Origin of the sequence: Nonomuraea maheshkhaliensis (assembly GCF_039529435.1) — a bacterium.
Classification (GTDB): Bacteria; Actinomycetota; Actinomycetes; order Streptosporangiales; family Streptosporangiaceae; genus Nonomuraea; species Nonomuraea maheshkhaliensis.
Window position 1 is genome coordinate 1 of the sequence record NZ_BAAAMU010000004.1, and the last position, 56,226, is coordinate 56,226.

Annotated in this window: 51 protein-coding genes and 1 tRNA gene (1 of these 52 only partly in view); 20 read left to right on the top strand and 32 right to left on the bottom strand. The window is 71.9% G+C overall.

The window, feature by feature from the left end; translation table 11 throughout:
• From ABFX54_RS04080 to ABFX54_RS04095, 4 genes are all read right to left on the bottom strand, one after another.
• On the bottom strand, positions 1-872 hold an 872-nt coding region (locus ABFX54_RS04080; RefSeq protein ID WP_346101525.1), incomplete at its 3' end, for a leucine-rich repeat domain-containing protein.
• A gap of 2 nt (positions 873-874) precedes the next feature.
• On the bottom strand, positions 875-2,431 hold the full coding sequence (locus ABFX54_RS04085; protein ID WP_346101526.1) for an SDR family NAD(P)-dependent oxidoreductase: 1,557 nt from the start codon (positions 2,429-2,431) through the stop codon (positions 875-877).
• Positions 2,432-2,440: 9 nt separating this feature from the next.
• Positions 2,441-2,512 (bottom strand) — tRNA-OTHER (locus ABFX54_RS04090).
• Between the two features lie 82 nt (positions 2,513-2,594).
• On the bottom strand, positions 2,595-5,432 hold the full coding sequence (locus tag ABFX54_RS04095; RefSeq protein WP_346101527.1) for a helix-turn-helix transcriptional regulator: 2,838 nt from the start codon (positions 5,430-5,432) through the stop codon (positions 2,595-2,597).
• A 171-nt stretch (positions 5,433-5,603) separates the two neighbouring features.
• Here ABFX54_RS04095 and ABFX54_RS04100 point away from each other — a divergent pair, with 171 nt between their 5' ends.
• Entirely contained in the window at positions 5,604-8,447 is a 2,844-nt protein-coding gene (locus tag ABFX54_RS04100; protein ID WP_346101528.1) for a helix-turn-helix transcriptional regulator, read from the top strand.
• A gap of 20 nt (positions 8,448-8,467) precedes the next feature.
• Here ABFX54_RS04100 and ABFX54_RS04105 read toward each other — a convergent pair whose 3' ends face one another.
• The 5 genes from ABFX54_RS04105 to ABFX54_RS04125 all read right to left on the bottom strand — a co-directional run bounded on the left by ABFX54_RS04105 (position 8,468) and on the right by ABFX54_RS04125 (position 11,681).
• On the bottom strand, positions 8,468-8,758 hold the full coding sequence (locus ABFX54_RS04105) for a ScoMcrA-related endonuclease (RefSeq protein WP_346101529.1): 291 nt from the start codon (positions 8,756-8,758) through the stop codon (positions 8,468-8,470).
• Complete coding sequence (locus tag ABFX54_RS04110) at positions 8,755-9,222, bottom strand: DUF5709 domain-containing protein (protein ID WP_346101530.1); 468 nt, start codon at positions 9,220-9,222, stop codon at positions 8,755-8,757. The genes ABFX54_RS04105 and ABFX54_RS04110 overlap by 4 nt, the downstream gene beginning before the upstream one ends.
• A 15-nt stretch (positions 9,223-9,237) precedes the next feature.
• Entirely contained in the window at positions 9,238-9,939 is a 702-nt protein-coding gene (locus ABFX54_RS04115) for a hypothetical protein (RefSeq protein ID WP_346101531.1), read from the bottom strand.
• Positions 9,936-10,814: an alpha/beta fold hydrolase gene (locus ABFX54_RS04120; protein ID WP_346101532.1), complete on the bottom strand. Its 879-nt coding sequence runs from the start codon at positions 10,812-10,814 to the stop codon at positions 9,936-9,938. Before ABFX54_RS04120 ends, ABFX54_RS04115 begins: the two co-directional genes overlap by 4 nt.
• 63 nt (positions 10,815-10,877) lie before the next feature.
• Positions 10,878-11,681 (bottom strand): SDR family NAD(P)-dependent oxidoreductase, encoded by an 804-nt coding sequence (locus ABFX54_RS04125; protein WP_346101533.1) that lies wholly within the window; start codon positions 11,679-11,681, stop codon positions 10,878-10,880.
• Positions 11,682-11,888: 207 nt separating this feature from the next.
• Here ABFX54_RS04125 and ABFX54_RS04130 point away from each other — a divergent pair, with 207 nt between their 5' ends.
• The 3 genes from ABFX54_RS04130 (at position 11,889) to ABFX54_RS04140 (ending at position 15,724) form a co-directional block, all read left to right on the top strand.
• The gene (locus tag ABFX54_RS04130) at positions 11,889-13,361 is read left to right on the top strand and encodes a dihydrolipoyl dehydrogenase family protein (RefSeq protein WP_346101534.1); all 1,473 of its coding nucleotides are present in this window, start codon (positions 11,889-11,891) and stop codon (positions 13,359-13,361) included.
• A gap of 367 nt (positions 13,362-13,728) precedes the next feature.
• On the top strand, positions 13,729-14,112 hold the full coding sequence (locus ABFX54_RS04135) for an effector-associated constant component EACC1 (protein ID WP_346101535.1): 384 nt from the start codon (positions 13,729-13,731) through the stop codon (positions 14,110-14,112).
• The gene (locus ABFX54_RS04140; protein ID WP_346101536.1) at positions 14,099-15,724 is read left to right on the top strand and encodes a caspase, EACC1-associated type; all 1,626 of its coding nucleotides are present in this window, start codon (positions 14,099-14,101) and stop codon (positions 15,722-15,724) included. The genes ABFX54_RS04135 and ABFX54_RS04140 overlap by 14 nt, the downstream gene beginning before the upstream one ends.
• A 60-nt stretch (positions 15,725-15,784) precedes the next feature.
• On the opposite strand, the gene ABFX54_RS04145 is transcribed toward ABFX54_RS04140, so the two are convergent.
• Complete coding sequence (locus ABFX54_RS04145; RefSeq protein WP_346101537.1) at positions 15,785-17,446, bottom strand: serine/threonine-protein kinase; 1,662 nt, start codon at positions 17,444-17,446, stop codon at positions 15,785-15,787.
• Between the two features lie 237 nt (positions 17,447-17,683).
• On the opposite strand from ABFX54_RS04145, the gene ABFX54_RS04150 reads away from it, so the two are divergent.
• Together ABFX54_RS04150 and ABFX54_RS04155 are read left to right on the top strand one after the other, a co-directional pair.
• A complete protein-coding gene (locus tag ABFX54_RS04150; protein ID WP_346101538.1) occupies positions 17,684-18,220 on the top strand; it encodes a PadR family transcriptional regulator in 537 nt (178 codons plus the stop codon).
• 112 nt (positions 18,221-18,332) lie between these two features.
• Positions 18,333-19,655, top strand: a complete 1,323-nt coding sequence (locus ABFX54_RS04155) for an FAD-dependent oxidoreductase (RefSeq protein WP_346101539.1) — start codon at positions 18,333-18,335, stop codon at positions 19,653-19,655.
• A gap of 39 nt (positions 19,656-19,694) precedes the next feature.
• Here ABFX54_RS04155 and ABFX54_RS04160 read toward each other — a convergent pair whose 3' ends face one another.
• Complete coding sequence (locus tag ABFX54_RS04160) at positions 19,695-21,185, bottom strand: carboxylesterase/lipase family protein (protein ID WP_346101540.1); 1,491 nt, start codon at positions 21,183-21,185, stop codon at positions 19,695-19,697.
• A complete protein-coding gene (locus tag ABFX54_RS04165; RefSeq protein ID WP_346101541.1) occupies positions 21,185-22,114 on the bottom strand; it encodes an MBL fold metallo-hydrolase in 930 nt (309 codons plus the stop codon). Before ABFX54_RS04165 ends, ABFX54_RS04160 begins: the two co-directional genes overlap by 1 nt.
• 212 nt (positions 22,115-22,326) lie before the next feature.
• Between ABFX54_RS04165 and ABFX54_RS04170 the strand changes: the two genes are divergently transcribed.
• Positions 22,327-25,143 carry a helix-turn-helix transcriptional regulator gene (locus ABFX54_RS04170; protein WP_346101542.1) on the top strand — a complete coding sequence of 939 codons (2,817 nt, stop codon included), beginning with the start codon at positions 22,327-22,329 and terminating at the stop codon, positions 25,141-25,143.
• A gap of 18 nt (positions 25,144-25,161) precedes the next feature.
• Here ABFX54_RS04170 and ABFX54_RS04175 read toward each other — a convergent pair whose 3' ends face one another.
• Together ABFX54_RS04175 and ABFX54_RS04180 are read right to left on the bottom strand one after the other, a co-directional pair.
• Complete coding sequence (locus tag ABFX54_RS04175; RefSeq protein ID WP_346101543.1) at positions 25,162-25,410, bottom strand: response regulator transcription factor; 249 nt, start codon at positions 25,408-25,410, stop codon at positions 25,162-25,164.
• Between the two features lie 142 nt (positions 25,411-25,552).
• Positions 25,553-25,840 carry a hypothetical protein gene (locus ABFX54_RS04180; protein WP_346101544.1) on the bottom strand — a complete coding sequence of 96 codons (288 nt, stop codon included), beginning with the start codon at positions 25,838-25,840 and terminating at the stop codon, positions 25,553-25,555.
• Positions 25,841-25,969: 129 nt separating this feature from the next.
• Between ABFX54_RS04180 and ABFX54_RS04185 the strand changes: the two genes are divergently transcribed.
• The 5 genes from ABFX54_RS04185 (at position 25,970) to ABFX54_RS04205 (ending at position 29,515) form a co-directional block, all read left to right on the top strand.
• Positions 25,970-26,158 carry a hypothetical protein gene (locus tag ABFX54_RS04185; RefSeq protein ID WP_346101545.1) on the top strand — a complete coding sequence of 63 codons (189 nt, stop codon included), beginning with the start codon at positions 25,970-25,972 and terminating at the stop codon, positions 26,156-26,158.
• A 244-nt stretch (positions 26,159-26,402) separates the two neighbouring features.
• Positions 26,403-28,007, top strand: coding sequence for an N-acyl-D-amino-acid deacylase family protein (locus ABFX54_RS04190; RefSeq protein WP_346101546.1), 1,605 nt, complete (start codon positions 26,403-26,405; stop codon positions 28,005-28,007).
• A 133-nt stretch (positions 28,008-28,140) separates the two neighbouring features.
• Positions 28,141-28,581 (top strand): hypothetical protein, encoded by a 441-nt coding sequence (locus ABFX54_RS04195; protein ID WP_346101547.1) that lies wholly within the window; start codon positions 28,141-28,143, stop codon positions 28,579-28,581.
• A gap of 29 nt (positions 28,582-28,610) precedes the next feature.
• Positions 28,611-28,994, top strand: coding sequence for a hypothetical protein (locus tag ABFX54_RS04200; protein WP_346101548.1), 384 nt, complete (start codon positions 28,611-28,613; stop codon positions 28,992-28,994).
• Between the two features lie 206 nt (positions 28,995-29,200).
• On the top strand, positions 29,201-29,515 hold the full coding sequence (locus ABFX54_RS04205; protein WP_346101549.1) for a hypothetical protein: 315 nt from the start codon (positions 29,201-29,203) through the stop codon (positions 29,513-29,515).
• A 118-nt stretch (positions 29,516-29,633) separates the two neighbouring features.
• On the opposite strand, the gene ABFX54_RS04210 is transcribed toward ABFX54_RS04205, so the two are convergent.
• The 10 genes from ABFX54_RS04210 to ABFX54_RS04255 all read right to left on the bottom strand — a co-directional run bounded on the left by ABFX54_RS04210 (position 29,634) and on the right by ABFX54_RS04255 (position 41,901).
• Complete coding sequence (locus ABFX54_RS04210; RefSeq protein ID WP_346101550.1) at positions 29,634-31,967, bottom strand: hydantoinase B/oxoprolinase family protein; 2,334 nt, start codon at positions 31,965-31,967, stop codon at positions 29,634-29,636.
• An 11-nt stretch (positions 31,968-31,978) separates the two neighbouring features.
• Positions 31,979-34,081, bottom strand: a complete 2,103-nt coding sequence (locus ABFX54_RS04215; RefSeq protein WP_346101551.1) for a hydantoinase/oxoprolinase family protein — start codon at positions 34,079-34,081, stop codon at positions 31,979-31,981.
• Positions 34,082-34,102: 21 nt separating this feature from the next.
• The gene (locus ABFX54_RS04220; RefSeq protein ID WP_346101552.1) at positions 34,103-35,731 is read right to left on the bottom strand and encodes an FAD-dependent monooxygenase; all 1,629 of its coding nucleotides are present in this window, start codon (positions 35,729-35,731) and stop codon (positions 34,103-34,105) included.
• On the bottom strand, positions 35,728-36,501 hold the full coding sequence (locus tag ABFX54_RS04225) for an alpha/beta fold hydrolase (protein WP_346101553.1): 774 nt from the start codon (positions 36,499-36,501) through the stop codon (positions 35,728-35,730). The genes ABFX54_RS04220 and ABFX54_RS04225 overlap by 4 nt, the downstream gene beginning before the upstream one ends.
• Positions 36,498-37,850: an MFS transporter gene (locus ABFX54_RS04230; RefSeq protein WP_346101554.1), complete on the bottom strand. Its 1,353-nt coding sequence runs from the start codon at positions 37,848-37,850 to the stop codon at positions 36,498-36,500. The genes ABFX54_RS04225 and ABFX54_RS04230 overlap by 4 nt, the downstream gene beginning before the upstream one ends.
• A 229-nt stretch (positions 37,851-38,079) precedes the next feature.
• Positions 38,080-38,946 (bottom strand): VOC family protein, encoded by an 867-nt coding sequence (locus ABFX54_RS04235; protein ID WP_346101555.1) that lies wholly within the window; start codon positions 38,944-38,946, stop codon positions 38,080-38,082.
• Positions 38,947-38,952: 6 nt separating this feature from the next.
• Positions 38,953-39,768 (bottom strand): alpha/beta fold hydrolase, encoded by an 816-nt coding sequence (locus tag ABFX54_RS04240; RefSeq protein ID WP_346101556.1) that lies wholly within the window; start codon positions 39,766-39,768, stop codon positions 38,953-38,955.
• An 89-nt stretch (positions 39,769-39,857) separates the two neighbouring features.
• Positions 39,858-40,514: a TetR/AcrR family transcriptional regulator gene (locus ABFX54_RS04245; protein WP_346101557.1), complete on the bottom strand. Its 657-nt coding sequence runs from the start codon at positions 40,512-40,514 to the stop codon at positions 39,858-39,860.
• A 110-nt stretch (positions 40,515-40,624) separates the two neighbouring features.
• Entirely contained in the window at positions 40,625-41,053 is a 429-nt protein-coding gene (locus tag ABFX54_RS04250) for an organic hydroperoxide resistance protein (protein ID WP_346101558.1), read from the bottom strand.
• A 98-nt stretch (positions 41,054-41,151) separates the two neighbouring features.
• Positions 41,152-41,901, bottom strand: a complete 750-nt coding sequence (locus ABFX54_RS04255; protein ID WP_346101559.1) for an IclR family transcriptional regulator — start codon at positions 41,899-41,901, stop codon at positions 41,152-41,154.
• 108 nt (positions 41,902-42,009) lie between these two features.
• Here ABFX54_RS04255 and ABFX54_RS04260 point away from each other — a divergent pair, with 108 nt between their 5' ends.
• Genes ABFX54_RS04260 through dmpG form a run of 3 tightly spaced genes read left to right on the top strand, consistent with a single transcriptional unit; the run spans position 42,010 to position 44,788 of the window.
• Complete coding sequence (locus tag ABFX54_RS04260; protein WP_346101560.1) at positions 42,010-42,798, top strand: 2-keto-4-pentenoate hydratase; 789 nt, start codon at positions 42,010-42,012, stop codon at positions 42,796-42,798.
• Positions 42,795-43,739: an acetaldehyde dehydrogenase (acetylating) gene (locus tag ABFX54_RS04265; RefSeq protein ID WP_346101561.1), complete on the top strand. Its 945-nt coding sequence runs from the start codon at positions 42,795-42,797 to the stop codon at positions 43,737-43,739. Before ABFX54_RS04260 ends, ABFX54_RS04265 begins: the two co-directional genes overlap by 4 nt.
• On the top strand, positions 43,736-44,788 hold the full coding sequence (gene dmpG, locus ABFX54_RS04270; RefSeq protein WP_346101562.1) for a 4-hydroxy-2-oxovalerate aldolase: 1,053 nt from the start codon (positions 43,736-43,738) through the stop codon (positions 44,786-44,788). The genes ABFX54_RS04265 and dmpG overlap by 4 nt, the downstream gene beginning before the upstream one ends.
• A 66-nt stretch (positions 44,789-44,854) precedes the next feature.
• On the opposite strand, the gene ABFX54_RS04275 is transcribed toward dmpG, so the two are convergent.
• On the bottom strand, positions 44,855-45,895 hold the full coding sequence (locus ABFX54_RS04275) for an NAD(P)-dependent alcohol dehydrogenase (RefSeq protein ID WP_346101563.1): 1,041 nt from the start codon (positions 45,893-45,895) through the stop codon (positions 44,855-44,857).
• Between the two features lie 97 nt (positions 45,896-45,992).
• On the opposite strand from ABFX54_RS04275, the gene ABFX54_RS04280 reads away from it, so the two are divergent.
• Positions 45,993-46,580 (top strand): TetR/AcrR family transcriptional regulator, encoded by a 588-nt coding sequence (locus ABFX54_RS04280; RefSeq protein WP_346101564.1) that lies wholly within the window; start codon positions 45,993-45,995, stop codon positions 46,578-46,580.
• 13 nt (positions 46,581-46,593) lie between these two features.
• Here the strand turns inward: ABFX54_RS04280 and ABFX54_RS04285 are convergent, their stop codons facing one another.
• The 4 genes from ABFX54_RS04285 to ABFX54_RS04300 all read right to left on the bottom strand — a co-directional run bounded on the left by ABFX54_RS04285 (position 46,594) and on the right by ABFX54_RS04300 (position 49,568).
• Positions 46,594-46,722 (bottom strand): hypothetical protein, encoded by a 129-nt coding sequence (locus tag ABFX54_RS04285; RefSeq protein ID WP_346101565.1) that lies wholly within the window; start codon positions 46,720-46,722, stop codon positions 46,594-46,596.
• 199 nt (positions 46,723-46,921) lie between these two features.
• Complete coding sequence (locus ABFX54_RS04290; RefSeq protein WP_346101566.1) at positions 46,922-47,809, bottom strand: CPBP family intramembrane glutamic endopeptidase; 888 nt, start codon at positions 47,807-47,809, stop codon at positions 46,922-46,924.
• A 149-nt stretch (positions 47,810-47,958) separates the two neighbouring features.
• Positions 47,959-49,077: a hypothetical protein gene (locus ABFX54_RS04295; RefSeq protein ID WP_346101567.1), complete on the bottom strand. Its 1,119-nt coding sequence runs from the start codon at positions 49,075-49,077 to the stop codon at positions 47,959-47,961.
• On the bottom strand, positions 49,074-49,568 hold the full coding sequence (locus tag ABFX54_RS04300; RefSeq protein ID WP_346101568.1) for a SigE family RNA polymerase sigma factor: 495 nt from the start codon (positions 49,566-49,568) through the stop codon (positions 49,074-49,076). Before ABFX54_RS04300 ends, ABFX54_RS04295 begins: the two co-directional genes overlap by 4 nt.
• A gap of 102 nt (positions 49,569-49,670) precedes the next feature.
• Here ABFX54_RS04300 and ABFX54_RS04305 point away from each other — a divergent pair, with 102 nt between their 5' ends.
• The gene (locus ABFX54_RS04305) at positions 49,671-50,189 is read left to right on the top strand and encodes a MauE/DoxX family redox-associated membrane protein (RefSeq protein WP_346101569.1); all 519 of its coding nucleotides are present in this window, start codon (positions 49,671-49,673) and stop codon (positions 50,187-50,189) included.
• Positions 50,190-50,312: 123 nt separating this feature from the next.
• On the opposite strand, the gene ABFX54_RS04310 is transcribed toward ABFX54_RS04305, so the two are convergent.
• A complete protein-coding gene (locus tag ABFX54_RS04310) occupies positions 50,313-51,239 on the bottom strand; it encodes an alpha/beta fold hydrolase (protein WP_346101570.1) in 927 nt (308 codons plus the stop codon).
• Between the two features lie 467 nt (positions 51,240-51,706).
• Here ABFX54_RS04310 and ABFX54_RS04315 point away from each other — a divergent pair, with 467 nt between their 5' ends.
• The 3 genes from ABFX54_RS04315 to ABFX54_RS04325 are packed head-to-tail and all read left to right on the top strand — an operon-like array spanning position 51,707 to position 54,086.
• Positions 51,707-52,903, top strand: a complete 1,197-nt coding sequence (locus ABFX54_RS04315; RefSeq protein ID WP_346101571.1) for a molybdopterin-dependent oxidoreductase — start codon at positions 51,707-51,709, stop codon at positions 52,901-52,903.
• Positions 52,900-53,430 (top strand): hypothetical protein, encoded by a 531-nt coding sequence (locus ABFX54_RS04320; protein ID WP_346101572.1) that lies wholly within the window; start codon positions 52,900-52,902, stop codon positions 53,428-53,430. Before ABFX54_RS04315 ends, ABFX54_RS04320 begins: the two co-directional genes overlap by 4 nt.
• Positions 53,427-54,086, top strand: a complete 660-nt coding sequence (locus ABFX54_RS04325; RefSeq protein WP_346101573.1) for a methyltransferase domain-containing protein — start codon at positions 53,427-53,429, stop codon at positions 54,084-54,086. The genes ABFX54_RS04320 and ABFX54_RS04325 overlap by 4 nt, the downstream gene beginning before the upstream one ends.
• Here the strand turns inward: ABFX54_RS04325 and ABFX54_RS04330 are convergent.
• Complete coding sequence (locus ABFX54_RS04330; RefSeq protein WP_346101574.1) at positions 54,081-55,451, bottom strand: glycosyltransferase 87 family protein; 1,371 nt, start codon at positions 55,449-55,451, stop codon at positions 54,081-54,083. The genes ABFX54_RS04325 and ABFX54_RS04330 overlap by 6 nt on opposite strands.
• A gap of 48 nt (positions 55,452-55,499) precedes the next feature.
• Positions 55,500-56,226: the 3' portion of an NAD-dependent epimerase/dehydratase family protein gene (locus tag ABFX54_RS04335; protein ID WP_346101575.1), read on the bottom strand. It continues 260 nt past the right edge of the window; the window shows 727 of its 987 coding nt (coding positions 261-987); the start codon falls outside the window, past its right edge; the stop codon is at positions 55,500-55,502.

A 56,226-nucleotide genomic window follows, 5' to 3' on the forward strand; every position in this document is an offset into this window, starting at 1 on the left:
CCCAGGTCGAGCGCCTCGATGCCGCCGAGAGCGCCGGCCAGCGCACGGGCGCCGTCCGGCCCGATGCCGTTGCCGCCGAGGCCCAGGCGCACCGGCCGGTCGGGATCGGTCACCGCGGCGAGCGTGGCCGCACCGGCGTCGCCGAGATGGTTCGCCGGAAGGTAGAGCTCGCGTACGCCGGCGTCCCTGATCAGCGCGGCCAGCAGGTCGCCGGACTCCGGGCCCAGCCCGTTCCCGCCCAGGAACAGCCGCTCGACCGGGGCCGGCCGCTCGGTGAGCACGTCCAGCAGCGCCCGCAGCCCCTCCCGGGTGAGCCCGGTGTTGACCAGGTCGAGCGTGCGGATCGTGGTGTTGCGGCGCAGCATCGCGGCCAGGGCGAGGACTCCGTCGTCGCCCACCGGGTTCCGCTTGAGCCACAGGGCGCGCACGGTGGTGTCGGTGGCCAGCCGATCGGCGAGCGCCCGCGCGCCCGCCGGCTCGATGCGGTTGCAGCCGAGGTAGAGCGTCTCCACGCCGTGGCCGGGAACCAGCGCGCCGGCGATGGTCCTGGCTCCGTCGTCGCCGATGGCGTTGGTGCCCAGCAGCAGATGAACGGCGTGCGGCGAGGCCACCGCGGCCGGGAGCAGCCGCGCCGCGCCGGCCGGTCCGAGGCCCTGCTTGCACAGGTCGACCCGGCCGTCGGGCCGTACGGTGCCGAGCGGGAAGGTCTCGTCGGCCGCCACCCTGGCCGGCGCGGCCAGCCGCGCGACCAGCGGACCCAGGTCCGCCGGATCTGCCGGCGGCACGTCGGGGTGCTCGATCGCGGGGCAGCGTACGGGCGTCGGCACGTCGCCGTGCTCGATCGCAGGGCGGCCTACGGGCGTCGGCTCCATCTTCACCACTCCACCGGTCGGTAGTCCTTCAGGAACAGGCCGGACACCCGATCCCCGCCCACCCCGCGCACGATCGGGTCGTAGACCCGGGCGGCGCCGTCGATGACGTCCAGCGGCGGGCGGAACCCCGCCTCCCGCTGCGCGGTCTTGTCCGGATGGGGGCGTTCGTCGGTGACCCAGCCCGTGTCGACGCTGTTCATGTAGATGCCCGAGGCCGCGTAGTCCGCGGCGGCGGTGCGGGTCAGCATGTTGAGCGCGGCCTTGGCCATGTTGGTGTGCGGATGGCGGACGGTCTTCTGCTCGCGGGAGAAGCTGCCCTCCATCGCCGAGACCTGCACCACGTACCGGTCCGGCCACGGCGACGCCTCCAGCAGAGCGCGCAGCCGGGACGTCAGCAGGAACGGCGCGAAGGAGTTCACCAACTGCACTTCCAGCCACTCGGCCGGGTCCACCTCGTGCAGCCGGAGACTCCAGCTGTTGCGTTCGCGCAGGTCGAGCGGCTGGCCGGTCTCGTCCGTCCGCCCGGCGGGGAACCACTCCTCCAGGGCGTCCCGCTGCCTGACCGCGGGGTGCGAAGGAGCCGGCGCGACCTCCAGCCGCGCCGGCACGTCGATCCGCGCCGCGAGGCCGCTCAACGGCACGCTCTCCGCGGCGCGCACCTCGCGATGGTACGCGGCGGGCCGGCGGATCGTCTGGGCCGCGTTGTTGACCAGGATGTCGAGATGGCTGAAACGCCGTTGCACGGACTCCAGCAGACCGGCGACGGCCGCCAGGTCGAGCAGGTCGACACCGTGCACGTGCAGCCGGTCCAGCCAGGCTCCGGCGTCGGGCACGGCCGCGAACCGGCGCGCGGCATCCCTCGGGAAGCGAGTGGTGACCAGGACGTCCGCGCCGTCGCGCAGCAGCTTCAGTGCGAGCTGGAAACCGATCTTCACCCGTCCCCCGGTCACGATCGCCCGGCGGCCACGCAGGTCGCAGCGGGCGTGCCGGCGTGCCATGCTCTCGTCGGCGCAGGCCGGGCAGAGCAGGTGGTATTCGGGATGAACCTGCTGGTAGGGAGACTTGCAGACGTAACAGCGTCGCGTGCCCACCAGCGGGCGCCGCGCCGACGCGGCCCGATCACCCGACGGATCCGGCTTCGCGGCGCTGGCCTGATCCTGGGGACCCACCTGATCCTGGGGACCGACTTGACCCTGAGGACTGGCCTGATCTTGGGGATCGGCCTGATCCTGGGGATCGGCCGAGATCGCCGGCGAGACGAGCGCGGGGGACGGATCCTGGTCCCGATAGCGTGCCGTGGCCGCCGTGACCTCGTGGTCGCGCCGCCTGCGCTCGGCGTACCGCGACGCCTTACGTGCCTTCTTCCCCGCCCGGTACAACTGCGCCGCGGCCTCGTGCACGGCCGCCCATCGAGGATCGGCCGGATCGGCCGCTCGCGCCTGGGCCATCACCCGCAGGCAGGTCTCGATCTCAGCCTGGCCGGTTTCCGCCCCGTGCGGCGGAGCTCCGGCCACGTCAGGATCGACGACCGACACCCGCACCCCCACCGATGACCTCAAGAGTTGGGGCAAGGCTGGTCGGATTCGAACCGACGTCCTCCAACCTGCTGTAAGGCGCGACGACCTCTGCGCTACAGCCTTGCCGCAGCAGAGCTTAGCGAATAGCACTGACATTCGATGCCAACAATCGGCAGGACCTCAGCCCGGTCACGGCGTCCGAGCGTCATGTGCGTTCGATGGCGATACGGGTGAGTTCCACGCGCGAGGCGATGCCGAGCTTGCGAAACGCCTGGCGGAGGTGGTGGGCGACGGTGTGGGGGCTGATGTACATGCGACCGGCGACCTGTTTGTTGTTCAGCCCCTGAGCGACGAGTTCGGCGATGGCCTGCTCCGTGTGGGTGAGGCTGTTCCAGCCGGAGATCGGCTTGCCGGGTGCGGCCGTCCAGTGGCGGTGGCGGATGCCGAGTTCGCGCAGCCGGCGCCGGACGCGGGCCTGGTCGCGGCCGGCGCCGGCCTGCCGGTAACCGTCGAGCGCCTCTTTCAGGCGGTGGATCGCCTGGTCCTGGTCGCCTTGGTCCCCGTGCAGGACGCCGAGGTCTTCTGCCGCGGAGGCCGCGTCCCATACGCCGGCATGTTGCGCGGTGGCCTGGGCCAGGCAGGCCGCGTCGCGGTGGGCGACGCCTCGGCTGTGGGCCGCGGCGGCCGTCAAAGCCGGCTGGTCAGGGCAGGCGTCCGCGAGACGTCGGGCGGCGTCGGCGGTGACCTCTGCCAACGCGGCGTCACCTGCTGCCAGTGCGGTGCGCGCCAGCCAGGCCGCGGCCGTCGGGTCACCGAGCAGCAGCCCGGGCCGTACGTGGAGGTCGACGCGGAGCCGGCGAAGGTGCCCGAGGGCCGCGTCGGCGCCGTCGAGCGCCTCGGCGAGCTGGGCTTCGGCCATGAGGCTCTCGGCCCGCGCGTAGATGTCGGCGAACTGGGGGCCCGCGGCGGGACGGGCGGACAGGTGCCGGGCCGCGGCCGCGATGTCGCCCCGGCGGAGCTCGATCACGGACAGCACGCAGTGCGCGGTCGCGGCGTATCCGTACGCGCCCAGAGACTCGGCGGCGGCCCTGGCCGCACCGGCCTCGGCGGCGGCGTCGGCGAGCCGGCCGGCGGCGAGATGGACCCGGCCGCGCAGCAGGGACAGCGCGGCGCCCGCCGGCAGGTTCCGCAGCGCCGGAACGTCCGCGGCGCACAGAAGCTTCCCCGCCTCGTCGAGCCGGCGCAGGTCGATCAGGGCGGCGGCGAGGACGAGCAACGGCTGCGCCTGGCGCGCGTCGCAGGAACTCCCCGGCTCATGGCGCACTGCCTCCCGCAGCGCCTCAAGACCCTCGCCGACCCGGCCGGCGTCACAGTGGACGACCGCTCGGGCGAGCAGGGCCGCCGTGGCGGATGGCGCTGCGATTCCGGATGAAGCCGCGATTCCAGGCGAAAGCGACGAAGGTCTCGAAGTGTGACGGTCGTGCCCGCCGGGAAGGGCCGGTACGGCCTCAGCCGCTGTGCCGGTGCGCTCATCACGTAGTCCGGTCAGAGCCTGGAGGTGCGCGGTCAGTGCCTGGTCCCGCAGGTCCGCTGCCAACAGGGGCCGAGTCAGCACCGTCCGGGCCTCGCCGGCGGCCTCCTCGGGCCGGCCCAACGCGCACAGGAGCGAGGACAGCGTGCATCGCAGCCGATCCTCCGCCTCGGGCGGCAGTGGCCGGGCCAGTTGATCACGGGCGATCCGGTGGGCCTGCTCCAGTCGGCCGGCCGCGGCCAGCGACTCCGCGGCGGCGACCGCGCGGGGCAGTGCGTCCGGATCGCCGGGAGGTGTCAGCTCCAGCGCACGTACGGCCAGGTCCGCCGCCACCCGTGGCGCCGAGGCGCGGACCCGTACCGCGGCCTCGTCCAGACCGGCCAGCGCGGCGCGGTCGGCCGGACGCGCGGCTGCCAGCAGGTGATCGGCGGCTCCCTCCGCTGATCGGCCGTTGGCCAGGAGATTCTCGCCGTACTGGAGATGCAGGGCCGTGCGGGCCGGTCGCGGGGTCAGCTCGCCGAGCGCACGGCGCAGCAGCTCGTGGCGGAAGGTGAACGCGTCCTCCGCGGCGGTCGTGATCGCGGCGTCCATCGTCTCCTCGACCGCGGGCAGCAGCGCCGCGGGAGTTCTGCCGAGCAGCTCGGCCGCGTCGGCGAGCCGGAACGCCGGGCCCAGTACCGCGGCCGTCACCAGCAGGTGCCGGGCTTCCCTGCCGAGGTCGCCGAGCCGCCGCCGGGCCAGGTCGTGGACGCGCCTCGGCAGCCGGGACGAGGTGAGCGCGGCGCGCCCTCCGATGATCCGGACACCCTCCTCCTCACGCAGACCGCCGATCAGCCCGGCGACGAGTGCGGGGTCGCCGGCGGCCCCACGGGCGAGCTCCGTCAGGGCGCGATCCGGTACGGCGCCGAACGCGTCGGCCAGCATGGCCCGCACCGCGTTCTGACCCAGCGGGCCCAGCGGGACCCGGACGGCGCCGTCCTTCTCCAGCAGTCCGAAGAGCTGCTCGGCACCGCCTGGCTGTGCGCTCGACCTGGCCAGCAGCCACGCGATCGGACGGTCGTCGAGGTCTCCCGGCAGCGTCCGGAGCGCGGCCAAGGTGGCCGGACTCGCCCAATGGAGGTCATCAAGGCAGACCAGGACGGGAGCGGCCGCGGCCCGCCGTTCGAGACAAGCCCGTATCGACGCGATCGACCGCTCGATCTCGCGCTCCGGCGCACAGCCGTCGTCCGGCTCGGGGAACGGCTCGCGCAGGGCCGCACGCAGCGCGAAGAACGCGATCGCCCGGCCCACCTGGTCCGCTGCCGCCGCGGCCAGGGAGAATCCCTGCTCCGCCGCACTGTCGACGGAAGCACGGAGGAACAGAGACTTGCCGCTGCCCTGCCCCCCGTCCACCAGAACCACCCCACCGGTCCCTCGACGGGCGCGCCGCAGCAGATCGCCGACGATCTCCTGCTCCGCGGCACGCCCGTACACGGCCTCGCGGACGGCTGAAGGCTCGTAGATGCTCGCCATACCGCCAGGGTGCCCGGCCGCCGCCGTCCGGCGCATCACCCGGATGAGCGATCCCTCACCTGTACGGCCGGGACGCTGCGACGACGTCCATAGTCAGTACAGTCGGCCATGGGGGATGAAACAGGGCACTGCGCCATCGCACGGGACTCGAACGGAGGACGAGGGTTGGACATGAGCGCCACCGACCCCTTCGCGCCCGTGCCTCCCCTGCGGGGACGGGAGGCCGAGATCGACGCGCTACGCGACCGGCTCGACGCCGTGCGCGCAGGGCGCGGCGGTACGATCCTCATCACCGGACTGGCCGGCATGGGCAAGACCGTGCTGATGGAAGCGGCCGAACACCTGGCCCGCGAGCGAGGCGTCAGCGTCTTCCACGGCGTATGCGACGTCGCCGGGCAGGTGATTCCGCTCGCCCCCCTCCTACAAGCCCTGGTGTACGCTCCCGGCGCGCCGGTGGATCCGCCCGTGCTGCGCGAGCTGTCCCACTCCCCCGACCAGCGGTTCTGGCTGCTACGCGAACTGCAGGAGGCACTGGAACGCGCCGCGCTGCACGACCCCGTACTGATCTCGATCGATGACGTGCAGTGGGCCGACGAGGCGACTCTCGCGGCGCTCGGCACGCTCACGCGGCAGCTCGCGACGCACCGGATCCTCTGGCTGCTGTCGACCCGGTCCGGAGAGGGGTCCGTACCGGCGCGCACGGCCCTGTCCCGGCTGGAGGCCGCCGGCGCGCTCAAGGTCACGCTCGGCCCCCTGACCGGCACCGCGGTCGCCGATGTCACGACGGACCTGCTCAACGGCGCGCCCGACGTCGCGCTGCTGCGGGTCATCGCGCGCGTCCAGGGCCACCCGTTCCTCCTGACCGAGCTGCTGCGCGGCCTGCGCGAGGAGAAACTGGTGGAAGTGTCCGGCGGAGCCGCCCGCCTCACCGGCACCCGGATTCCGCTGCGGTTCGTCGACTCGATCGAGGACCATCTGGCCCGGCTGTCCGAGAGCGCCCGCGCCGCCCTCCAGATGGCCTCCGTGCTCGGCCGCCGCTTCTCGGCGGCGGAACTCGCCACTCTCACCGGCGGTTCGCCCGCCGAGGTCTTCGGCGCATTGCGGGAGGCGATGGCGGCCGGGCTGATCGCCGAGGACGGCGACCGGGTCGCCTTCAGGCACGATCTGGTACGCGAGGCGGTCGAGGCGGCCCTCCCCTCCACCGTCCGGCAGAGTCTGCGGCGCCAGGCCGTCGAGGTGATGCTGCGCCACGGCGCGCCACCGCCTGACGTCGCGGAACTCGTCATGAAGGTGGCCGCGCCCGGCGACACCTATGCGATCGCGATCCTGCGGCGGGCCGCCGCTGAGACCGGGCAGGTGTCCCCGGCCATGGCGAGCGTGCTCAGCCGGCGGGCGCTGGACCTGACGCCGCCCCGTGATCGCGACCGCGGCCCGCTGACCACCGAGACTCTCGGCTATCTCACCCTCGCCGGCAAGGCCGCCGAAGCGGTACGGCTGGTCGCGGCGGGCACAGGCGACATCGCCGACCCGGAGGCCGAAGCCGAGGCCAGGCTCAGGCTCGCCCTCCTGCTGTCCCAGTACGCGCTCGCTGACAGCGCCGAGCAGTGCCGCCGGGCGCTGGAGTTGCCCGGGTTGTCCACAGCGCTGTGGATCCAGCTGCAGATCAGCCTCGCGCTGGCGCTCGACCTGCTCGGCGACGTCGCCGGGGCCGAGCGGGCCACCGCTTCCGCGGCCGACCGCGCGCGGACGAGCGGCGATCCGGCCGACGAGATGCTCACGCTGTTCGCGCGGGCTTCGCTGACGCTCGCCAGGGGCTCCTGGCGGCACTCCCTCGACCTCCTCGGCGCGGCGATCGCCCTCCAGCGCGAGGCGGAGAGCGCCGAGGCGGCGCGGGTATGGCGCCTGGACGTCTGGATCGCGATCATGTACCTCCGGCTGGCCCGCGTCGACGAGGCGATCGCGATCATCGATGCCGGGATACGGGACGCCCAGCGAGAGGGCGTGGCGGTGCACATCCGCAACTGGTCGGTGATCCGGTGCCGTGCGATGTACGCCGCCGGCCGGCTCACCGACGCCCGTTCCGACGCCGAGGCGACCATCGAGATGTCCGACGAGATCACCGCGGACGAGAAGTACGGCCAGGCCGATCATCTCTGCTTCTACATCGCGGGCCGGGTGGCGCTGCACACCGGCGATCCGGACCAGCTCGCACAGGCACGCCGATCGGCGGAGCGGCTGCTCGGCACGCGGGAGTCCCCGTCCGCGCAGGCGCTGGGCGGCTGGCTCAAGGCTCTGGTGGCCGACGCCGACGCGGACCCTTCGCAGGTGAGCGGGATCGACGTGCGGCTCCTCGACCCGCTGGCCCGCGGAGCGCTGGCCAGCAGCAGCCCGCGCACGCACGCCGACTCGGCCATCGTCACCCGCGTACTGCTGAACGCGGGCAGGCGCGGCGACGCCGAGTCGGTGGTCACCAACCTGGAGGAGTTCGCCGCACGGAACCCGGACTTCCCGTTCCTGGAGTGCGCCGCCCTGCACGCCCGCGCGGTGCTCGACGCCGACCCGGACACGGCGCTGCTGGCCGTCGCTCGCAGCGACGGCGATCCGCGGCCGCTGGTGCGCGCGTCCGTGCTCGAAGACGCCGGGAGGCTGCTTCCTGCCACGCGGACGGACGAGGCGGTGCCGCTCCTTGAGTCGGCGCTCGCGTCCTACACCAGGGCCGGAGCCGAGCGGGACGCCGCCCGGGTACGCAGCCTGCTGCGCGCCCGAGGGGTGCGTCCCGCCGCGGGCGGCCCCCGTTCCGCTCCCGATTGGCCGGAGCTGACCGAGTCGGAGTTCGCGGTGGTGAGCCTGGTGGCGCGGGGCGCGACGAACCGGGAGGTCGCCGAGCGCCTCTATCTGTCGGCGTACACGGTGAACACGCATCTGCGGCACGTGTTCACCAAGCTCGGCATCCACTCCCGGGTCGAACTGGCCCGCATCGCGACCGAACGCGGGATGCCGGCCGAGCAAAGCTGAGCCGCCGCAGGGGGTGACCGCTATCTGGCAGGCCGCTGCGGTCGGACGGTGAAGCCCAGCCTCCCGAGCACCCTGACGGCACCGCTCTTGCCTCCCTCGAAGTCACCGGAGCCGAGGCGGTGACCGGTGGCCAATGCGTAGGCCCTGCCCAGGATCGCCTTGGGCGGGTAGTACCGGTCCTCCCAGACCAGCTCGTAGGTCGTCGCGCGGCCGAATCCGTGCTCGTTGAAGAACGACTCCGGACCGAGCCGGTCATACTCCTGGATCGCACGCACCACGTCGTCCCGCTTCACCTGCTCCCACTTGATCATGGAATCTCCTCCTGCCAGGAATCGTCGTCGGTCACCACGTGGATCGCGGCCTCCTCCGCGGACGCCCCACCGCCATCGATGCCCTCGTCGCTGGCGACAAGGGCATCGCGGACGACAAGGTAGGAAGCGCCTTCCTCGTAGACGTCCGTGTACGCGGACACCAGTCGGCCCGCCCGGGGCTCGGATACGTCCTCACCCGCGTATCGCGAGATTTCCGCCTCCGTAGCGTTCTCGTCCCAGGGAAACTCCCCGGGTCGGTCGCCATCGAACTCCGCGATGACGTCGGGCTCCTCCGCGGCCAAGAGCCGATCCAGCGATTCGTCCGCCACGGCGGACCACCGCTGCGGCGGCACCACCCCCCGATCCAGGGGATCGTCCCCCGGCGGCCCGTTCAGGGTGTCCGCGGAATCGAGGGTCTCGTAGTCCTGCAGATCCTCGGATTCATGACGTCCCTCTTTCGGCATCCGCTTGCTCCCGGTTCAGAATCCGATGAGGCCCTGGGGGCTCTGGTAGGGGATGGCCACGCTGGTGACCTCGTCGAGGGCTCCGTCCGGACGGACTATGTAGCCGATGAGTTTCGAGGCGTTCGGGTAGAGCTGGTAGAGGTGCGCCCCGGTCGGGCTCAGCCAGTTATCGCCCGGCCCGCTGCTGACCGTCCCGTTCAATGCGCGGAACGTTCCGTCGCCGGGCACCTTCGGGCAGGCGGGGTCCTTGGCGACCGTGATGGTGTTTCCTTCGACGCGGAAACTCGTGACATAGCCGTACCCGAAGTTCGTGGCGAACGCCCATCGGTCATCCGGCGAAATGGCGAGCCAGCACAGTTCCGAGGGCTTGCCGCCGGTCGTGTCGATCGGCGTGATCGGACCGGTGCTGACGCTGCCGTCCTCGCCGATCCTCGCCATCGCCAAGCCGTCACCGACGGCGTATAACCACCGAGTCACGCAGTGGATGTCGGCGCTGAAGGTCTCGGCAGGCAGCGCCCGCATCTCCTCCCAGCTCCACGACCTCAGCTCCCTGCCATGCCGCCGGATGGAGAACGTCCACTCCGTCAGCGGCGTACGCGGCGTCGGACCGGCCGAGAGCACGGGGAAGCCGGCGGTCACGTGCTGGCCGGGCGGCACCCGGGTCCCCGTCCCGGCCGCGCCGCGGTGACCGTGAAATCCCCGCGAAACGAGGCTCATCGGGTGCCCCTGCCGCCGGAACGGCCGAGAAACCCAAGGATGAGTTCGGCGACCTGGTCATGGGCGCTTTCCAGCAGGAAGTGTCCGCCGTCGAGCAGGTGGATCTCAGCGTCGGGCACGTCTGCCGCGAAGGCCTCGGCGCCCCTCGGTCCGAAGATCTCGTCGCCCTTTCCCCAGATCGCCAGGACCGGAGGCCGGTGCTTCCTCAGGTACTCGTGCAGAGCCGGGTACAGCCGCGGGTTGGTGACATAGTCGCGGAAGAGCGCGAGCTGGATAGCGTCATTGCCGGGTCGCGACAGGAGCGCGAAGTCGTGGTGCCAGGCATCGGGGCTGACGAGGGTCTCGTCCGGGACGCCGGTGACGTACTGCCACCGGGTCACCTCCAGGCTCAGCGCGGCCCGGACGGCCCCTTCGGTCTGCGGTGTCTGAGCGTGCTGGTAGTCCCATACGGTCTTCCAGAAGCTCTCGACGAATCCCACCTCGTAGCCGTTGCCGTTCTGCGTGACGATCGCCGTGATGGCCCGCGGCTCGGCCAGCGCGAGCCGCCAGCCGATCGGGGCGCCGTAGTCGTGGACGTAGACGGCGTAGCGGGTGACCCCCAGTTCGTCGAGCAGGCCGGCGGTCAGCCGGTAGAGGGCGTCGAAGGTGTAGTCGAACTCGTCGGCGGGCGGAGCATCGGAGAGCCCGAATCCGAGCAGGTCCGGAGCGATCACGTGGTACTGCCGCGCCAGCGGCGGGATCAGGTCGCGGAACATGAATGAGCTGGTGGGAAAGCCGTGCAGGAGCACGATGACCGGAGCGTCGGCCGGTCCTGCCTCGCGGTAGAACAGCCGGTGCCCTTGCACTGTCGCGTAGCGGTGATGAACAGACGCCATGATCGATTCCTCCGGTGGCGGTCCGGACCCGGCCGCTCCGGGAACGGCCGGATCCTCGCCGAGTCAGTTACGTCCTGCCATGACGCCGCCGTCGACGTTCCAGACGGCGCCGGTGACCCAGTCGGTCGCCGGGGACAGCAGGAAGGTGATGGTGTTGGCCACGTCCCGGACGGTGCCGGTCCTGCCGATGGGGTGGAAGGCGTCGAAGCCGTGCAGCGTCGCCTCCAGCTGGTCCTCTGGCACGAACTTCTCGTAGATCGGGGTCGCGACCACGGCCGGGGCCACGGTGTTCACCCGGATTCCGTGCGGCGCCAGTTCCAGCGCCAGGTTGTGGGTCAGGGAGTGCAGCCCGCCCTTGGCCAGTGAATAGCCGGACGACGGCGTCGCCCCGACCGCCTGGTGCGCCCACATGCTGCCGATGTTCACGATCGACCCGCCCTGCCCGCTCTCGGCCATCCCCCTGGCCACCGTCTGGGTCAGGAAGAAGATCGCCCGATTCAGCCGCTGGTAGACGTCGTAGTCCTCGCCGTCGTAGTCCAGGAACGGCTTGGGCAGGAACAACCCCGCGGCGTTGACCAGCAGCGTCGCGTCGGCGTGCTCGGCCGCCAGGTGCCGGCGGGTCTCCTCGGCGGCCGTCGGATCGGACAGGTCCGCCGCGATCCCGACCGCGCGGCCGTCACCGCCCAGTTCCTTGACGGTGGCCTCCACCTTGGCGGGGTTCCGCCCGATGATGACGGCCGTTCCGCCTGCTCCCACCACGTCCGCGGCGGTCTGGCGTCCCATGCCGCTGCTGCCCCCGACGACGATGAGTTTCCGTTCCGCGAAGACCGGCATGGATTCCATCCGGTCGAGCCAGTTCATGCTCATCCGGCACTCCCTTCCGCTTCGGCGCCGGCCGACCAGGTGGCCGGCGCCCTCGTCACGACCCACCGTCACCCGGCCGCGCCGGCTCCCACATCGTCAAAGCGGCTAATCCCGGCGTGCCCTTCGGAACCGTCAAGAACGGGGATGTCGCGGCCTTCGACGCCGGAGTACCAAGTCAGGAGTCACAGCACCGAGGAAGAGGAGCAGGCCGTGAGCGCACACGAGGCCGGGGAAGAGTACGACGTGATCGTGATCGGCACGGGACCGGTCGGGCAGACGGTCGCCCAGCGGGTCCGCTCGGCCGGGCTGACCGTGGCCGCCGTGGAAAGAGAGCTGGTCGGCGGGGAATGCTCGTACTGGGCGTGCATTCCGAGCAAGGCGATGCTACGGCCCGTCACGGCGCTCGCCGACGCGCGCCGGGTCGGCGGGGCCCGCGAAGCGGTGACCGGGCAGGTGGACGCCACGGCCGTGCTCGCCCGGCGGGACAAATGGGTGACCGACTGGGACGACCGGGGGCAGGCTCAGTTCCTGAAAGACATCGGCGCCGACCTGATCCGCGGCCACGCGCGCCTGGACGGCCCACGGCGCGTGTCCGTGGAGATCCCGCGCGGCTCCACCCTCTCCCTGACCGCCCGCCACGCGGTGGTCGTCTGCACCGGCAGCCGCCCGAACTTTCCCGAGCTGGCGGGCCTGGCCGACGTACGGCCTTGGACGAACCGGGAGGCCACCGACTCCCCCAAGGTCCCCGGGCGGCTCGCCATCATCGGCGGCGGCGGGGTGGGCGTCGAGATGGCCACCGCCTGGCACGGCCTGGGATCCTCCGTCACCCTGCTGGCACAGACCGAAGGACTGCTGCCGAAGATGGAGCCCTTCGTCGGCGAGATGATCGCGCGCTCCTACACCGAGGCCGGCATCGACGTGCGGATCGGGGTTACCGTCGAGGGCATGCGCCGCCCTGACCGCACCGGCCCGGTCACCCTGTCGCTTGAGGGCGGTGCGGAGCTGGAGGCCGACGAGGTGCTCCTCGCCATCGGACGCAGGCCGCTGACGTACGACATCGGCCTGCAGACCGTCGGCCTGGAGCCGGGCTCGTGGCTGGAGGTGGACGACACCTGTGCCGTCCGCGCCGTGGCCGGGGACAGATGGCTGTACGCGCTCGGCGACGTCAACGGCCGCGCCCTGCTCACCCACCAGGGCAAGTACCAGGCTCGCGTCGCCGGAGCCGTGATCGCCGCCCGTGCGGCCGGACGGCCGGTGGACCCCGCCCCGTGGGGCCCGCACGCCACCACCGCCGACAGCCGTGCGGTACCGCAGGTCTTCTTCTGCGACCCGCAGGTCGGCGCGGTGGGCCTGACCGCCGACCAGGCCGAACGCGCCGGGCACCGGATCCGGGTGGTCGACGTCGACACCGGCGGGAAGGTCGCCGGAGCGGGACTGTACGCGGACGGCTACACCGGCCGCGCCCGCATGGTCGTCGACGAGGACCACGAGCGGCTGCTCGGCGTCACCATGGTCGGCCCCGCGATCGAGGAACTGATCCACTCGGCCACCGTCGCCGTCGCCGCACAGGTGCCTGTCAGCCGCCTCTGGCACGCGGTTCCCTGCTTCCCGTCCATCAGCGAGGTCTGGCTCCGCCTGCTTGAGGCCTACCGCGACACGACGGACGCCAGGCAGTGGCGCTGAGCCGAACCACCGCCGCTTCGCCGCACGCCGCGAACGCTTCTACAGGTCGTCGCGGTCGGCGTTCGCCCGGCACGCCGTAGCCCCCGTCCAGGTTGGAGGTGGCGTACCCGGAACGCGGAGGCGGGACGGCCGGCGCGCTCACGAGTGTCGCCGCCCGGCCTCGTATGCAGCGGAGTTCCGGAAAGGCGTGGATGCGAGGACTGTCATATCTTTCTGGTGGCCGCTTATGGCGCCGCTCTGATTCGGCGCGGTTCACTTGCGGCTGCGGGCCGTTCTATTAGCGACAAGATAAGGCTGAGCACATCCAGGCCGCTAGCATGATGGATATCAAAAGCCGTAATTCAAAGGACGTTACCTCGTGCTTGAGATGTCCGATGCTGTGGACCTGCAGGTAGTTGTCGAGGGTGCGGAGGCCGAGACCCACGCGGTGGGGTTGTCCAACTGGCTCGGTTCGGAGGACGAACTGCGCGGGCGGGTACGGCCTCGGCGGCGGGCACCGGAGCCGGGAGAGATGGGCTCGGCGGTGGAGTTGCTGACCGTGGCGGTGGGCTCCGGTGGCGCGGTGGTGGTGCTGATCCAATCGGTGTGCACGTGGCTCACCTCCCGCGGCGCCGACGTCAAGGTCACCGTCACCACTGCCGACGGGCGGCGGGTCGAGGTGGACGTCCGTCGTGCCGCGGACCCGGCGGCGGTGCTGCGGGAGGTGGCAGAACAGTTCCCGGCGGCTGTCGAGGGGCATGGTGAGTCGTAAGCCGTTCCCGGACGGCAGGGGCAGCCGGGCGGTGCTCATCGGGGCGGGTACCTTCCACGACCCGCAGTTGCCTGACATCCCGGCCGTGCGCACGAATCTGGAAGACCTGCGTCACGTGCTGACGCATCCCGTACATGGCCTCCTCGAAGCCGATCATTGTCAGACATTGGCCGATCCGGCGGATCAGGCCGCTGTCGGCGTGGCCTTGACCGCCGCCGTCCGCGAGGCGGAGGATCTGCTGCTGGTCTATTACTGCGGGCACGGGGTCCTCGACGACACCGGAGCACTGCATTTCGCTCTGACCGGCACGAATGCCGAACACGTCGGCTTTTCCGCCATCCACGTCGACCTGGTCAAACGCATGGTCGGCAGCGCTCGCGCCAAAGCCCGCGTGCTCCTCCTGGACTGCTGCTTCTCCGGCCAAGCCGTCACAGTCATGAGCAACCGGCGGAGCCTCGCCCTGGGGCAGCTCGATCTGACGGGCACCTATACCCTGACGTCCACGCCTGCCAACTCCCTCTCCCACGCCCCACTCGGTGCCCGCAACACCGCATTCACCGGAGCGTTGCTGAACGCGTTACGCGCACCCGGCCCGCTCACCCTGGATGAGATCCACCGCCACATCGACCGGGAACTGGTCGGCCAGGGCTTCCCCCGTCCGCAACGCCGTTCCGTCGGCAGCGCCGGAAATCTCGCCGTGACGCGAGGGCCGACCATACCTGCGCCTGGATCCCGTCCGGCTCCTTCCCTCTCCCGCGGGAAGCCGCCGAGCGCTACGACGAAGACCGGCCGTGCCCTGCTCGCGATGTTGCCGCTCGCTTTGCTCCAGGGCAGCACCTACGTACCTCAGGAGCCGGACTCGTTCCTCGATGCCCCGCGCATAGTGGCAGGAGTCTGGCAGGACGACGGTAATCGCCTCAACGGAGCAAAATCGAGTTACAACGAAGACGCGATCACCGGACTGCTTGATCTTGCCGACTTCAAGGGAGAGATCACCTTTAACAAGGTCGCGCGAGAACGGGCGATGAGCACGCTGATGGGAGGCGAGGTCGACATCGCCGGCACGCTGGGCATAATCCCGTCCAGAGAAGCAATAGCCGACTTCGTCGGTCCGCTCGCGTCCTCGCGACTGGGCGTGTTGGTTCGTCGCGGCGAAAAAGATATCGACAAACTTTCCCACCTTTCCGGGCGACGCGTCTGCACGATTGCCGGGTCGACGACATTCGGCTCCTTGTGGAAGGCCGTGAACGGGGTACAGACCTACGTCCAGAAGGGCTTTGACGGCTGCCTCACCTGGCTGCATCGGCGTGCCGTGGACGCGATCGTCGGAGACCGGTTGACACTCGCCGGCATCCAGTTGGCGGAGCGAGAAGGCACTGATCTCGTCGCGGGCATCAGGTTCGGCCCTCGCGAATCCACGGGATTCGCGATAAGCAAGGGCGATCATGATACGTGCCAACGCCTCCGCATCGCCTTGCAGAAATACGTCGGCAGCAAGGACTGGCGGAATCACTTCAGTGAACGCCTGCCCTCGGTAGAGGATTATGTCGATGCGCAACCCACCTTGGAAGAGATCGACGAAATGTCTTGCCGAGCGGGCGCAGCAGGCTGAGTGGCCTGCGATGACGCGAGTTCTTCGCCGGGCCCGGCTCACCGGCCGGCTGCCTGGATGTCAGGGGATCCGGGCGACGACGAAGTCGTCGAAATAGGTGCGGGTCTCGGCGACGCTCTCGACGAACAGCCCGAAGCGGGGCGGGCCGACGGCCTTGCTCGCCTCGGTGTCGGCCAGCCGGACGACGAGCTGGTCGTCGGCCCACAACGCCAGATCGACCCGGCCGTCACCGCGTACGCACTCGGCGCGGAGCAGCGCGTTCCCCCTGGCGACGCCCTCCGGCAGCGGGATGTCGCCGGTCATGTTGCGCGGGACGCCGCCGACGACCTTGGCGATCTTCCCGTGCCCGTCGCCGCGGATCTCCATGACGTACAGGATGTCGTTGGCGACCTGGTCGTCCTTGGAGTACTCGCAGTAGACCCCGTTCCAGGTCTCCGCGCCGGCGTCCGAGAAGTTCATCTTCACCGACGCGAGCGCGCGGTCGGGGAATCCCTTCTTCGCCGGCGCCGGGCTCCACCGGTGCCCGGCGCCGCGCTTCAGCCTGATCGTGTACCGGCCGTCGCCCGTGTAGCCCTGACCGGTGTCCACCCCGGTGCCCTCGTTGTTCCAGCCCGAATTCTCGGCGGCGAACGTCTCGCGGTACACCATCTCGCCGCGGGGAGGCGTCTCCGGCGCCGAGTTCACCACCCACACCATCACGGCGGCGGCGACCAGCGCACTCACGACCAGGGCCGCCCCCGCCCCGATCAGCACGTCCCGCAGCCGGCGCCGTCTGGTCTCCTCCGGTAAGCGGTGCCGCGCCGACCTGGATCGGCCCCGGCTCTCCCTGACCTCCTTCTTCCGCAGCGGGCTCAGGTCGAGCCGTACGCTGCTGGCGACCTGGGCGGAGTCGACGTCCGGCCGCTGCACCAGCGCGCCCAGCAGTTCCTGCGCGGTGGGACGGCGCGCCGGATCCTTGCTCAGCGCCGCCGTGACGATCGGCCGCAGGCCGGGGTCGAGGCGCCGCAGGTCGGGTTCGTCATGGACGACCCGGTACATCGCGTGCGGCAGATTAGAGGAGGCGAACGGCGAGGCGCCCACGGTGGCCGCGACGACCACGCAGCCCCAGGCGAAGATGTCCCCCGGCGGGCCCACCTGTTCCCCTTGGACCTGCTCCGGGGCCATGTAGTCGGGGGTGCCGAAGACCATGTCGGTGGCGGTCTGCCGGTCACCGGCGTCCAGGGCCCGGGCGATGCCGAAGTCGATCACGCGCGGGCCGAGCGGCGACAGCAGCACGTTCGCGGGCTTGAGGTCGCGATGCACCAATCCGGCGTCGTGAATGGCGGTGAGCGCGGTCGCCACGCCCACCGCGAGCGCCTCCACGTTCGAGCCCTCCAGCGGCCCGTTCTCGCGCAGCACCCGCCCCAGATCGGGCCCGGCGACGTACTCGGTGACGACCCAGAGCGGCTCGGCGTCCAGCTGCGCGTCGAGCACGGGCGCGGTGCAGAACCGCCGCACCCGGCGCGCCGCCGACACCTCGCGCCGGAACCGCGCGCGGAACTCCGGGTCGACGGCGAGCAGACGGTTGATCACCTTGATCGCGACCGGCCCCGCCGGCCCCTCGGCGAGGTAGACCGTGCCCATGCCGCCCTGCCCCAGCCTGCTGGCGATCCGGTACGGGCCGATCTGCACCGGATCGGACGTTTCCAGGGCGAGAGGGGGATGCAGTCCATTGGACGTCACAATGGCCGATCCTAAGATGACTTATGCCGCAAAGTACCCACAACATGAAAGTGCTTGATAAGGTTCCACGTTTGACGTGATCCAAGATCTTTCCGAGCCGTCGTCTCGGACACCGGATCACCCATGAAGAGTCCGTCCTGCGGGGCGGGCTCTTTCTTGTTGAGCCCCTTGGACGGGGGCGGCTACTCAAGGCGGCAGACCCTTGTGCGACGCGAGTACTCGTGTTTGAGTAGTCATATGCGAGCAACTCGTCTCTTCATCCTCGGCACCCTGGCGGACGGCGGTCCCATGCACGGGCACAAGATCCGGGCCGCCGCCCAGATGGACCGGGTCGAGCTGTGGGCGGACGTCAAGCCAGGATCGTTGTACGGGGCGCTGCGCCGGATGGCGGACGAGGGCGTCGTCGAGGTGGTTCGTACGGAGCAGGAGGGCAACCTGCCCGCCCGCACGGTGTACGGCATCACCGGCAAGGGCCGTACCGAGCTCGTCTCGCTGATCAGGTCGGTCCTCGCCGACACCAGGCTCCGGCCGGACGCGATCCAGCTGGTGCTCCTGCACAGCGGCGAGATCGGCCAGGACGAGCTGCGCACGGCCGTCGAGCGGCGGCGCGACTCCTTCGCCACGCAGCTCGGCTTCTGGCGCAACCTGCGCGTCGAGGCCGAACCGCACCTGAGCAGGCTGGAGGCCGTCGCCTTCGACTACACGCTGATGCGGCTGGAGACGGAGCTGGCCTGGCACGAGCGCTTGCTCGCCGAACTCACGCACCAGGAGTGACCGCCCGGATCCGCCTCCACCAGCCCGGATGTACCGCACCCCCTCAGCGCGGGTGCGTCCCCATCAGAACATCGGAACATCGGAACATCGGAACATCGGAAGGAGAGTTTGCATGTCCGCTCGGCTCAAGCACGTCGCCGTGATCGGCGGTGGGATCGGCGGGCTCTGCCTCGCTCAAGGACTGCGTCAGGCCGGCATCCCCGTCACCGTGTACGAACGCGACCGATCGGCCGACTCACGACTCCAGGGCTTCCGGCTGAACATCGAACCCACCGGAAGCACCGCCCTGCACGCCTGCCTGCCGCCCGCCCTGTGGGAGGTGCTGGTGGCCACCGCGGGCGACCCCGGGCCCGGGATCAGCTTCCGCGACGAACGCATGCGGCCGCTCGTACGCATCGGCCGGGACGGCGGCAGGAAGCCGGATCCGCTGGACCCCACGGCCGGCCGGCATGCCGTCAGCCGCGTCACCTTGCGCAAGATCCTGCTGGCCGGCCTGGACGACGTCGTCCGCTTCGGCAAGGAGTGCACCGGTTTCTCCCGGACGGGCGACGGAACGGTGAGCGCGGAGTTCGCCGACGGGACCACCGCGACCGCGGACGTGCTCGTCGCGGCCGACGGCGCCGGCTCCCGCGTGTGGGGGCAGCTCCGCCCCGAGGCCGGCCGCACCACGCTGCCGGCGACGGCCGTGGCCGGCAAACTCTTCCTCACCGAGGCGAACCGGCGCTGGCTGCCGGAGCCGTTGCTCGCCGGCATGAACGCGTTCTGGCCCCGCCAGGACTTCCTGTTCACCGCGGTCTTCCGCAGGCGCGAGAACCCGGCGGCGATCAACGCCAGGCTCGGCGACCGCCTACGCGCGCTCGGGCTGGAGCCGGAGCGCCTGCTGGCGGACTCCCATGACGACGACTACATCCTGTGGGCCTTCATCGCGCACCGCGACGCGCTGCCGGGCTTCACGGCGAAGGACCAGGCGGATCCGGTCGCCGTACGGGAGATGCTGGCCCGGCGGACCACCGGCTGGCATCCCGACCTGCGCCGGCTGCTCGCCGACTCGACCCCGGACACCCTCTACCAGACCGAGTTCCGAGCCGCCCAGCCACTCCGGCCGGACGAGACGGGCAACGTCACCGGCCTCGGGGACGCCGTCCACCAGATGCCCCCGGTCGGCGGGCTCGGCGGCAACACCGCGCTGCGTGACGCCCACCGGCTCCGCACCGCGCTCATCGCCGCCGATCGTGGCGAGCAGCCGTTGGCGCGGGCGTTGCACGACTACGAGACGGACATGCTGCGCCACGGGTTCGACACCGTACGCGCGGTCGTACGCAACACCGACGCCGCGATCGACCGCAACCCGCTGCGACGGGCGGCCACCCGATGGTTCTTCCGCACCTGCGGGGCCGTCCCGCCCCTCGGCCGGGCGGTGTTCGGCGAGGGCTGACCCGGCCGGCGGGCAGAGGGCGGCACGACGCTCAGGGGGTCATGGCCACGCTCGTAGTTCGTCGCCGCGCGGGTCGTCCGCCACGGTCCCTTCGCCGCCGACGATCATCGTGGCGCGGCGGGGCACGTCGTAGCGGTCCCAGCCGGGGTTCCCGGTCGTGGCGAAGGCGATCCAGGACGCGTGCGTACGGGCGGCGAGGTCGGCGGGTGGCTCGTCCGGGCCGAGCAGGGCGTCGGGCCCGCGCAGTCCGGGCAGGGCGGTGGCGTCGAAGACGAACGGCAGCTCCACGGTGTGGGCCGCGCCGAGTTCGCCTCCCAGCGCCGGCGAGCGCCAGGCGAAGCTGTAGACGTAGGTGGCGGACGAGCGATGCGCGGCGTGCGCGTCGGCCAGCCGCCGGTTGCCCACGCGGAACAGGGCGTCGCCCATGATCGCCGAGCGCAGCTCGCCGCTGGACGCGAGTGGCCGTGCCTTGCGGTAGGTCTCGACGAGGTGGCCGGGCTCCGGGTGGGAGCGGGTCGCGGCGGCCGTGACGTCGGCGTCGGTCGAGGAGGACAGGGTCTCGAACGGCGCCAGGTAGAGGTTGCCCTCCTCGGTGGTGGTGCCCGCCATAAGGTCCACGGCGGCTCCGCGGCCGGCGGCGACGGCGTCGGCGGGCTGCTGGTCGAGCACGAGGCTGAACGGGCTGAGCCCGATGAGCGGGTCGTAGTGGGTGGCGGTGCGCAGGTCGATGCCCGACAGTTCGGGAATGACCTCGACGAGGCGCCGGTCGGGGACGTCGGCGAAGGAGCCGGCGCGGGCCTCGATGCCCAGTGCCGCGGCGGCGGCGCGGGTCACGCGGGCGGCCTGCTCGGTGGTGAAGGCTCCGAGGCCGCTGCCACTCTGGACGATCGCGCGCCGGAACAGGCCCTCCGCCTCGGGCGTGGCCAGCACCGCGCCCACGATCGTGGCGCCGGCGGACTGGCCGGACAGCGTGACGGTCCCTGGGTCGCCGCCGAACGCCGCGATGTTCTCGCGTACCCAGCGCAGGGCGGCGATGACGTCGAGCAGGCCCCGATTGTCGGGTGCGCCGGGCAGGTGGAGAAAGCCCGGGATGCCGAGCCGGTAGTTGAGGGTGACGAGGACGACTCCGTCGCGGGCGAAGGCGGCGCCGTCGTACAGGGGCGACCGGGTGGATCCGGCCACGAAGCCGCCTCCGTGCACGAAGACCAGCACGGGCAGGCGCGCGTCGGCGGCGGCGGTCTCGGGTGCCCACACGTTCAGGGTCAGGTAGTCGTCGCCGGAGATCCAGCCGGGTCCGAAATATGGGGACATATCAAGGCGGCCGAGTTTGCGTTCGGACTGCGGCGCGTTCGGTCCCGGCTCGGTGGCGTCCCTCGTGCCGGTCCATGGGTCGTGCGGGCGCGGTGCCTGGAAGCGGCCGGCGCCCACCGGGGGCGCGGCGTACGGGATGTTCAGGAAGACGACGGAGTCGTCGCCGCGCCGTCCCCGGACGGTGCCCTGCGCGGTGACGACGTCCACATGCTGCTTCATCAGATGTCCTCGGAGTACGGTGCGAACGGGGCCCAGCCCTTGACGGCGAACCCGCTGCCCTCCCTGATCACCTCGGCGGCGCCGTGCCCGCCCAGGTGTGCGGGGATGACCAGGGCGTTGTTGTCGGCGGCCCAGCCGAAGACCTTGGCGCGGGAGGCGCGGGCGGCCGCGGGGTCCTCGCAGAAGCAGCTGTTCACGTCCGGCTCGACGAACTGCACGGGGTTGTGCATCATGTCGCCGACGAACACCGCCCGGTCGGCGCCCGACAGCAGGGTGAGCACGGACGATCCCGGCGTGTGCCCGGGCGCGAGGTCCAGGCGCAGGTTCGCGTCGATCTGGTACGAGTCGTCCCACAGCAGGGTCAGACCCGCCTCGTGGACGGGCAGGACGCTGTCCTCGAACACGTTCTGGTTGCCCCGCCCGAAGACCGACTTGTGGTCGTTGGCCGGGTTCCAGAAGTCGAAGTCGGGCTTCGGCATCAGGTACGTGGCGTTGGGGAAGGTGGGGACCCAGGCGCGGTCGTCCTGGAACGTGTTCCAGCCGACGTGGTCGATGTGCAGGTGGGTGTTGACGACGAGGTCGACGTCCTCGGGCCGGACGCCGGCGCGGGCCAGGTTGCCGAGGTAGCCGGTGTCGAGGTAGCTCCAGACCGGCGCGTAGGGTCGGTATCTGTGGTTGCCGACGCCGGTGTCGACGAGAATGGTCCTGCCTTCGCTGCGCAGGAGCCAGGTCTGGATCGCGCTGTTGACGATGCCCGTCTCCGGGTCGAGGAACTGCGGCGCCAGCCAGGAGGAGTTGTCCTCCCAGGTCCGCGGCGAGGTCTCCGGGAAGAACTGCTCGGGCGTCATCCCGACCGGGCCGTAGTACTCCCAGACGCGGGTGATCGTCACCTCGCCCAAGGTGATCTGGTCGACCGTTTCTCTGACCATGGGGAATCCTCCGTTGGATGGGTGGGGTGCCGGAGAACGCCTCCGCCCGACCATCGTGCGCGGCGGCGGCGGATCATCGGTATCCGTCAGATGACTGCACCCGATGTGACTGTCCGCGCTGGATGTGGCCGCCTCGTCGCTGCCGGCACTCGCTCGCGGCAGGATGGCGGCGGGTTGGTGGTGGGGGGCGGGCTCGGACGAGGAGGTGGGTGATGGCGGGTGAACGTGCGCACGGACGTGCGGCGGGTCTCCCCGCCGCCGGTGAGCCGGCGATCATCGGGCGGGACGCCGAGGTCGAACGGCTCGCCCGGCTCGTCCGGGTCGGGGCGGGCGTGCCGCGCAACGGCGACCTGCGCGAAGCCGGCGTGTCGCGTGGCGGCGTTCTGATCGTCGTCGGTGAGCCGGGGGCGGGCAAGAGCACGCTGCTGGACGACGCCGCCCGCCGCGCCGCTCATGCGGGTCACCATGTGCTGCGCGCGACCGGCCGCGAGTCGGAGCGGGATCTCGCCTTCGCCGGGCTCCACCAGCTCCTGCGGCCCGTACTGGACCAGGCGGACGCGCTGCCCGAGCGGCAGCGCCGGGCCCTGCTGGGGGCGTTCGGCTTCGAGGACGCTCCCGACGTACAAGACGTACAAGACGCACCCGAGCCCCTGCTGACAGGACTAGCGGTCCTGACCCTGCTGTCCCGGCTGGCCGGCCAGGCACCCGTGCTGCTCGTGGTCGACGACGCCCACTGGATCGACCCCGCCTCCGCCGGCGTGCTGTCCTTCGTGGCCTGGCGCCTGGACGACGACCCGGTCACCCTGCTCCTCGCCGTACGCGACGACGAGCCGCTCGCCGAGTTCGAGCACACGTTCCCGGCGATCACGCTGCCCCCGCTCGACGACGCGGCGGCCCGCCGGCTGCTCGGCCTGCGCGCGCCGGAACTGCCGGCCGGGATCCGCGACCGGGTGCTCACCGAGGCCGCCGGCAACCCGCTGGCGCTGCTGGAGCTGGCGAAGGCCGCCCAGTCCCGCGATCCCGGCGACCACGATCCTGGCCCGTTGCCGGTCGGCGAGCGGCTGGCGGCCGGCTACGCCGCCCAGGTGGCGGAACTGCCCGAAGCCTGCCGCCGTACGCTGCTGCTGCTCGCGGCCGCCGTCGTGGCGGCTCCCCCCGACGCGGTCCTCGCGTTGCTGCCCGACGCCGGCGACAACGCGTGGATCACCCTCGAACGGGCGGGGCTGATCACGCGGGCCGGCCGGTGGGCGCGGTTCCGCCATCCGCTGATCCGTTCCGCGGTCTACCAGTCCGCGCCCTTCGACGCCCGCTCGCAGGCCCATCGCGCGCTCGCCGACATCCTCGGCGACGAACCGGACCGCCGCGCCTGGCATCTCGCGGCCGCCACGCCGTACCCGGACGCGGAGGTGTCGGCCGCCCTGGAACGTACGGCGGACCGGGCCCGTCGCAGGGGCGGCTACGCGGCGGCGGCGAAGGCGCTGGCCCGCGCCGCGGAGCTGAGCCCCGTGCCCGGCGACGGCACGCGGCTGCTGGTCGAGGCGGCCGGCCTGGCCGTGCTCACCGGCCGGCTGGCCTGGGTGGAGGAGCTGGCCGAACGGGTGCGCGCCCGTACCGACGACCCCGCCGTACTGGCCGCCGCGACCCTGCGTGTCGGACGGCTGACGGCGCTGAGCCGGCGGCACAACGCCGTGTTCGCCGAGCTGATCGGGATCGCCGGCGAGCCGGCGGTCACGGACCCGGCGACCGCGCTGGGCGCGCTGGTCGCCGCCGCCGTGCTGCGCTTCTACTCCGGCGACGAGTCCCAGCGGCGCGAGATCGACCGGATCCTGCCGCGCCTGCCCGCCGACCCGCTGCGTGAGTGGGTGCGGATGGTGGCGGACCCGTTCGGCGCCGGACGCCGGCTCGTCCCCCGGCTGCCGGACATGATCATCGCGGCCAGAGACCATCCGGAACGGCTGACCGCGCTCGCCGTCGCCGCCTGGATCATGGACGAGACCGCGCTGGCCGTACGGACGTTCGACGAGGCGGTGCGGTCATGGCGGGCCAGGGGACCGATCCCCGACGGGATGGGCGGCGTGGCGGCGCTCGCCTATTTCGAGTACGGCCGCTGGGCGCAGGCGCGGGAGGTGTGCGCCGACATCGGCGCGCTGGCCGCCGGGAAGCTCGATCACGCGGCGGCGTGCGTGCTCGCCGCCGACGCCATGGTGCTGGCCGCCCAGGGCGACACGGCCGAGGCCCGCACCCTCGCCGAACGGGCGTTGCGCCTGGTCGATCCGCTGGAGAGCCGGTCGGTCGCCGTGAACGCCCGCCGCGCCACTGCTGCCGCCGCCGCGGCCGAAGGTGACTACGAGAGCGCGTACGAGCAGTACCGGACGCTCTTCGACCGCGACGGAGATCCCGTCCATTACCACGCCTCCTACCCGGCGCTGCCGGAGCTCGCCGCGGCGGCGGCCCGTACCGGCCGGCACACCGAGGCGGCCGAGATCGTCGAACGTTCGGCCCGCGTGCTGGCCGAGGGAGGATCCGCCCGCCTGCGTGCCCTCGTCGAACGCAGCCGTGCGCTGCTGGCCGGCCCGGAGCAGGCCGAGCGCGCTTTCCTGGCCGCGCTGGCGGAGCCGGCGCTGGAACACCGGCCCTTCGAGCAGGCCCAGACGCGGCTGGAGTACGCCGAATGGCTGCGGCGACGGCGCCGCATCGCCGAGGCGCGACCGCACCTCGCCGCGGCGCACGACGTCTTCGCCCGGCTGGACGCGCGCCCGTGGGCCGAACGCGCACGGGCCGAACTGCGGGCCGCCGGTACGGAGGTCACCGTGCCGGACGCAGCGGGCCTGGCCGAACTCTCCCCGCAGCAGCGTCAGATCGTCCGGCTCGCCGCCCGCGGGCTGACCAATCGCGAGATCGGGGAGCGGCTCTTCCTCTCGCCACGGACTGTCGGCTCGCACCTTTACCGCGTGTTCCCCAAACTGGGCGTCACCACCCGCGCCCAGCTACGCGACGTGGTGGACGCGGGCGGCGTACCGCGGAATTGACGGGTCTGACCATCCACCTCAGAGGACGGCGTTGGGCAGGTAGTGCTCGCCGAGGACGTGCGGCACGAGCCGGCCCCGGCTCCGTACGCCGACCTCGGCGGAGAGAGACTTGAGGTGGTCCTGCACCGTACTGGCGGAGATGTGCAGCTCAGCGGCGATCCCGGCGGACGGCACGCCCGCGATCATCCGCTGCAGCACCTCCCGCTCACGCGGGTTGAGGGCGTAGGCGAGCAGCCAGAACCCACGGCCAGACGATCCTCGGCCCACCCCTCGCCACCGACGACACAATACCCGCCGCCTACCTCGACTGATGGTGTCGAGCCGCCATACGAGAGCGGTGCCGAGACCGCTCCACCGTCGCGCTGTCGCCGGCAGCCGCCTAGTCCGGCGACTCGTACGGGTCGCTCCTCTACCTGACGTCGCGACGCAGGCGCTCCGCACTGTTCTCGGGCTCCGGCACCAGCTCTTCACCGCTGCGCCGGCGTTCACGCCGAGCCCGCGCCGCCTCCTCGCGCAACGCCCGTTCGCGGCTCCACTCCTGCCACGCGGCGTTCACCTGCCAGTCACGCCTTCTGCCCCTTGGCCGGCGCAGACGCCTCGCACTTCGCCTGCGCGCCGCCCGCAGCAACTCCCCCAGCACGACGCAGAACACCGCTACGGGCAGCATCATCAACAGCGCGATGTCTCCCCATCGCATGAGTATCACCCCGCGACAACGGCCCATGATCTGACGTACTGTGACCAAGTAAATCCCGAGCGTTCCCAACAGCGCAACCAAGAACGACGCGCCATCGCCATGGGACCGATCGCAAACAGTGAGGGATGCATGCGGCCAATCGTGGCTCTCTCCAACCCAGACCTGGCCGGAGCGGACACCGGGGAGCTCCTTCACTGTGCCCGCGCCCGCCGTTCGTGGAAGTCCACCGCTCTGGCCTGGAGCGACCCGGAGATCGCCCGCGACCTCGCCGGCCCGTTCGACGGCAGCGGCGGCCAGTCCGTCGACGGCCCCGAGTGAGCGGCCGCGGCGAAAGAGATCCGCCGACCTACCGGACGGATCGTACGAGCAGCCAGCGCCAAAGTCCGGCTCGCTGGGCAGAGGGCGCCGGAACCGCGATATCCGTCCCTCCTCTTCGCGCGACAGACCCCTCCGCGAAGCCGGATGCCGGGCCGGGTGCTTTGTCGGTGGCCACCAAAGGTCGGTGCCGGGTTCAGCGGATCCGATGAACTGCTGGACGGTGTCGTCGTCGCAGGATGCTGGTATGACGACGACCTTGGTGATCAGCGGTGGCACGGTTCATGACGGCAGCGGCGGCCCCGGCCGGGTGGCCGACGTTCTGGTCGAGGGTGACCGGATCACCGCCGTAAGCCCCGGTGTGGGCGAACTCGACGGCGTGCCGGTGCTCGACGCGACCGGGCTGGTGGTCGCGCCTGGCTTCGTGAACGTGCTCAGCCACGCGTACTTCACCCTGGAGAAGGACGGCCGCGGCCTGTCCGACCTCTACCAGGGCGTCACCACGCAGGTCTTCGGCGAGGGCACCTCGATCGGGCCGCACACCCCTGAGGTGCGGGCGGAGCTCGAAGCGGGCAACGCGCCGGACGATCCGCCGCTGGTGTGGGACCGGCTGTCGGAGTTCCTCGCCCATCTCGAAGGCAAGGGGGTCGCGCAGAACGTGGCGAGTTTCGTCGGCGCGCACAACCTGCGCATGATCGGGGCGGGCTCCGATGACCGGCCGATGACCGCGGCCGAGCTCTCCCGTGTCCGCGGCGTGCTGGACGAGGAGCTGGCCGACGGTGCCCTCGGGATCGGGTCGGCGCTCATCTACCCGCCGGGCTGTTTCGCCTCCACGGACGAGCTGGTCGCGCTCTGCGAGGTCGTCGCCCGGTACGGCGGCACGTACGTCTCGCACCTGCGCAGCGAGGGCGATCACTTCCTGGACGCCGTGGACGAGCTGATCACGATCGGCCGCCGAGCCGGGGTGCACGCGGAGATCTATCACCTCAAGGCCGCGGGACGGCACAACTGGCCGAAGATGGCGCGGGCCGTCGAGCGCGTCGAGGCCGCCCGGGCGGCGGGGCAGCCGGTGACCGCCGACGTCTACCCCTATCTCGCCGGGCAGACCCAGCTCGGCTCCTCGATCCCGCCGGACTTCCACGAAGGCGGCCACGAAGCTCTCGCGGCCCGGCTGGCCGATCCGGCCGAACGGGCCCGCATCCGTGCGGCCGTGACGACCCCCTCGGAGCGCTGGGAGAACCTCTACCTGGCCGCGGGCGGCGCGGACGGCGTCATGCTGCTTCCCGACCCGAACGGGCCGGCGGTCGAGTATCGCGGGCTCAGTCTGCGGCAGGCGGCCGACCAGCACGGCATCGACCCGGTGGAGATGCTGCTGCGGCTGGTCGAGCTGGAGCCGACGCTGCACGCCATGTACTTCATGATGAGCGAGGAGACGCTGCGCACCGCGCTGCGCAACCCGTGGGTGTCCGTCGGTTCCGACGCGCCGACCTTCGCCACCGAGGCGCCGTACGCCGACGTGCCCACCCATCCCCGGGCGTACGGGACGTTCGCCCGCATTCTCGGCCGGTACGTACGCGAGCAGTCCCTGCTCACCCTCGGCGAGGCGGTGCGCCGGATGACCAGCCTGCCGGCGGGCAACCTCGGCCTGCGGGATCGCGGGCTGCTCGCGCCGGGCAAGTACGCCGACATCGTGGTGTTCGACCCGGAGACAGTGGGCGACCACGCGACCTACGAGGAGCCGCACCGGTACGCGACCGGGGTCCGGCACGTGGTGGTCAACGGGCGTCCCGCGCTCGCGGACGGCGTACCCACCGGGCAGCTCTCCGGCCGCGCCCTGCGGCGCGGGCGCTGACGATCTGCTGTTCCGAAGAGCCTGACGACCTGCTGTTCCGAAGAGCGCTGTTTCAGGCGGTGCCGTTCGTGTACGTTCGCGGAAGATCGCGGGGAATCTCGCGGCGTACGAGTCGCGCTCCGGGAGGAAACGCATGCACGCACGGCCGCGAATGCTCCTCGCTGTTCTGCTGGGCGTCGCGATCGCGTCCGCCGGGTGCGGTCTGAGCGGCGACGGCGGCGTTTCAACAACGGCTGCATGTATTGACACGGCAGCGAAAGAAACCGCGGAGCTCAGAAGCGCTGTGGAAGGATTGCTGCCGCCCGAGGTGACCCGGACCATGACCGAGAACAATGGCTGCGATGCGGGCTCCAGCGATGCGTACCCTCTCTTCGAAGCGGGTCGCGCCGTGCCGGGGTATCAGTTGCTGGAGCCGTTCCGCGAGAACGAGTGGGAGGTGCGGGACGCGCCTACCGACGATTGTTCCTACTGTGTCGCGGGCGTCAGCAAGGCGCATGCCGGGCGGACGGTGGAGGTCTGGGTTCATGACCGGTCGAGCACCTCGCCCATGGAAGTCGAGGTGCAATCCCGCTGAGCGACAATCACTGGGAAGCCGTTTATGCCGTGCCGCCGCTCGACGAACTGGAGCGTCGCGACGAGTCAGTCGTTTTCGGATGGATCAGCCGTCACTTTCCGGCCCACGGGTCCAAGATCGCCTGGGGGCGCGTCGAAGGCAGGCATGCGCACTGGAGAATCGCCGACGACCAGCGACCGGCCGCCAGGGCGGCGGCAGAGGTGCGGCGGCGCTTGCGGCCCGGCTCCGTGGTCGAACACGTCGGCGACTCGCTCTCGCCTTATGGCGTGTGCTTCACCGATGAGAACGCCCTTGCGGTCCTGGCCGCGCTGCTCGAAATACCGGAGCACCACTATTTCCTCGCCGAGGACCGATCGTGGATCGTGGTCGTCACCATGGAGGGGGATCTGGACGCGTTGGACCGACCGCGATAGGTGACCCCGCGGCCCTCGTATGGGATGATCACTCGGGCTTATGCGCTCCACCCGCCCAATGGCTTTGCCCGCGTTGTCGTCGTGAGCGGAGGAAACGGTTGTGGGAATGGCGGACGGGCGGTGCGGAGAAGGCAGACGGTGCGGTGGCCTGGAGCGGTGCTGCTGGTTACGGTCATCTTCGTAGGCGGATACTCGAACGTGAATATGTGGACGTCCTGTCAACGCTGACGCCCCCGGGAGAGGTCCCTTATCTTGCGGACACGGTGCAGTTGGCGGCCCTGCGACTGTTCATTGTCGCGGGGATCGGGTTGTTGTCCCGGTTCACGTCCTACCGGCTGCGTGATTCGCTGCTGGGTCTCATTCCGCTCTATGGCGAGATCCTGCTCATCAAGCTGTGCTGGCGGGCGGTGATCTTTCCCTTTGGGGACTGGGAGCCGCGGGAGAGTGAGCGCGACGGGCTTGAGGCCACGTCCGGCCAGGCAGGGGTCTGGCCGCGACGACGGAGTGAGCAACCGGGCTGAAGGACCATGGCTGAGCGGCCCGTGCCGCGGCATGGTGATGCGCGAACAGCTGGGCCGCTCAGACCTGATCAGTGGTGGCGGGCCGGCGCCTCCGCTCCCGAACCATACGCGGCCGGGCTCACGTCCAGCTCCGGTACTCGTCGGCGGGCAGAGGATGATCGACCGGGACGACACGCGAGTGCACCGCCGTCAGGCAGCCGGGGCAGAACAGTTGCCGGAAGACGACCTCCGCGTCCACGTACTCCCCGGGGTCGGGCCAGATGTGCGGGCCCGCCTCCGACACGGGCGCGTCGCGGCGGGCCAGGCCCGTGACGAACGCGCCGCCCGCCAGGGGCCCGATCCACGTGCCGCAGTGGACGCAGACCACTGTTCCGCCGTCCGGAGAAGGGGACGGTGACTCCACGACGGCGAGGTTGTCGTCGAGGCGGCGGGCCGTGGTCAGATCGGGCGCGCCGATCGGGGTGAGCCGCGTGCCGGACAGGCCGGCGTCGGACGCGCGGCGGTGCCGCAGCTTCGAGCGGGTCTCGTCGGTCGCGGCCGGGTCCACCTCGCCGTCCTCGTCGAGCACGACGCCGTAGACGTCCCGAGCCGCCCGCACCGAGACGCGGGCCTGGCGCACGTCCTCCCCGACCTGCCCAGCGGGCCGCAGCAGCGGGTCGCCGTAGCCGCCGCCCGCCTGCCAGTGCAGGTAGAGGGCGTCTCCGACGCCGAGGGTCGACTCCCCTTCGCAGGGCAGCACCTCGGTCCGGCCGCCGAGTTCGTCCAGGCCGGCGGGGATGGTGGCCGTCCGGGCGAGCTGGGGCGTGTCGATGCCGCGTACGACCAGGTCGAGCTGGGAGTTGCCCGGGTAGCCGCCGGCCAGGCCGACGTTCTGGTTCGCGACCTTGCCGGTGCCGGAGACGACCAGCGACATCGTTCCCGTCTGGGCAGGATGCTGGACGTAACAGACCGAGCCGCTCATCCCGCCCCGCTGCCGGCCCGGCCCGCCGGAGTCGGTCTGCTCGCGGCGCCACAGGGCGACGAGGGGATAGAGGTACTCGGTCATCTCGACGTCAGGGGCCCGGGCGGAGGGGATGATGAGCCGGCCGCCGGTGTCGACGCCGTCGTAGTGCACCTGGGCTCCGTAGCCGCCGGCCATGACGTCGAAGACGGGCGAGACGAAGCCCTTGGCGCCGCCGCCGCGCTCGTCGACGCCGGAGACGACGCACAGGTCCGTGGTGCCGTTGCAGATCGACTGTACGTCGCCACGATGGCCGGGTTCGGCGTCCAGCATCCTGGCCAGCACCTCGGCGACCAGGTTGCCCGCTCCCCACGCCGGCCCGAACGGCCCCTTGCCGACCGCGGCCGGGAAGGACGCGTTGGTGATCGTGTCCTCGTCGGTGATGATCTCGAAGCAGCGCATCAGCCCACCGGCCGCCCACGGGATGTCCCCGGCCAGCAGGGGCAGCATGGTGAAGACGATCCCGGCTCGCAGTCCCGGGTACGGGCAGTTGATGATTCCGGTCTGCCCGGCGGTGCCGCGGAAGTCGAAGACGAGCCGGTCGGCCTCCTTGGTCATCGCGACCTTGATCGCGTGCAGGCCGCGGTCGCCGGTCTGCGACTGTTCCTGGTAGCCGACCGCGGTCCAGGTGCCGTCGGGCAGGGTTTCCAGCTTGGCCCGCAGCCGGCGTTCGGCGTCGTCCATCATCCGGCGCATGACGATCTTGACGGTGTCGGCGCCGTACTTGGCGATGAGCCGCAGGATCTGCTCGGCCGCGTTCTTGTTGGCGGCGATCTTGGCCCGGAGGTCGAGACCCACCAGGTGCGGCAGCCGCGAGCGCCGGACCCAGGCGTCGGCAACGTCCCGTTGCAGCACCCCACCGCGCACGACCTTCAGCGGCGGCGTCGGGACGGCCTCGCCGAACACGTCCTGCGCGGACGGGCTGAACGAGCCGGGCCGGGGCCCGCCCAGGTCCACCTGGTGCGCGATGGCGGTGGTCCAGCCGAACAGCTTGCCCTCGTGGAAGATCGGCGCCAGGATCGCGGCGTCGTTCTGGTGCAGCCCGCCGCCGATCCACGGGTCGTTGCAGAGGAACATGTCGCCGTCGGCGATGCCGGGGTTGTCGCTGCGGTTGCGCAGCGTCCAGACGATGGCCAGGTCCATCGAGCCGATCAGGCCGATGTTGTACGTGCCCACCTGCACCTGCTCGCCGAGCTCGTCGCAGATGGAGAAGTTGAAGTCGTTGGACTCGGTGACGACGTGCGAGCCCGACATCCGCCGCAGGGTCTCGCCCATCTCCTGGGTGATGGCCCAGAGCCGGTGCCGGACGACCTCGTAGGTGAGGGCGTCCACCTGATCGTCAAGAGCGTCGACCTGGTGCAAGGCGAGCGCCGGCGAGATCTGCCGCAGCAGCTCGGCGCGGGGAAGGGGCCTGCTGGTGAACTCGTCCGCCCCGGGGATCCTTGATGCCATGGAACGTGTCCTCACTGGTAGCTCAGCACGAGGTTGCCGAGGCGGTCGACGCGGCCGGTGACGCCGGCGGGGACGACGACCACGGTGGTCGGCACGTCGACGATTGCCGGGCCGACGAGCTCGTGGCCCGCGCGCAGGCGGGCGTAGTCGTAGACGGGAGTGGCCACGTAGCCGAGCTGCGAGTCGAGGCAGACGGAACGTTCCTCGACGAGCGCGGCGGAGGGGTCGGGGCCGTCGGCCGCGGGGATCTCCGGCAGCCCGACGGGGAAGCCGAGCCCGGCCTTGGCGCGCACGCGGTAGGTGATCGCCTGCACGCCGGCCTCGCGGTAACCGGCGCCGCTGCCGTTGATGCGCTCGTACTGCCTCTCGAAGCGTTCGAGGATCTCCTCGCCGGTGCGCTCGGTGAACAACGCGTCGGGGACGGCCGTGGCGAGTTCGGTGACCTGCATCGAGTAGCGCAGATCGACCTCGCGCTGCAGCGTCACCTCATGAAATTTCACCTTCTGCTGGTCGAGGCCGCGCTGCAGGTCGGCCTCCAGCCGGGCGAAGTGCGACTCCAGCACCGCGTGATGCACGGGGAACGACGACGGGTCGGACAGCTCGGCGCTCAGCACGACGTCCGAGGCGGCCAGCCCGTACGCGGAGAAGGCGGATGCGACCGGGCCGAGCGGCACGACGACCTCGCTGACGCCCAGGTCCTGGCAGTAGCCGGCGCAGTGGGCCGGCCCAGCTCCGCCGAAGGCGTAGACGACGAAGTCGCGGGGGTCGTGTCCCGCCTGCACGACGGCCCGGCGCAGCAGGTCTCCGGCCTGCGCGTTCTGCACCTCGTGGATGGCGATGGCGGCCTCCTCGACGGTGAGGCCGAGCGGCTCGGCCACGTGCTCGCGGATCGCCTCGCGCGCCAGGTCCAGCCGCAGCGGCTTGCGCCCGCCGAGCAGCCCGCGCTCGCCCAGGATGCCGAGCACCAGGTTGGCGTCGGTGTTCGTGGGCCGGGTGCCGCCGTTGCCGTAGCAGGCGGGCCCGGGGACGGCCTCCGCGCTCCGCGGGCCGAGCCGCAGGTTGCCGCCCTCGTCCACGGACGCGAGCGCGCCGCCACCCGAGCCGATGGTGTGCACCCGGATCGTCGCCGCGTTGATCGGGAACTGGTTCACGATCGAGCCGGGCGCCATGACCGGCTCCCCGTCCACGATCAGCCCGGCCAGGAACGTCGTGCCGCCGACGTCGGTGGTGATGACGTTGCGGTGCCCGAGCTGCTCGGCCAGGCGCATGCCGCCGACGACGCCGCCGGACAGGACGGAGCCGACCGTGGTGATGGCGTGCTCGGGCGCCCGGTCGGCGGTGATGGTGCCGCCCTCGCTCTGCATGACCAGCAGCGGCCCCTTGAGCCCGCGCTCCTCCAACTGCTTCTGCAGCGGCAGCAGGTACGTGCGCAGCCGCGGCCCCACCTGGGCGTTCATGATCGTCGTCGAGGTCCTGGCGAACTCGCGGATGCGCGGGCTGACCTCGGAGGAGAGCGTGACGTACATGTCGGGGGCGATCTCGTGGATCAGCTCGCGGACCCGCTGCTCGTGGGCGCCGTTCTTGAACGACCACAGCAGGCAGACGGCGATGGCCTCGACCCCCTGCGCCACCAGGGTGCGGGTGACCTGGCGGACCTCGTCCTCGTCCAGCGGCACCAGGACCGTTCCCGCGTAGTCGATCCGCTCGGTCACTTCGAGCGCCCGGTACTTCGGGATCAGCGGCGCGGGCTTGCGCTGCCGCAGCGTGTCCTGGATCTCGTGGGCCGAGCGGCCGAGCGTGCGGCCCTCGGCGTTCATGATGTAGATCGCGTCCCTGTGTCCCTTGGTGGCGATGAGCCCGACGTCGGCCACCTGCCCCTGGACCAGGGCGTTGATCGACGCCGTGGTGCCGTGGGCGATGTAGTCGGTCTGCGACAGGAGCTCGCCGACGCCGATGCCCAGCTCGCCGGCGAGGTCCTCGATCGCGCGCATGACGCCGACCTCGCGGTTCGGCGGGGTCGTCGGCGTCTTGGCCGACACGATGCGGCCGGCCCCGTCGGAGGCGACGGCGTCGGTGAACGTGCCGCCCACATCGATGCCCAGTGCGTATGGCATGTGCGTTTCTCCTGGTGATCTTTACCGCTGGTGGGCGATGACGCGCCCGGTGACCGTGTGCAGGAGCTCGCGGGGGCGGGCGCCCGCGCCGCCCATCCAGGCGACGTGCTGGTCAGGGCGTACGAGCAGCAGTGCGGTGGGATAGCGCTCGGGGTGGTCGCCGGGCAGGTCGGCCACGGTGAGGGGGATCCCGAGGTCCCCAGCGGCCTCCGTCCAGGGGATGACGTCGATCGCTGGGTCGGTGCGCAGCAGGGTGAAGCAGGGCCCGAGCACGTCGAGCGCCGAGCGGCCGTCGGCTAGCCAGACGTGCGGCAGCCGGAACCCGGGCCTGGCCCGCTCCTGGTAGTCGCCCATGGTGATGGCCGCCTGCTCCTCCCCGCCGGCCACGAGGGGCGAGCCGGCGTAGTGGTAGCCGAAGCTGAAGCCGTCGGGCGAGTACCGGTGCGGCTCGGTGATCGCGAGCCGCTCGGCCAGCTCGGCGCGGGCCTTCTCGCCTTCGGGGCCCGGCAGGTGGATGTCCGGCGAGACGTCCGCGAACGACTTGCGCGCCGCCGCCCCCACGGCGCCGGCGAACTGCTCCCCCACGGGCTTGCGCTCCAGCTCGTACGCGCTCAGCAGCGCGGGCGGCGCCCACCCGTGATGCACGGCGGCCAGCATCCAGCCCAGGGTGGCCGCGTCCTGGATGCCGGCGTTCATGCCGAACCCGCCGACGGGGATCCAGATGTGGGCGGCGTCGCCGGCCAGGAACACCCGGCCGTCCTGGTAGCGCTGGGCGACCAGCTTGCGTCCGGTCCAGCGCACGACGCCGAGCACCTCGTGCTCGACCGGGCCGCCCGCGGCCTCCTCCAGTAACCGCTGGGAGTCCTCGGCCTCGGTGTCGTGATCGGGCGGGAAGGCGGCGTGGTTGAGCCAGAGCTCGCCGCCGTCGATGGCGATCAGCGCGGCGGGTCGGCGGCCGTAGGTCCAGTACGTCCACGCCCGGTCCTTGGCCGCCAGCCGGCCCAGTTCGGGCGAGCGGACGAAGGTGGACACGAACCGCTGGATGGCGTCGACGCCCTCGTACCGGATGCCGAGCGCGCGCCGGACGGCGCTGTGGGCCCCGTCGCAGCCGATCACGTACGCGTGGCGGAGGGTGCGGCGGGTGCCGCCGGACTCCACCACCGCCTCCACGTGGTCGTCGTCCTGCCGCAGCTCCACCAGCCGGGTGCCCCGGTCGAGGGTGATCAAAGGGTGCCGGCTCGCGTGCCGTTCCAGGATGGGCTCGAGGAACAGCTGCGAGATGCGGTGCTGCGGCTCCGGCGTGGGCCAGCCGTCCCGGCCGGCACCGGCCAGCACGTCGCCGGCCGACGGCAGGTCGATGCGGAAGATCTGCTCGCCGCGCAGGCTCGTCCGGTACTGGATCGAGGTCGGATAGTCCTCCGGCAGTCCGGCCCGGCGGATGTCGTCGGCCAGCCCGAGCCGCCGGAAGATCTCCATCGACCGGGCGGAGGTGGTGTTGCACCGGGGGTTGACGCTCCGCTCCTCCGTGGCCTCCACGACGTGGCACGGCACGCCGCGCCTGGCGAGGTCGATCGCGAGGGTCAGACCGGTGGGTCCGGCGCCGACGACGAGGACGGCCGGCTCATCGGGGGTGGTGGGTTGCGGTGTCATGCGCTCAGGAACTCCCCTACCAGGGTGCAGAACTCATCCGGCCGGTCGACGTGGATCCAGTGCCCCGCCCCCGTCACCACCTCAAGGCGGCCGTGGGGCAAGGCTGCGGCGAGCCGCTCGGAGACCTCCACCGGTTGGACCCGGTCCCGCTCCCCGTGCAGGGCGAGGACCGGGGTGGCGATAGTACCGGCATCGACGGGCGGCGGACCGCCCGCGACCTCGGCGAACATCGATCGGAAGGCCGCCTCGGCGCCGGGGCGCAGGGCCTGCTCCAGCCGTAGGCCGGCCAGGTCGTCGAGGAGGTCGCGGTGCGCGTTCTCGTCGGCGACCAGGCGGGCGAGGGTGGCGCGCATGGACGCCTTCGTCGGCTCGTCGTAGAAGGGGACGGTACGCGGCAACGGTCCCGTGCCCGCGCCGCCCATGAGCACCGCCCGCCCGACCCGGTCGGGCGCCGCGGCGAGGAGGGCGAGGGCCGCCGCGCCGCCGGCGGCCGAGTTGCCGACGACGTGCACGCGGTCAAGGCCATGGTGGTCGAGCAGGGCGAGGACCTGCCGGGCGCGGGCGTCCGCCCACGCCGCCGGCCCCAGGAGGCCGGCCGTCCCGTCGCCGGTGACCTGCGTGCCGAAGCCGAGCAGGTCGGGCGCGAGGCAGCGGAACCCGGCCGAGAGCCTGGTCCGCACCGCCACCCAGTTGCTCGCCGCGTCCACCCCCGGCCCGCCGCCGTGCAGCAGCACGAGAACGGGTCGCGCGCCCGCCTGCTCCGTCATCATGCTTCGGCCACCGCCGCCCTGGGCTCGGGCGTAGCGTCCTCGGTCGTACGCCGGAACCGGGTGAGCAGGAACACGGCGGCGGCTCCGATCAGGCCCGGGATCGCGAAGACCTGGAACATCGATCCCGGGGTCCAGCCGGCCTCCAGCAGGAATCCGGCGATCAGCGGCGCCAGCACGGCGCCGAGCCGGCTCACCGCGACGGCCAGACCGAGCGCCGTCGCACGGGACTCGGCCGGGTAGAGGCTCGGCACGATGACGTTGATCCCGGACACCGAGCCGTTCAGGAACAGCCCGACCAGCACCGCCACGACCAGCGCGGTGGCCAGCGTGCCGAGCGAGAACGAGAAGAGGATGAGCATGAGCGCGCCGGCCACGAAGTACGCCGCCGTCAGCCGGCGCGGCTCGAACCGGGAGGCCAGCACGCCCAGCAGGATCGCGCCCGTGACGCCGCCGAGGCTGAACAGCACGCCGCCGCTGATGCCCTGCTGGTTGGACATGCCCGCCTTCAGCAACAGGCTGGGCGTCCACGAGCTGCCGAAGTAGAAGACCAGCTGCGCGATGGTGAACGCCACCCAGACCAGCACGGTCCTGACCGCGTTGCTGCCGCGGAACAACGACTCCAGCGCCACCTTGCCCGACCCCGACCCCGACGGGGACGCGGGGGCCGGCAGGGTCTCGACGGGGGCGCGTCCCATCGACACCATGAGCCGGTTGAACCGCTCCAGCGCGTTGGCGGGGCGGCGGGCGACGAGGTAGTCCATCGACTCGGGCAGGTAACGCAGGCCGACCAGGAAGAGGGCGGCGGTGACGACGCTGCCGAAGACGAAGACCGAGCGCCAGCCGTACGAGCCGATCAGCAGGCCGGCCGCGACGCCGGCGATGACCGAGCCGAGGCCGTACCCGGTGGTGATCAGTGCGACGACCAGCCCTCTACGCCGGTTGTTCGCGAATTCGGAGGTGAGCACCGGCAGGCTGGCGGCCATCGCCCCGACCGCCGCGCCGGTCACCAGGCGGCTGGCGAGAAGCTGGTTGAAGTCCTGGGTGAGGGCCGCGGCGAGCATGCCGGCCGAGGCCAGGGCGAGACAGATGAGGGTGAGCCGGCGGCGGCCGATGCGGTCGGCGAGCGGCGCCAGGAAGAGCGCGCCGATGGCCATGCCGGCCAGCCCGCCGCTCAGCAGGACGCCCACGCCGGAGGAGGACAGGCCCCACTCGCGGGTGATCGTCGGCCCGACGTAGGAGGTCACCAGGAGATCGAACCCGTCCACCAGGTTGATCACGAGGCACAGCGCGACCGCCCTGATCTGGGCGGGACTCATCGGTGAGTTCTTGACCTGCTCGAGAACGTTCAAGGGAAACCTCGCTTGGTTGCGCGATGGTCGAAAAGCCCCCGAGGAAGCCTGGACCGGCGCCCATGAGGGCGCCGCAGGCTATGGATGTAGCGTTCGCTCTACAACTGTGGGGGTGCGCCGGCGGTGCCGAGGGCGTCAGGGGCGCCCGTGCCCACCGGCGGGGATGAGCGTCAGGCCGCGTCGCGGTCAGCGGTGTGGACGGCTCGCTCGGTGAGCGGGGCCGGCCGGGTCACGACTTCGGTGCGGCGAAGGGGTTGGCGTCGGCGTGGTGGTGTCCCCAGACGTCCGGGCGGCCGAAGTCGTGCGGGACCCAGTCCTCGCCCACCTCGATGCCCGCGCAGCCGATCTCCAGGTGGAAGCCGCTGGGGTTGCGTACGTAGAAGGAGATCGCCTTGTCGTTCATGTGCCGGCCGAGGCTGATGGAGATCGGGACGTCGTTCCCCTTGGCCCGGTCGTAGGCCCGGCCGACGTCGTCGATCGAACCGTGCTCGAACTCCAGGTGATGGATGGACGCCGTCTCCGCGCCGGCCAGGGCGATGCTGTGGTGGGTGCGGTTGCAGCGGAAGAAGAACAGGCCGGGGGCGCGGTAGTCGGTCAGCTTGAACTCCAGCACCGACTCGTACAGCTCGCGCAGCTCCTGAAGCTTGGGGCTGGCCAGGACGAAGTGCCCCAGACCGGTCGTGCCGGGACCGCCGGGCGGGCGGGCGGCGGCGATGCGTACCTTGGCCTCACCGACCGCGAGCTCCACGCGGTAGCCGACCGGGTCGGTGAACCAGCGCAGGTGGGTGGCGCCGCGCAGCTCCCTCTCCTCCGCGGTGCCCTCCGCGACGGGGAAGCCGGCGTCCGTGAGCCGCCGGGTGAGCCGGTCGAGCTCGCCCGGCGTGTCGACGATCCAGCCCAGCTCGCGCGGGCTGTCCTCGGCGGACGGATAGAGGGCCACGCGGTATTTGAACTCGTCGAGCTCGGCCAGGGCGACCTCGTCGGTGCCGGACTTGGCGAGGGTGACGCCGATCCCCAGAGTACGGCCGAGCAGGTCGGTCCACGCCTCGACGTCGGTGACGTTGAGGCCGACGTAGCCCAGCTTCCTGATACCCACGGTGTGTCATCCCTCCGATGCGGCGGCTGCTCCGCCCTGCAGAAACTCGCGGACGATGTGGTTGAACTCGGGCGCGCGCTCGTACTGGACCCAGTGCCGGCAGTGCGGCAGCACGCGCAGCTCCGCGTCCGGGATCCCGTCGAGGATCTTGGGCGCCCAGGTCAGGGGGACGGTCTGGTCCTCCCTGCCCCACACGAGCAGCGTGGGGGCGGCGATGAGGCCCAGGTCGTGGGTCAGGTCGCCGAAGTTCGGGGGAATCGGCAGCTCGGGGTGGGCGCGCAGGCTCGCCTCGTAGCGCTCGTCGATGAGCTTCTCGGTCGCGAGGCTCTCGTCGTAGACCATGAGCCGGACGAACTCGGCCATGGCCTCGCGTGACGGCTTGGCCGCGGCCATGTAGGCGAAGAGGCGGTCCAGGCCGACGGGCCAGGGCGGCGCGTCCGCGGGGAGGACTCCGCCCGGCGCCATGAGAACGAGCCGGTCCACGCGCTCCGGGTGGAGCATCGCGATCCGCATCGCCACGGCGCCGCCGTAGGAGTTGCCGACCAGGTGGGCCCGCTCGATCCCCAGCGCCGTCATGGCCCGGCACACCCGTTCCGCGGCGTGGAAGATCAGCGGCTCGTCCAGCTCGGGCCGCGGGGTGTCTCCCCAGCCCGGCAGGTCGATCACGATGTTGCGGTAGTCGTCGAAGGCGGGCAGGTTGCCGCCGAAGTTGCTCATGCCGGTGGCGCCCGGCCCTGAGCCGTGCAGCCACACGACCGGGGCGCCGGCGCCGGCCTCGGTGTAGGCCAGGCGCAGGTCACCGACATCTAGTGTGCTCGTCACTCCGCCGCCTCCCAGCTGGTGTATGTAGCGTTCACTATACAAATTTCGGCAGTGTTATCAAGAGTGACTTCGATGCGGATTTCCTGAGGTCAGGCCTCGCTGTCGTCGAAGAGCCGCTGCGCGCCGTCGCGGTGCTCCGCGAGGCCGCGGACCAGCGCGACGAACGGGGTGACCTGCGAGCTGTAGGACATCTCGTCGAAGCTGTTGGTCACCGACAGACCGTCGGTCAGGGCGCGGCCGAGGACGGCCAGCCGCTGGACGAGGGCCTCGGCGGCCTCGCCGCCCTCGGGCGCGAAGATGGGCGTGAGCGCGTCGACCCAGGACGCGTGGGCGTAGTCGCGGATGCGGCGCACGGTCTTGCGCACCACCTCCGCGTCCTTCTGCGGCCCGACGCTGATCGCGACGAGCAGCCGGAGGTAGTCGGGCCGCCGGTCGAGCGAGCGGCACGCGGCCGAGAACCACGCTTCGAGCCGCTCCAGCGGCGCGAGGTCGTCGAACGAGGACGGATTGGGAAACAGCGCGTGCAGCTCGTCGAAGGTGCGCTCAAGGAGCGCCGCGAGGACGCCGAGCTTGTTGCCGAAGTGGTAGTAGATCGAGCTGGGCGGCAGCCCCGACTGTGCGCACAGGTCGGAGATGGCCATGCCGTCGTAGCCTTTTTCGCCGATGAGGGTGCGCGCCGCGTTCAAGATGACCTCGCGGCTGCTCAGACCGGCAGCGGCCGGCGCGGAGCCGGAATCCCTGACCATGCGGCCATGATAGATCCGCTCGGACGGCGGCACCCAAACGATGATCACAGAGCGCGGGGTGGAGCCGGTGGCCGGGCCGAAGGGGTCCGCAACGGCCCGGCCACCGGGGTTCAGGCGACGGTCGCGTCCAGGGTGACCGGGATGTTGCCGCGCGTCGCGTTGGAGTAGGGGCACATCGCGTGGGCGCCGTCGACGAGCGCGTCCGCCGTTGCCTGGTCCACGCCGGACAGCTCGACGTGCAGGGCGGCGCTGAGCGTGAACCCGCCCTCCGGGGCCGGGAGCACCTGCACCTCGGCGATGACCGCCGAGTCGGTGATCGGCGTCTTCCGCTGCGCGGCCACGGCCTTGAGCGCCGAGTGGAAGCAGGAGGCCCAGCCCGCCGCGAACAGCTGCTCCGGGTTGGTCGCGCCGCCGGGGCCGCCCATCTCCTTCGGGATGGCCAGGGTGACGTCGAGCAGGCCGTCGTCGGTCCGCGCGGTTCCTCCCGCCCTGCCGTCACCGGTGGAGGTGGCGATGCCGGTGTAAAGGGGTTGGCTCATGTCGCGGTTCCTTCCTTGCAAGACCGAACGTTCTCCCTCCAAACATCATGACGGCCGGCCGCCCGGACGTCAAGACCGAACGTTCTACCTTTTGGAAATCAGCTCCGGCGCAGCGTGCGGGACAGCCCGAGCGCGGCCGTACGCACCGCCGGGGCGAGGTGGGCCGGCCGGAAGTGCTCGCGCGGCACCGCCACCGACAGCGCCGCGACGGGCTCGCCCGCACCGGCGAACACCGGCGCGGCGATGCAGCTGATCCCGAGCGCCGCCTCCTGCTCCTCGTACGCGAGCCCGGACACCTGGGTCTGCTCCAGCGCCGTACGCAGCCGGAACGGATCGGTGACCGAGTACGGAGTCAGCCGCGGCAGCGGCGCGGCCAGGATCGCGTCCGCCAGCTCAGGCCCGGAGAACGCGAGCAGGGCCTTGCCGATCGCGGTGCACGTGAGCGGCAGCCGGCCGCCGATCCGGGACGGCAGGGGGACGGCGTCGTGACCGTGGATGCGTTCCAGGTAGACGACGTCACGATCGTCGCGGATCCCGAAGTGCACGGTCTGGCGGGTGCTCTCGAACAGGTCCTGGAGGAACGGCAGCGCGCTCTCGCGCAGGTCGTGCCGGCGCGGGACGAGCGAGCCCAGCTCGAACAGCGTGCCGCCGAGCCGGTAGCGCTCCCCGTCGCGCTCCAGCAGGCCGAGCCGGACGAGGTCGCCGATCAGGCGGAAAGCCGTGGTCTTGGCCAGCCCTGCCCTGGCGGCGAGTTCCGTCAGGCGGAACGAGCCGCCGTCCGGGCGGTAGACGTCCAGGATGGACATGGCCTTGTCCAGCATGTTCACAGGTGGGCTGTTCTGTTGCACGGAACGAACTTTGGCACACGCCCGCTCCGCCGCCTATACCTGGGACGTTCACAGCCACCCCTTCGGAGGTCCGCCGATGCCCTCGACCCGCTCGCGCCGGGAGCCACGATGAGCGCCACCGTCCAGAAGGCCGCGGACCTGCTCGCCACCGCGACCGCCACCGGCACGCCGTGCCCGCCGATCCGCGACCTGTTCGCCGACGGCGACGTCGACGCCGCCTACGACGTCCAGCGGCTCAACAACGAGCGGCTGCTCGCGGCCGGCCACCGCCTCACCGGACGCAAGATCGGCCTGACCTCGCCGGCCGTGCAGCGCCAGCTCGGGGTGGACCAGCCCGACTTCGGGGCGCTGTTCGCCTCCATGGCGCTGGCCGACGGCGGCTCCGTACCGGCCGGGCGGCTGCTCCAGCCCAAGATCGAGGCGGAGGTGGCGCTGATCCTGGGCGCCGACCTGACCGGTCCCGGCTGCACCCCGGCCGACGTGCGTGCGGCGACGGCCTCGGTCCGGCCCGCGCTGGAGATCGTGGACAGCAGGATCGCCGGCTGGGACATCACGATCGTCGACACGGTCGCCGACAACGCCTCCTCCGGGCTGTTCGTCCTCGGCGACGACCAGCTTTCCATCGAGGACGTCGAACCGGCGGACGTCTCGATGCGGATGTACCGGGGCGCTGAGCTGGTCTCGGAAGGCACCGGCCGCGACTGCCTGGGCGACCCGCTCAACGCCGCGGCCTGGCTGGCCTCGACGCTGGCCCGCCGCGGCGAACCCCTGCGCGCAGGCGACGTCGTCCTCACCGGCGCCCTGGGCCCCATGGTCCCCGCCGTGCCCGGCGACGTCTTCACCGCGCGCATCTCCGGCCTGGGCACCGTCACCGCCCGCTTCGGGGAGGCGGCATGAGCGGGCTCGCCAAGGTGGCGATCATCGGCTCGGGAAACATCGGCACCGACCTCATGATCAAGGTGCTGCGGCTGTCGGACCGGCTCGGCCTGGCCGCCATGGCCGGCATCGACCCCCAGTCCGACGGGCTGGCCAGGGCGCGCCGCCTCAGGGTCGCCACGACGCACGAGGGCGTGGACGGCCTCGTCCGGCTGGACGAGTTCGCCGAGGTCGAGTACGTCTTCGACGCGACCTCGGCCGGCGCGCACCGCCGCCACGACGAGGTCCTGCGCCCCCTGGGCCGCACCGTCATCGACCTGACCCCGGCGGCGCTCGGGCCGTACGTCGTGCCGCCGGTCAACCTGGACGAGCACCTGGACGCCTCGAACGTCAACATGGTCACCTGCGGCGGCCAGGCCACGATCCCGATCGTGGCGGCGGTCGGCGCGGTCACCCCGGTGCACTACGGCGAGATCGTCGCCTCGATCTCCTCCCGTTCGGCGGGGCCGGGCACGCGGGCCAACATCGACGAGTTCACCGAGACCACGGCGTCGGCGATCGAGCGGGTCGGGGGCGCGGCGCGGGGCAAGGCGATCATCGTGCTCAACCCGGCCGAGCCGCCGCTGATCATGCGTGACACCGTCCACTGCCTCGTCTCCGACGCCGACGCCGAAGCGATCACCGCGTCGGTCGAGGCGATGGTGGGGCGGGTGCAGGCGTACGTGCCCGGCTACCGGCTCAAGCAGAAGGTGCAGTTCGAGACCGTCGCCGCCGACGACCCGCTGCACCGGCTGATCCCGGCCGGCGCGCCCGGCGGCGCGATCAAGGTGTCGGTGTTCCTGGAGGTCGAGGGTGCCGCGCACTACCTGCCCGCCTACGCGGGCAACCTGGACATCATGACCTCGGCCGCCCTGCGGACCGCCGAGCGGATCGCCGCCCACCGCAAGGAGAGCAGCTCATGACGGACCAGCCGACGAACCGGCCTTCGACCGGCCAGCTGATCACGGACCTTTATCTCCAGGACGTGACGCTGCGGGACGGCATGCACGCCATCCGGCACCGCTACACCGTCGAGCAGGCGCGCTCGATCGCCGCCGCGCTCGACGCGGCGGGCGTGGCCGCCATCGAGATCGCGCACGGCGACGGACTGTCCGGTTCGAGCATCAACTACGGGGTCGGCGCGCACACCGACTGGGAGTGGATCGAGGCGGTCTGCGACGTCACCCGGCGGGCCGTGCCGACCACCCTGCTGCTGCCCGGCATCGGCACCCTGCACGACCTGCGCCAGGCGCACCGGCTCGGCATCCGCTCGGTCCGGATCGCCACGCACTGCACCGAGGCCGACATCTCCGCCCAGCACATCGGTGCCGCCCGCGAGCTGGGCATGGACGTGGCCGGCTTCCTGATGATGTCCCACATGGCCGAGCCGGCCCAGCTCGCCGCGCAGGCCAGGCTCATGGAGTCCTACGGCGCGCACTGCGTCTACGTGACCGACTCGGGCGGGCGGCTCACCATGGACGGCGTACGGGACCGGGTCCGCGCGTACCGGGACGTTCTTCGGCCGGAGACCCAGATCGGCATCCACGCCCATCACAACCTGGGGCTGGGCGTGGCCAACAGCGTGGTCGCGGTCGAGAACGGCGCCTGCCGCGTGGACGCCTCCCTGGCCGGGCAGGGCGCCGGAGCCGGCAACTGCCCCATCGAGGCGTTCGTCGCGGTGGCCGACCTGCTCGGTCTCGATCACGGCTGCGACCTGTTCCCGCTGATGGACGCCGCCGACGACCTCGTCAGGCCGCTGCAGGATCGCGAGGTGCGCGTCGACCGCGAGACGCTGACCCTCGGCTACGCCGGCGTCTATTCGAGCTTCCTGCGCCACGCCGAGGCGGCCGCGGCGCGCTACGGCCTGGACACCCGCTCGATCCTCGTCGAGGCGGGCCGGCGCGGCATGGTCGGCGGCCAGGAGGACCTGATCGCCGACATCGCCCTCGACCTCGCCGCGTCCTCCTCGTGACAGAGTCGTCCTCGTGACCGGGCCGGACGATCCGCCCATGTCGCACGGGTCGGGCGGACCGTCCGCTCAGTCCAGGTCGGACAGGTCGAGGACGAAGCGGTAGCGGACGTCGTTGCGGCCGAGCCGGTCGAGGGCCTCGTTCACCCGTGCCGAAGGCAGCAGCTCGATCTCGGCCGTGATGCCGTGCTCGGCGCAGAACTCCAGCATGGCGGCGGTCGCGGGGCGGCCGCCGCTGCCGGCGGAGCTGAGCTTCTTGCGCCCGACGAGCAGGTCCATGGTGTCCACGGTGACCGGCCCCAGGTGGCCGAGGTGGCTGAGCGTGCCGTCCATGGCGACCAGCCGCAGGTACGGGCCGAGGTCGTGGGGGGCCGAGACGGTGTCGATCACGACGTCGAACGTGTCGCGCGCGGCGGCCAGTTGAGCGGGGTCGGTGGACACGACGAACCCCTGAGCGCCGAGCCTGCGGGCGTCGCCGGCCTTGCCGGCCGAACGGCTGATGACCGAGGTCGTGGCGCCGAGTGCCACGGCCATCCTGACCGCGAGATGCCCGAGGCCGCCCAGCCCCGCCACTGCGACCCGGCTGCCCGGGCCCACGCCCAGGGCGCGCAGGGGCTCCCAGACGGTGACGCCGGCGCAGAGGAGCGGGGCGGCGGCGGCCGCGTCGAGGCCAGGCGGAAGCGGGTGGGCGAAGCCCTCGCGGACGACGTACTCGCGAGAGAAGCCGCCCAGCGTGGTGGAGCCGTCCTGCCGGTCGGTGCCGCCGTAGGTGAGGGTCGGGAAGGCGCGGCAGAAGTTCTCCTGGCCCGCCCGGCACATGGCGCACTCGCCGCACGAGTCGACGATGTTGCCGACCGCGACGGGGTCGCCGGGGGCGAAGCGGGTGACCGCCGACCCGGTCTCGGTCACCACGCCGGTGAACTCGTGGCCCGGCACCAGGGGCTCGCCGGCGGAGCTGTCGTGGTGACGGATCGCGTGCAGGTCGCTGTGGCAGACGCCGCAGTAGTCGATCCGGACCGCGAGGTCGTCGGGGCGCAGGTCGCGCCGTTTCAGCTCGGTGCGCCGCAGCGTCGCCGGGCCGTTCAGCCGCCATCCGGTCGTCGTACGCACAACGTTCTCCTCAAACAGACTGTTCGGTTTATTGGATCGTAGGCACGCTCGGCCGCTGAAAGCAAACAAACTGTTCTGTCTGGTAGCGTGGACGACCATGGCGGACCAGCCCCTGACCGCGCGCGGCGCCGCGACGTACCAGCGCATCCTCGACGTGGCCACCCAGGAGTTCGCCCAGTACGGCATCGCCGGGGCCCGCATCGAGCGGATCGTGGCCGCGGCGCGTACCAACAAGGCCCAGCTCTACGGCTACTTCGGCAACAAGGAGCGGCTCTTCGATGCGATCTTCTTCGCTTCGCTGGAACGGATCGTCAACGTCGTCCCCATCGACGCCGCCGACCTCGCCGACTGGGCCGTGCGCCTCTACGACGAATACCTGCGCCGCCCTGATCTCATCCGGCTGGCCACCTGGGCCCGTCTGGAGCGCCGGCCGACCGGTCACCTCGTGGCGGAGCACGACCGCCTCGACGACCACAAGCTGCGCGCCATCGCCGAGGCCCAGGCGGCGGGGCGGGTGCGGCAGGGGGATCCGTTCGATCTGATGGCGCTGGTCATCGCGATGTCCATGGCCTGGTCGCCGGTGAGCAACGTCTACGCGGCCTCGGACGAGGAGCCCGCCGAGGTGCACGAGCGGCGCCGCGACCTGCTCAGGGAGTCCGTACGGCGCGCCGTCGCACCCGGCTGACGCCCCCGGGTTTTCACCAGCTCAACACCTTCGGACGTCCGGCCGGGGCCGTCGTCCGGTCCCGCAGCATCCGCACGCCCAGCGGGACCAAGGCCACGCGGAGCAGGCCGGTGACCAGCACGCCGGGGATGGAGGCGCCCATCCCCGCCCCCAGCGCGAAGATCGCGTAGGTGAGGGTGAGCAGGGCGGGATCCGACTCAGCTGCCGATCGTCACCCGGCACCCCCTACGAAAGTCAGCTCCTTGAACGCCGGCGGCCCCGTGATCACGGATGTGATCACGGGGCCGCCGCTTCATGATCTATTTCGCCAACGGTGTCTCACGAAGGGCATCGGTCGCGCTTCACGAGGAGCCGGTACGGCGGCGGGGCCGGATCTGGCCGGCGCGCTTGGCCCGCCGCAGCAGCACGATCGTGGGGACCAGGCAGACCACCAGGGCGAGCAGGCTGGCCTCGGGGCCGAAGATACCGCCGGTCAGCGCGGACGGGCCGGTCAGCGTGACGTTCAGCAGGCCGTGGACCGGGGCGTCCGAACCGGAGAGCGTGACCCCGAAGATCCCGACATGGGTGAAGTTCCAGGCGAAGTGCAGGGCGATGGGCAGCCACAGCGAGCGGGTGGCGACGTACGCGGCGGTCGTCATGGCTCCGCCGGTCAGGGCGATGGACAGCACACCCCACGGCGTGGCGTTGACGTTCACCAGGTGGGTCGCGCCGAACAGCAGCATGGACACGACCAGCGAGATCACGGTGCCGAGCCGTTCCTCCATGATCCGGAACAGGACCCCGCGGAACAGCAGCTCCTCGGCGACGGCGACGCTCGCCATCATGCCCGCGGCGCCGAGGAGGCCGCCGAAGGAGCCCCAGGAGACGGCCTGCCAGCCGCCGAACACCGCGATCAGCGCCATCAGCCCGGTGAACAGCCCGAACCCGAGCAGCGTCCCCTGCCGCAGCCGGGTCCGCCGGTCCGCCTTGTCCAGTTCGGGGATGTCCTGGCGGAGCTCGACGGCGCCGGAGAGGCGGCGGTAGGCGACGACCGCCGCGACGGCCAGGCCGACGCCCACCGGCAGTGCCAGCACCGGGACGGGCGCGACGAGCTGGTTGATCCCGGCGATCACCGTCATCACGGCGAACAGCGCGACCAGCAGGACGGGAAAGCGGAAGGTACGCAGCCGGCGCCGGGTCGTGGACAGGCCGGCCTGCGGATGGGTCTCCTGGTGCTCCGTGGACGCCACGATCGTGTTCCTCTCGATCAGGTCTCCGCGGCGTTTCCGCGGTGAGAAAAACACTAGAGATCGGGGTTTGACCTGCCATCCCCCTGTGACGGGCTTCGCCCGGTAGCTCGTACGGGGGATGGCGGGCCCGTCAGTCCACTGGCGGGGGGCTACACCAGCCCCGGCACCAAGAAGGCGACGTCCTGGGGCAGCGCGAACAGCTCCCGGCTCGCGCCCGTCCGCACGTCCACCGCGTAGACCACCACGGCGCCCCGGCTCGGGCGCCTGGCACCGCCCCAGGTGACGTTCACAGGCTCGGCGACGGCCATGAGGGTCACCTCCGTGGCGCTCAGCCAGCCGCCCAGCCGCGCGGCGTACTGCCCTTCCGGCAGCCCGGAGACCGGTATACGGCGCTCCTGGCCGCCCCGCGTGGCGTCGATGGTCACGATGGATCCGTCCGGCCGCACCATCGGCCGCCGGTCCCGGTCGTAGGTCTGCCCCACCCTGGCCAGCGTGCGTCCGTCGGGCGCCAGGGCGCTGTAGTGGTAGGTGAAGTCGGGGATGGTGATCGGGTCGTGGCCGAGCACCCACACCTGGCTGGTGTCGTCGTACGGCTTGGCCAGCACCACGGGGCCGGAACCGTTCGCCACGCTCACCGGCCACCATCCGCGGGCCAGGTCGGTCACCGTGCCGCGGCGCACGTCCACCAGCTTGTTCGGCTCTCGCCGGCCGCCCCATCCTGACACGATGAACCGCAGCCCATCGGGCGACAGGCGCAGCGCGTACTCGACCTCGAAGTCCTCCTCGGGCTGCTTCAGCGGCGACCGCCACGTCTTGCCGCTCGCCAGGTCGCGGACGATGATCCGGCCGTGTTTCGTGCTGTAGTACGCGATCCTGCGGCCGTCCGCCGTGACCTGCAACGGCCCGGCCAGGTCGTCGCCGAGCCGGTAGATTTCGCCCTGGTTCGTCACGATCCGCCAGGGGGTCTTCCCGCAGGGGTCGCTGGAGCAGGCCGCCCGGTAGGCGTACTGCACCGGCTCGACCCCGTCGGCGGGCAGCGGCAGCACGTTCGTCTCGGGCGGCGCCATCACGATCGGGGGCGCCGGACGAAGCCACGCCGACATGACTCCGCCTCCCACCACGGCCAGGCAGGTCAGCACGGCGCCGGTCAGCACGGCCAGCCGGGTCGTGCGCCTCCTGCGCGCGCCCCGCACCGCCCGCGCCGCCAGATCGACGGTGGGCGCCTGCTCGGCCAGCGCGTGCAGGTCCTCGCGCAACATGTCGTTCATCGGTACACCTCCTCGGGGGTGAGCCCGCGCAGCTTGGCCAGCGCGTAGCTGGTCTGGCTCTTGACGGTGCCGATCGAGACGCCCATGAGCCGGGCGGTCTCCCGCTCCGAGCGGTCCTCGTAGAAGCGCAGCACGATCACCGCGCGCTGCTTCGGCGTGAGCTTGGCCAGCGCGTCGCGGAGGGCCAGCCGGCGTACGGTCGCCTCGTCGTGCGGCTGCCCCGGCGTGGCCGGCTCGGGGAGCTCGGCTCCCGGCAGCTCGGCCCGCTTGCGCCTGCGCCACGAGATCGTCTGGTTCACCAGGGCCTTGCGAGCGTAGGCCTCGGGGTTGCCGCCCTTGGCGAGTTTCGCCCAGTGGGAGGCGACCCGGGTGAAGACCGTCTGCAACAGGTCCTCGGCGAGGTGGGGGTCTCCGGTGAGCAGGTACGCGGTCCGCATCAGCGACTGCTGCCGGGCGTGCACGAACTCATGGAACCCCTCGTATCGGTCCATGTACGTGAACAACTCCGCCGGGGGACTCGGGGTTGGAACGCCCAACGTATTACCCGGGCCGCGCTAGTGGCGCGCTAGCGGGCCGGGAGAGCATCTGAGGTCATGGTTCACGTGCTGGTGGCGTGTCAGGTCCTGCTCGCCACGGTCTTCGTCGTGTCCGCGTACGCGAAGCTGCGCAGCCGTGCCGCGCTGCGGTCCTTCGCCGCCACGCTGGGGGCTCTGCCCGGCCCGATCCGGCTCCCCGTCGCGCTGGCGACGGCGGTCGTGGAGGTCGTCGCGGCGGCCGGCCTGGCCGTGCTTCCGTGGGCGGGGCTGGCCGCCGGCGGGGGGCTGCTGGTCGCGTTCTCCGCGTGGATCGCCTTCTCCCTGCGCGGGGGGCGGCGCGAGCCGTGCCGGTGCTTCGGCGCGTCGGTGACGCCGCTCGGTCCCGTGCATCTGGTCCGGAACGGGCTGCTGCTGCTCGTGGTCGGGGTGGGTACGGTGGCGCTGGCGTTCATCGGCGGGCCCGTGACCGGGGCCGGGCTCGCCCTGGCGGTGCCGGCCGGGCTGGTCGGCGCCGTCCTCCTGATCGCCTTCGACGACCTCGCCGGCCTGTTCCTGCCGGTTTCTGGGAGTACGTGACGCCGTACGTGATCGCAGTCGTCGTCACGAGCGGCGACATCGCCGGCGCGGGAGCGTAACGGCGAGAGCCGCCGCAGGGGGCGGCCCTGCGGCGGCGGTCTGGGGGATGCGGCCCGCGCCCGGTCAGCGGTGGCGGGTGGCCTGGGCGGCGACGCGCTGGATGGCCTTGACGGCGACCTCGGGCTGGTCGACGTAGATGTAGTGCTCGCTCTTCGTGGCCGTGGTCAGCCTGCTGCGGGTGGACAGCTTCAGCCAGGCGCGCTGGCCCGCGGACCAGGCCCGCTCCAGCTTCGGCCCGTACGTGGGGATGGCGGCGAGGTACTGCTTGCCGTGCTTGAGCACCTCGACCGGGATCCGGCCGGCCGAACGGACCCTGCCGTCGGGGATGACCAGCTTCTCCGGGTTCTGCCCCGAGAAGATGGCCAGGTTCTGGGCGCGCAGTTCGGCGGCCGGGCCCGTGGCGGAGGCCGGGATGGCCCTCTTGAGGTCGGCGATCATGGTGGACGGGGTGGCGTCCATCAGCACCAGGCCCTTGACCCGGTCGCGGTGCTCGGGGGCGTACCTGGCGGCGATCAGCCCGCCCAGCGAGTGCCCCGCCAGCACGACCGGCGCGTCACCGGCGATCCGGTCGAGCACCCCGGACAGGATCTTCCCGGTGCTCGCGAAGCTCTGCGGGCCGTCGGGCTGGTCGCTCGCCCCGGCGCCGAGCCGGTCGTAGGAGCAGACCCGGTTCCTGCCGCTCAGCGTCTTCTGCAGCGCCGCCAGCTTCTCCACCCCGTCACCGGCGCCGTGCAGCAGCACCACGACCGGCTCGCCCCGCCCCTGGCGGCCCGCGCAGGACACGTTCACCTGCTTGCCCTCGACCTTGATCTTCTTGGTGCCGACGAACGGGTCGGCCTTGCGCCCGGCGAAGGGGTCCCAGCTCTCGGCGTCGGTCTTCGCGAAGGGGTCCCATTCGTCCGCCGAGGCGGCCGGTGCGCCAGCGATCCCCACGCCGACGACGGTGCAGCACAGGACGGCCGCAGCGGATGCCTTGAACGTGCGGAGCATGGCGTTCTCCCAGGTAGCTCATCGGCGCCGGGCGGATTCGCACCGGCGGTGGCGGGAAGCGGCTCGAACCGCTGTCGTCACGTCGACAACGCTAGGGAACCGGCGCACCACGGGTCGTCCCCGCAGGGTGGACATTCGGGGATAGCTCGCACGGGGGACAAAGGCGCCGTACCTCGCTCCCCACGCTGTGAAGGGCCGTACGCCAGAGCGTGGCGGAATGCTTACCCTCGCCCTACTTTGAGCGCGCCGTTTGCGGTAAAGACATCCAGCATTCGACAACGGCTTCGGGGGGATCTGTGCCGGATACGCCATCCGGGCGCGCTCATGAGCGGCACGCGTCCGCCGCGCGGAGCCGGGCGGGAGGCGGACCGCCCGGACCGTTTCGTCCCGGATTCTGGCGCAACCCACCCGGACCCTTTCGTCCGGGCTTCTGGCGCAGCCCGCTGCGCGGTCCCTGGCTCACGTCGGTGCTCGGCCTGGTCCTGCTCGCCGGTTTGACCGTCGTCGCGCTCACCGGTCTGCTGTCGTACGCCGCGTACGACCCCCGGCTGCCCGGCAACGACACGACCCCGGGCAAGGGCCTGCTGGGCTTCTACCTGTTCGACTGGCCGACGAGCCCGGCCTGGCTGTACCGGGTCACCCAGGGCGCCCACGTCATCCTGGGCCTGACGCTGGTGCCGGTGCTGCTGGCCAAGCTGTGGTCGGTGATCCCCAAGCTGTTCGACTGGCCGCCGGCGCGCTCGCTCGCCCAGGCCGTCGAGCGCGTCAGCCTGCTGCTCCTGGTGGGCGGCGCCGGGTTCCAGTTCGCCACCGGGATACTCAACATCCAGCTCTTCTACGTCTTCCCCTTCTCCTTCTACCCCGCGCACCTGTACGGGGCGTGGATCTTCCTGGCGGCGCTGGCCGTGCACGTGGCCGTACGGCTGCCGGCCGCGATCCGCGCGGTGCGGTCCAGGGACCCGCGCCGCGAGCTGCGGACGGGCCTGGCCGGCACGCGGCCCGAGCCGCCCGACCCCGACGGCCTGGTGCCGGTGGACCCGGCGCCGCCCACCATGTCGCGGCGCGGCCTGCTGGCGTTCGTCGGCGGCGGCTCGGCGCTGATGATCAGCCTGTCGGCCGGGCAGACGCTCGACGGGCCGCTGCGGCGCACGGCGTTGCTGGCGCCGCACGGGCGCGAGTACGGGACGGGGCCCAACGACTTCCAGGTCAACAAGACGGCGGCGAGCCTCGGCGTCACCGAGGCGGACACCGGTGACGCGTGGCGGCTGGTGCTCATAGGTGCCGGGCGGGCGCTGCTGACCAGGGCGGATCTGCTGGCGCTGCCGCTGCACACGTACGCGCTGCCGATCGCCTGTGTGGAGGGCTGGTCGACCGAGCAGGTCTGGACCGGCGTACGGCTGGCGGACCTGGCCCGGCTGGCCGGGATCCCGCCCGGGGCGGCGGAGGTCACAGCCAGGTCGGTGCAGCGCGTGGGCTACTTCGGCCAGGCCTCGCTCAGCGCCGGCCAGGTGTCCGACCCCCGTTCGCTGCTGGCGCTGCGGGTGAACGGCGCCGACCTGTCCCTCGACCACGGGTTCCCCGCGCGGATCATCGTGCCGAACGCCCCGGGTGTGCACAACACCAAGTGGGTGCGGGAACTGGAGTTCCGCCGGGAGCCCCGGTGAACCGGGACGCCGGCCGGTGGGCGGGTCGAGCGGCGGGCCAGGGGACGAGCGGACCTGGGGCGGGCCGGTGGGCGAGGGTCTACGGGGCCGGGCCCTGGCATCTGCTGGGGCTGGTGGCCTGTTTCGTGGTCGCCGGTTACGCCGTCACCCGGGTGGTGGGGGCCGGCATCTGGCTGGGGTTCGCCGTGTGGTTCGTCGGCGCCGCCGTCTTCCACGATCTGGTGCTGTGGCCGCTGTACTCGACGGCCGACGCCGTGCTCCGCTCCCCTTCCAGGCTCCGGGCACGGCCGGACGGGCGGCCCCCGTTGATCAACCACGTGCGGGTGCCGGCCGCGCTGTCCTGCCTGCTGCTGCTCGTGTGGTTCCCGCTCGTCCTGCGCGGCGCCGAGCGCAACTACGTGGGCGCGGTCGGGCTGAGCACCTCCCCCTACCTGGCGCGGTGGTTGTGGATCACCGTGGTGCTCTTCGTCGTCTCGGGCCTGATCTACGCGGTACGACGCTGGGCCGCGGGACGGCCGGGTCGTTGAGCGGCGGCACGATCGGCGATCCCGCGACGCTGTCGGACTGGCGGTCCTGCAGCGCGGTCTACGAGCACGGCCTGCGCGGCGGGCACGTGGAGATCGAGTACGCCGACGGCCGCGTCCGGCCGCTGGCCGCCGAGCGCTGGCTGCGCCCGATCGAGGGCGACGAGGACGTCCTGGCCCGGTGCGGCGGCCCCACGCTGGACGTCGGCTCGGGCCCCGGCCGGCTGACCGTGGCGCTCACCCGCAGGGGCATCCCGGCCCTCGGCATCGACGTCACGCCCCTCGCCGTCGAACTGACCCGCCGCGCGGGCGGCCCGGCCCTGCTGCGCTGCGTCTTCGACCCCCTTCCCGGCACGGGGCGGTGGGCGGAGGCCCTCCTGACGGACGGCAACATCGGCATCGGCGGCGATCCGGTGGCGCTGCTCACGCGCCTGCGGCAACTGCTCAGACCGGGCGGAACGGTCATCGCCGAAGTACGCCCGCCCGGCTCGAAGAGCACGGTGGACCGGGTACGGCTGCGCCACGACGGCCGTACCGGCGACTGGTTCGCCTGGGCGACCGTCTCCGCCGACGACATCGCCCCGCTCGCCGCCCGCTGCGGATTCCCCACCACCGAACACTGGAACGCCGCCAAGCGCTGGTTCGCCGTCCTGTCATGACCGTTCCGGCAGCGAGAGAGCGGGGCAAACCCGCCTCGCCCGTACGACGGAGCCCGTGACCACCCCCAGGGCGGCGACCGCGTAGGCGGCCGTGCCGACGTGCTCGTGGACGCCCAGGTACGCGGCGGCGCCCGCCAGCGGGATGCCGAGCCACTCCCACCGCCCGTCGAAGGCGGCGAGCGCGACGATCAGCAGGGCGTACCAGGAGTAGCCGGGCGTGAACAGCAGGAACGCGACCCCGGTCACCACCAGGGCCCCGTGCCACGGCCGGTCGGTGTCATCCCGGCGCAGCACGAGCACGGCCGCGACCGCGAGCAGCACGAGGGCCGCGGGCAGCGCCGCCGCGCCGGGCAGGACCAGCCGCAACAGCGCGTACCTGGCGCCGCCGCCGGTGTCCGTGTCGTCGTACCCCTCCTCGTCCAGGTAGCCGAAGAGGTAGCCGAGGACAGAGGCGCGGGAGGCGAGCACGTACGGCAGATAGGCGAGCGCCACGACGAGAACGGCGGGCCCGACCACGGCCAACGCGCCGAGCACCCGCCGCCGCGCGGAGAGGGCTCCTGGCAGGGTCAGCGCGGGCAGGAACTTGACCGCGACCGCCCCGCCGAGCAGCAGGCCGCCCCAGATCCTGTGCCGACTCAGCACGGCCATGGCGGCGACGGTGAGCAGCACGCCGAGGATGTCGACGTGGGCGTTGTTGACCGCCTCCAGCGGAACGGCGGGACACCACGCCCAGCACGCGGCCCTTCGCCTGACCGCCGCCAGCAGGACCATAGAGGTCCCGAACGCCAGCAGCGCCCCGCCGATCTGGAAGGGTTCGCACCGTGCGCCTTCCGGCGAGAGCCGGTGCACGACCAGGAAGTACAGCTCGGCCAGCGGCGGGTAGATCGTGTGCACGTCGGGCCGGTTGATCAGCGTGCACGTGCGAGCGGCCGGGCCCGAGCGGACGGCGTAGCGGTACGGGAAGTCGCAGTCCACGCCCTCGGGGAAGAGCCAGCGGTCGCGCAGCGGGATGAGCGCGGGATCGGCGGGCGCGTGGGCGTAAGGGGAGACGCCCGCCGCCTGCACCCGGCCGTCCCAGACATACCGGTAGGAATCGGTGCTGGTCGTCGGCGGGGCGAGCAGGCCCGTGGCGGTCACCGCAGCCGCTCCGGCGATCACCAGGAACGCCGCCTGACGAGCCGGCACCCTGCGCAGCGTCCACACCGCCGCCGCGAACAGCGCCCAGGACAACGCGTACCAGCGAAGCAGGCTCGCGCGCTCAGCGGGGTGACCGGCGCTCATCGTCAGCACGAGCGCGCCGACCAGGGCGAACAGCAGCACGACCGTCCCGGCGACCCGGCGGCGGGCCGCGCCGTCGAGCGTCATCTTCTCTCACCGCGTCTCGTGGAAACCCCTCTCCGGTGGCGCGGCCGGTCAGGCCAAGGGGGCGGTGGCGAACTCCTTCATTCCCTCGGTGAAGCCGATGCGTGCGTGAAAGCCCAGCTCGGCCCTGGCCCGGTCCGGCGCGGCCACGATGTGGCGGACGTCGCCCAGCCGGTACTCCCCGGTGACGACCGGCTCCGGGCCCCCGTGCTGCGCCGACAGGGCCGCGGCCAGCTCGCCCACGGTGTGCGGGTGCCCGCCGGCGATGTTGTAGGCGGCCAGCGTTCCCGGCGTGCCACCGGTCAGGGCGGCCACGTTCGCGTCGGCGACGTCACGGACGTGGACGAAGTCGCGTCGCTGGCCCCCGTCCTCGAACACGCGCGGCGCCCGCCCCGCCTCCAGCGCGGACCGGAAGATCGCCGCCACGCCCGAGTACGGGGTGTCCCGCGGCATCCTGGGCCCGTACACGTTGTGGTAGCGCAGGGCGACGGCGGTGCCGCCGGTCTCGCGGGCCCAGTTGGCGGCGAGATGCTCCTGCGCGAGCTTGGTGGTGGCGTAGGCGTTGCGCGGGTCGGGCCGCGCGTCCTCGTCGATGGCGGCCGGGAGCACGTCCGCGCCGCAGCGGGGACAGCGCGGCTCGAAGGAGCCCTTCGACAGGTCCTCGGCGGCACGGGGGCCGGGGCGGACCCGGCCGTGCCCGGCGCAGTCGTAGGCGCCTTCGCCGTAGACCACCATGGAGGAGGCCAGCACGAGCCGTCCCACGTCGTGGCGGGCCATC

Excerpts from the sequence above, each read along its gene's own strand:
- ABFX54_RS04095 (WP_346101527.1), bottom strand. The coding sequence starts at position 5,432 with ATGGCGAGCATCTACGAGCCTTCAGCCGTCCGCGAGGCCGTGTACGGG.
- ABFX54_RS04100 (WP_346101528.1), top strand. The coding sequence starts at position 5,604 with ATGAGCGCCACCGACCCCTTCGCGCCCGTGCCTCCCCTGCGGGGACGG.
- ABFX54_RS04105 (WP_346101529.1), bottom strand. The coding sequence starts at position 8,758 with ATGATCAAGTGGGAGCAGGTGAAGCGGGACGACGTGGTGCGTGCGATC.
- ABFX54_RS04110 (WP_346101530.1), bottom strand. The coding sequence starts at position 9,222 with ATGCCGAAAGAGGGACGTCATGAATCCGAGGATCTGCAGGACTACGAG.
- ABFX54_RS04115 (WP_346101531.1), bottom strand. The coding sequence starts at position 9,939 with ATGAGCCTCGTTTCGCGGGGATTTCACGGTCACCGCGGCGCGGCCGGG.
- ABFX54_RS04120 (WP_346101532.1), bottom strand. The coding sequence starts at position 10,814 with ATGGCGTCTGTTCATCACCGCTACGCGACAGTGCAAGGGCACCGGCTG.
- ABFX54_RS04125 (WP_346101533.1), bottom strand. The coding sequence starts at position 11,681 with ATGAGCATGAACTGGCTCGACCGGATGGAATCCATGCCGGTCTTCGCG.
- ABFX54_RS04135 (WP_346101535.1), top strand. The coding sequence starts at position 13,729 with ATGTCCGATGCTGTGGACCTGCAGGTAGTTGTCGAGGGTGCGGAGGCC.
- ABFX54_RS04140 (WP_346101536.1), top strand. The coding sequence starts at position 14,099 with ATGGTGAGTCGTAAGCCGTTCCCGGACGGCAGGGGCAGCCGGGCGGTG.
- ABFX54_RS04150 (WP_346101538.1), top strand. The coding sequence starts at position 17,684 with ATGCGAGCAACTCGTCTCTTCATCCTCGGCACCCTGGCGGACGGCGGT.
- ABFX54_RS04155 (WP_346101539.1), top strand. The coding sequence starts at position 18,333 with ATGTCCGCTCGGCTCAAGCACGTCGCCGTGATCGGCGGTGGGATCGGC.
- ABFX54_RS04160 (WP_346101540.1), bottom strand. The coding sequence starts at position 21,185 with ATGAAGCAGCATGTGGACGTCGTCACCGCGCAGGGCACCGTCCGGGGA.
- ABFX54_RS04165 (WP_346101541.1), bottom strand. The coding sequence starts at position 22,114 with ATGGTCAGAGAAACGGTCGACCAGATCACCTTGGGCGAGGTGACGATC.
- ABFX54_RS04170 (WP_346101542.1), top strand. The coding sequence starts at position 22,327 with ATGGCGGGTGAACGTGCGCACGGACGTGCGGCGGGTCTCCCCGCCGCC.
- ABFX54_RS04180 (WP_346101544.1), bottom strand. The coding sequence starts at position 25,840 with ATGCGATGGGGAGACATCGCGCTGTTGATGATGCTGCCCGTAGCGGTG.
- ABFX54_RS04185 (WP_346101545.1), top strand. The coding sequence starts at position 25,970 with ATGCGGCCAATCGTGGCTCTCTCCAACCCAGACCTGGCCGGAGCGGAC.
- ABFX54_RS04190 (WP_346101546.1), top strand. The coding sequence starts at position 26,403 with ATGACGACGACCTTGGTGATCAGCGGTGGCACGGTTCATGACGGCAGC.
- ABFX54_RS04195 (WP_346101547.1), top strand. The coding sequence starts at position 28,141 with ATGCACGCACGGCCGCGAATGCTCCTCGCTGTTCTGCTGGGCGTCGCG.
- ABFX54_RS04210 (WP_346101550.1), bottom strand. The coding sequence starts at position 31,967 with ATGGCATCAAGGATCCCCGGGGCGGACGAGTTCACCAGCAGGCCCCTT.
- ABFX54_RS04215 (WP_346101551.1), bottom strand. The coding sequence starts at position 34,081 with ATGCCATACGCACTGGGCATCGATGTGGGCGGCACGTTCACCGACGCC.
- ABFX54_RS04220 (WP_346101552.1), bottom strand. The coding sequence starts at position 35,731 with ATGACACCGCAACCCACCACCCCCGATGAGCCGGCCGTCCTCGTCGTC.
- ABFX54_RS04225 (WP_346101553.1), bottom strand. The coding sequence starts at position 36,501 with ATGATGACGGAGCAGGCGGGCGCGCGACCCGTTCTCGTGCTGCTGCAC.
- ABFX54_RS04245 (WP_346101557.1), bottom strand. The coding sequence starts at position 40,514 with ATGGTCAGGGATTCCGGCTCCGCGCCGGCCGCTGCCGGTCTGAGCAGC.
- ABFX54_RS04250 (WP_346101558.1), bottom strand. The coding sequence starts at position 41,053 with ATGAGCCAACCCCTTTACACCGGCATCGCCACCTCCACCGGTGACGGC.
- ABFX54_RS04260 (WP_346101560.1), top strand. The coding sequence starts at position 42,010 with ATGAGCGCCACCGTCCAGAAGGCCGCGGACCTGCTCGCCACCGCGACC.
- ABFX54_RS04265 (WP_346101561.1), top strand. The coding sequence starts at position 42,795 with ATGAGCGGGCTCGCCAAGGTGGCGATCATCGGCTCGGGAAACATCGGC.
- dmpG (WP_346101562.1), top strand. The coding sequence starts at position 43,736 with ATGACGGACCAGCCGACGAACCGGCCTTCGACCGGCCAGCTGATCACG.
- ABFX54_RS04280 (WP_346101564.1), top strand. The coding sequence starts at position 45,993 with ATGGCGGACCAGCCCCTGACCGCGCGCGGCGCCGCGACGTACCAGCGC.
- ABFX54_RS04285 (WP_346101565.1), bottom strand. The coding sequence starts at position 46,722 with ATGGGCGCCTCCATCCCCGGCGTGCTGGTCACCGGCCTGCTCCGCGTG.
- ABFX54_RS04295 (WP_346101567.1), bottom strand. The coding sequence starts at position 49,077 with ATGAACGACATGTTGCGCGAGGACCTGCACGCGCTGGCCGAGCAGGCG.
- ABFX54_RS04300 (WP_346101568.1), bottom strand. The coding sequence starts at position 49,568 with ATGGACCGATACGAGGGGTTCCATGAGTTCGTGCACGCCCGGCAGCAG.
- ABFX54_RS04305 (WP_346101569.1), top strand. The coding sequence starts at position 49,671 with ATGGTTCACGTGCTGGTGGCGTGTCAGGTCCTGCTCGCCACGGTCTTC.
- ABFX54_RS04310 (WP_346101570.1), bottom strand. The coding sequence starts at position 51,239 with ATGCTCCGCACGTTCAAGGCATCCGCTGCGGCCGTCCTGTGCTGCACC.
- ABFX54_RS04330 (WP_346101574.1), bottom strand. The coding sequence starts at position 55,451 with ATGACGCTCGACGGCGCGGCCCGCCGCCGGGTCGCCGGGACGGTCGTG.